Below are 56856 nucleotides of genomic sequence, written 5' to 3'. Positions count from 1 at the left end.
TGACATCCTTGATCCTCGCCGTCGACAATGACGCTGAAGGTGAACTGGCGGCGGCACGCGCGGCGTTGCGATATGCTCGGCCCGGTCTTGAGATAACGCGGATGGCGCCGCGCGGCGTCAAAGACTGGGCGGAGGTATTGGAGGCGTCTATGGGATCATTGCGATGAAGGAGGCCCGCAGGACGCCTATCCGCTCCATCGCCGTGGACCGCGACGTGCGGTTCCTGCTGCATTTCACCCAAGCTGCGAATCTCACTGGGATCGTGAAGCATGGCTTATGGCCGCGCCGCGATCTGGCAGCAGCCGATCATTTGGCATATGCCAGCGATTACGGCCGATTGGATGGAAACGAAGACGCCGTCTCTGTTTCGATTTCGCGTGTGAACGGGCCGATGTTCGCGGCAAAGCGACGCAAAAGTGGTCATGTCGACTGGATCGTGCTTGTCCTTTCCGCAACCATCTTGTGGACGCATGATTGCCGATTCTGCTGGCGCAACGCGGCAAGGAACGAGGTCAAGAACCATAGGGGCTATTGCGGAGGCCCGTGGGCATTTGCGCAGATGTTCGCTGGCGGCGAAGAGGAGAGGCGAGATCTCGCACCTCATTTTTCCACCGACCCTGAAGCCGAAGTGCAAGTCCTTCAGCCGATCGAAGCCGACCACATTCATGGTGCCATCGTCGGTCAACCGGGACTGGCGGAACCCGTGAGAGCTATTCGGAACGGGCTGTCCGGCCGACTGCGGCAGGTTGAATTTCAGGATTTCGGTCTGGTCTGAGGATAGAAGCGACTGCGGCGGTGGTCGATCGCATCCTCGCTACTGCTCCGATTCGAAGTTGCGGTTTTCGCGGCAATGCCAGAGGCGCAGCATGAAGATCGTTCCGGCCGCGATCTCGTAGCGCATCTCGTAATTGCCGACGATGATCCGGCGGATCTCGCGCGGTTCATAGGCTTCCAGCTTCTCGCCGATCCTTGGATAATCGAGCAGCCGATCCGGTGCGTGGGCGAGTTGCTGGACCACGCGCGCCGCCGCTTCGGGTGCGACAGGGCCCAGATGCTCGTGCAGACGCACAAGGTCCGACGACGCCTTGCTGGTCCACTGGATCTTCATTTGACCGGCGAGGGTAGCGGCTTGTCCGTCCCAAGGCTGTCGGCCCATGCCGTGATCGCCTGGTGGTCGATCACCCGTCCGGCATCGACATCCTCCAGGGCTTCGAGCGTCATCCGGTGACGCTCCTCCTCCTGATCGACCCAGGCGGCGAGCGCTTGCTTCACCACCCAGCCGCGCGAGCGTTCGAGTCGCGAGGCCATTGCTTCAACCTTTTCCGCGAGCCCCAGGGGGACATGCGCGGTCAATACCTTCGTCTCGGTCGCCATGTTTATCACCTGTTATCAGTCCGATTAAAATATAATCATACTGACGAGAAAACGCAAGTTGGGGAGCCGCGGAGTCGAGAACCGGGCAAAGGCGCTGGAGGCCGCGCTCCGCTATTTGCCGTCCTTCAAGGCGTCCTTGACCCGCTGCCGCATTTCCGCAGCCTCCGCCACGTCATGCGGCCTTAGATCGAAGCCGTCGGGCAATTGCTAGCCGCGGCGATATTCGCTGGCGCGCATCGAATGGGACGAGGACAGGTGCCGCTGCAGGTTGCGTACACAAAGCGCCGAAAGAGTGTCGGAGCCGCGCGTTCCGCGCTCGAACAGCCAGTCCAGGGCGGCTTGATCTGAAGGTCGCTCGGCTGTCTCAGGCCAGGGAGCATTCCGAGTGAAGGTCCTCGCCGACGACAGATCGGGCGATCGCCGCCAGATGGGGGTGATGGGTGAAGAACAGCACCTGCGTCGATCGCGCGAGTTCCGCCAGCACCCTGAAACCTGCCTCGGAACGCTCATCGTCGAAATTGACGAACAAGTCGTCCGCGAGGAAGGGCAGGCGAACACCGGCCGCGATGGATTGCTCGACAGCTGCGAGGCGAAGCGCGAGAAAGAGCTGGTCCGTGGTTCCCTCGCTCATCGCCCCGACGTCCACCACGGTCCTGCCGTCGTCGCGTAACCCCAGGAGCCGTGAATTGGGTCCGTCGCTGTCGATCCGCAGCGCCGCATATCGCCCGATCGTCAGCCGGCGGAAGATCTCGCTTGCGCGCAGAAGCATGGGATCCTGATGGCGCTCGCGATATTGTTCAATCGCCCAGCGTAGCGTGACGGCTTCGGCTCGCTTCAGGATAAAATCTTCGGCAAGAACAGCGAGCTCGGCCCGGGCCTGCTCGGCATCCGAGGCTGCGTCGGCGGACGAGCCGCTTTGCGCCTCCAGACCGGCAAAGACTCTCCTGGCATCGCCGTGGGCGCTTGCCGCAGTGGCAACCTCATCGTTGAGCTGGGTCAGTTGCCCCGAGAGCGACTGGATTCGGACGGCCAGACCGTCAGCATCGACGTCTTCCAGGGACCCGACAAGCTCATCCAGTCCCTTGCCGTCGCCCGCCGCGACGATCGCGGCTTCTGCTTCGCTGACCGCGTGGCGCAGGGCGCGCGCTGCCCGCGAACACTCGATGGCCGCACCCAGGCCCTGCAGGTCGGTAGCGCCCGTCTCCTCCAGAAGCGTGGTCAGCGACGCCCAGGCCGCAGCATGCCGTGCGTCTTCGGCCGCCATCTCGGCGCTTCGGCCGGCAATGCTTTCCTCGAGTGCCTCCAGGACGCTTGCGGTCGAGCGCGCCGCCGAGAGCCGGGCCCGCATCCCTTCGAGCAGCGTCACTCCGCCGCCCGAGGCGGCTATCCCCAGACTTGCGGTTAAGGCCGCGACGCTTTCGTCATGTTCATGCGCGTCCCTCGCTATGCCGTCGATGCGTGTCTGCAGGTCTCGCTGCGCGGCAATCGCGGCTCTGAGCTCGTCCAGGACATCGAGCGCTGCCGGAGCGCTGGCTATGTCGAGATCGATGTCCGCTTCGACCAGCAGCACGCGCCAGGCCTCCATCCGCGTTGTCATACTCTCATCGACGCGCTTGCGGCGGCGCTGCAGGCCTTCCGCATCTTGCCCGATTTGTGCGAGTGCGGCCTCGTCGAGTCTGTGCTGCTCGGCGGCCGCCTCGCCGGCTTGCCGAATCCGTGTGGCGAAGGCCAGCAGCGGTAGGAGGTCTTCTCCCTTGGGCACGGACTCGTCTGCGAGGGCGGCGACCAGGCCGGCCCGCAATTCATTGCGCCGCGCAACGATCGCGCTGGCATCGTCGTGGGCATCGATTGCCTCCCGATGTGCTGCCTCGGCCGTTTCCCGCTCGGACATCCAACCGAGGAACCGGTTGGGCTCCAACGCCGGATAGCCCGCCTCCGCCAACTTTCGTGCCCAGCCCGTCAGCACGCTTTCGCGACGATCGCTTGCCGCCTGCGCGCGCGTGTCCGCCTGGTCAGCGGCCAGAAGGAGCCTGGTCCGGCGTTGACCCATGACCGTCAGACGGCTCGACTCGTCGGCGGCGGCGTAGCGGGCATCTCCGCGTTCATCTGCTCGAGCGACTGCCGTCTCATAAGCATCGACAGCTTCATCAGGGGAGGGGAGGGCCATGCCTTGCCGCATGTGCGCGCGCAGCGGTCGCCAGAACGCGTCGCGCTCGCTTCGAACGGCGGTGATCTCCTCGTCAGCTACCGCAGCGCCCGACGAGAGCTGCTCCATTTCGAGGGAGAGCGCCTCGGCCTCTTCGCGGGCGCGCGAAGCGGCGTCTCTTGCCCGCTGCAGATCGGTCTCGGCTTCGGAAAGGACGGATCGCACGTCTTCGATTTCGTGCCGTGCCAGTCTGGGAAGCGCGGCCAGGGCCGATGCGTCCCCGCTCCAGGGCGCGAGCCGAGCGAGCGCCACGTCCAGGCTGGCCGCGGCCCGGTCGGCTTTGCGTTGCGCCAGTTCGCAGCGCGCGTCCGCATCGGCCCCGAGGGTCCTGGCAAGGTCGATCGCCGTTACGATCGCGGTCAGATTTCCTGTTTGGGGGCGATCCGCAATCTTCCTCTCGATCGCGACACGCCTTTCAGCCAGGTCCTGCTCACTCTCTTCGATCTGCCGGAGCGCGGCGAGATCCTCGGCATGGCCGAGCGCGATTTCGCGCAGTCTGGAACTTACGATCCGTGTGGGGGGATCGGAGGCGAGCGCGCCGGCTTCGGCGCGGAGCCGGGCGACAAGACCTCCCGATGCGGATCGCTCCTCGCTCAGACGCGCTAAGTCCTGTTGACCCTTTGTCACCGCGCCCGACGAAGCGATCAGCGCGTCGATTTCGGCGTCGTGGGCGAGGACCGACGGATCAGGAGAAAGCGCATCGATCTGTGCCCGGGCTTCGTTCACCAGATTCTGAGCGGCGGCCCTTGCACGCGAAGCGGCCTCCATCTCGGCCATTGCCGCTTCGGCGGCGTGTTCGCGCTGCGGCCCGATATCAATCGTATCCATGTGGGCGGCAAGCGCCGCGAGATGGTCGCTGCGAAGACGGACGGCAGGCGCAATCCGGCGGATGCGCTCGAGGCGGCTGACCTCGGCAAGCACTGCGTCGCGCCGCCGCTGAACCTCTTCGAGCATCTGCTGGGCGTCCGCGACCGCGCCTTTGGCATCGAGCCAAGCCTTCGGCTTGAGGGCCTGGTCTCGGACTGCCCGGGTCTGCGCTTCGAAATCGCGTTGGGCCTGCGTGAAGCTCCGCCTCGCCGCGGCGCGTTGTCCCCAGATCGCATCGGCTTCGCTCTCGAGGCGAGCCAATTCGTCCGCAACACCCGTGAGCCCGGAGCCTGCGGCAAAGAGGGCTCGGCCCAGGTCGTTGCGGGCCTCGACCATGGCCCGCCCGCCCGCTCGCAGGCCATCCTGGTCGAGGCTGAAGGAGAGTGCGAATGTCTCGCGCGTCTGCCCCCGCAGCATGGCGAGCAGCATAGCTTCGTCGAGGAGACGATCCTCGGCATCGATCAGTGTCCCGGCCGTCCCCTTCTTGCGGCGACAAGCGAAGCTGTGCCCCTCGTCCTCGAGCACGGCCCCCACGCGCAGCAGGGCGTAGTCGTAGACGAAGTTGTAGGGAGACCGTGCCGGGAAACCGAACAACAGATCGGAGACCGCCGCAAGCGAGGTGGACTTTCCCGCTTCGTTGGCGCCGTACACCACGTGAAGATCGGGGTCGCCCTGGCGAAAGGAAAGCTCGCAATCCTCGAAACGACCATAACGCTCGAGTGACAGGGTGGCGAACCGCATCGCTCAGTCCCCCTTCGTCAAACGCGAGCGGAGCGCCTGGGCGGCGGTTCCGATGACCGCGTCCCACTTGCCGTCGCCGGCATAGCGGCGAAGGTCCGCTTCATCGGCATCGGGGAGCAGGCTCTGCGCCGCGAGCAGGAAGGGCGAAAGGTCCGCGGCCAGCAGCTCGTGCAGTTGAGGATCGGTAGCGGCTCGGTCGATCAAGGCAGCGAGATCGTCGCCGACAATCACCTCACTGGCGGTGGCGGGCTTCGTCACGAGCAGCTTCACTTTCTCGATGAAGAGATTGGGCGAGATCGAAGCGGCCACGGCGCGCGCGACGTCGCGCAGGTCCGCGGCGCTGTCGATGAGCGCGCCGGCGCTGTCGGTCTCGCCCGTCAGCACAAGCCGTGTGACGAGGGGCAATCCATCGCCGCCGCGCTGCCACGCTTCAAGAAGCGCGGAGCGCATGCGTTCCGCAATGCTGTCGGCCGGCACGTCGCTACAGTCGACATCGACCGCGAGCCAGCGGATCACATCCAGATTCAATCGATCGATGGAGGAAACCTGACCATCCTCCACGGTGACGATCACCGCGCCCTTGGGGCCCGTCTCGCGGATCGTGCGGCCCTGGATGTTGCCCGGGAAGACGACATGGGGCGCCTCGCACACGATCTCGTGTTGATGGACATGGCCGAGCGCCCAGTAATCGTATTGCTTGGCCTTGAGATCATCCAGGCTGCAGGGAGCATAATCGGCGTGGCCCTTCCGGCCTGCCAGCGCGGTGTGCAGCATCCCGATATTGAAGTGATGCTCTGCAGCGGCGGGATAGGACGGAACGAGATTGTCGGTGACAGCCGGTGTCGAGAAGCTCTGTCCGTGGACAGCGACCTGAAGCTCGGCAAGCAGATGGGTTTCCGGCCGCCGCGCGCTGAACAGGCGGACATTGGGCGGCCAGGGAATGCTGCGGGTGATGACGGAGGCGGCATCATGGTTGCCGGCGAGAAGGAAGACCGGGATTTCGGCCCGATCCAGGCGGCCCATGGCGCGGGCGAAATAGAGGCCGGTGCTCATGTCCTTCCACTCACCGTCGAAGAGGTCGCCAGCGATCACGACGAAATCGACATCTTCGTCGATGGCGCGTTGTACCAGATTGTCGAAAGCCGCGCGGGTGGCTCCTCTTATGTCGTCCTCGGGCAGACCTTCATATCTCGACAGGCCATGGAGCGGGCTGTCGAGATGAATGTCGGCGGCATGCAGGAAACGAAAATCGCTCAAAACTCTTCCCCCCTCGAAAGCGGCGATATTCTCTGGGTCACCGCGATCCTCCGTTTGTGTAGTGCCCCATGGGAGAACACCCCCAACATGGCCGCAGAGCTATTGGCCATGCGTTCCGCACAGTCGCATGTATTGTAATCAGGGTTCCTCCGCCAGTTTCCCGACTCTTGCGAGGAAGAAACGCTCCCCCTCATAGCTCAAGTGATTTCATCTCGGCTGGCCGGTGCCTGTCGCCACCGACACTCCGGGATAATCCCAATTGCACGACGATGCGTGGATGGCGGATTCAGGAGATGTCATGACCCGCATCACGATTATCGATGGGCATCCCGACCCAAACGGGACCCGGTACGTTCATGCGCTTGCGGATGCCTATGCGGCGGGCGGCGAGGCGGCAGGCCATGAAGTGCGCCGGATCGAGATTGCAGAACTTGATTTCCCTATCTTGCGATCGGCCGGGGAGTGGCGGGACAATGCGCCCGCCGCCGCCATTCACAAGGCCCAGACAGACATTCGCTGGGCGAATCATGTGGTCATCCTTTACCCACTATGGCTCGGAGACGTTCCTGCCCTCCTCAAGGGTTTTCTCGAACAGGTCATGCGCCCCGGTTTTGCGATCGAGGAGGGTTCGGTCGGAGCGGCGGCCAAGCTTCTCACCGGTCGATCCGCGCGGATCATCGTGACGATGGGAATGCCCGCGCCCATCTATCGGCTCTTCTTCCGCGCCCATAGCCTCAAGAGCCTCGATCGCAACCTTCTGCGGTTCGTCGGAATTCACCCGGTGCGCTACTCGATTATCGGGAGCGTGGAAGGGCGCGCGTCGTCCGGGGAAAAATGGCTCCGAGCCGTCGCCCGGCTTGGGAACGCTGCTCGCTAGCATTGTCGGGTGAGCAGTGTGGTCAAGGCCTGGGTTCGCGTACCATCAGTACATCGGTATTCACCGCCGACAGCAACGCCTCGGCCTGACTGCCGATCGTCGCATGGGCAAAGCCGCTGCGGCCATGGGTGCCGAGGACCAGAAGGTGCGACTTCGTGCGTTCAAACTGGCGCATGATGACGCTGCCTGTCTCCCCTTCATCGACAATGGCTTCGATGCGGGAAGCCAATGACGCGAGTTCCTTCTGGGCAAGGAACGCCTCCATGCCCTCCTGGGCTTCGGTTCGCACATATTCCTTTACATCATCCGATTTCAGCCAGGCTTCGTACGGGACATGGAAGGCATGGACGACGGTGATGTCAGCTGCGGGAAAGAGCTGCGCGGCAGACAGAAGAGCCGCGCGTGAACAGTCTGAAAAATCGGTCGCGACGACGATCTGTTCATAAGGTCCCGTCGCGCGGCGCCGCACGACCAGAACCGGGGCTTGCGCATTGCGGACAATATGGTCGACAGCCGTGCCCAGCAGATAATCGCCGATGCTGTTGTAGCGCGCGACGCCGGTCACGATCAGATCGCTGCCGCGTTCCGCCGCTATTTGCGCCAGCATCTTGGGGGCAGACCCGGACCGCACGATCAGATTGGCGTCCTGCGCCGTGAGCGGCAATTCCGCACGCAGGCGCTCGACCGTCTCGGGCCCAGACGGTGCGCCTTGCCGCTCCAGGACGTGCGCTATCGTCAGTTTGCCGCCATGATCGCGTGCGATCTGCACTGCCCGGTCAAGCGGCCGATCACATCGTGCGGAGAAGTCGCTCGCCAACAACGTTTCGAAAGTCGCGGTCATGGTCTTTCCTTGAAGGCATATGAGAGATTGTGCGCGGACAGCTTTGGGTGAGACACCCGCCAATACCATAAGATAATCTACCTGCTCGGCGACAGTCTGCGCGATCAGGCACTGGGCCACAGCATTTTTCCCGCGTGACCACGCGCGGCCGCGCATCCGATCCAAAGGGAAGGGGGTGTGAAGGGCTGAGCTACCAGAAGGGTAGCCGCTCTGGAGACCCCTAAATGACCAACCTTTCTGATGCCGCGACGGCGGCTGAACGCCGCGCGACCACCCTCCTTGTCGAACGGCTCCGGTCCGTTGATCGCATTACCCGCGCGGATCTCAATGCCGCGATGGTCGCCGGATTTGGCGGCACCGATGCCGATGGCCTATGGACGCAGCGCGACAGTTTCGAGATTTTGGAGCATGCGCTCGCCCACCACCTCCAGTTCGGTCCCTATCCGCTGCGCTCACTCGCCGATGTCGGTGCGGCCTGCGACCTGCTCGACCGGCTGCCCACCCAGACGGTGCGCAGCGAGGAGCAGATCGAATGGCAGCAATTTTCGACACCCGTTGATCTCGCCGCGCTTGCTGTCGTCCTGGCGGCTATCGAGCCCGGAGATGTCATTCTGGAGCCGAGTGCCGGTAATGGACTTCTCATCGCCCATTGCCGGGATCATGCCGGTCTCCAGCTCAACGAATATGCCGCGCCGCGCCGCGCGCGCCTGAGACATGCCTTTCCCGATGCGGTGATCACCGGCCATGACGGGGCGACGATTAATTCCACGCTCGCAGACGCGCCGCGCCCCAGCATCGTCCTGATGAACCCGCCTTTCTCGCGCTCCGTGGGTCTCGGCGCCGACAGTCATGCCGCCGTCCGCCATCTCCAGGCGGCCCTGCGACGCTTGCAACCCGGTGGCAGGCTCGTTGCGGTCATGCCCGATTGGTTCGGCCCCAATGCACGCATGCGCGATCTTTTCGAGACAACGCTGCGTGATGTCAGCGTCCGGACGTCGGTCCGGCTCGAGAAATGCTATCTGAAGCACGGGACGTCAATCGCGGTCCGGCTCTTCGTCATCGACAAGGTCGGGGGCGGCGCCGTTCAGGCGACCATCCAGCGCGGATCGATCCGCGAATTGCTGGGAGCCCTGACCGTTCCCGAACGCAGCGCGATCACGACCGCGTTACCGCCGACGCCAAAGCGCTCCTCCAGCCTGTCCCTGTTCCGTGCGGTCAAGAGCACGCGGGCGGCGCCGAGGCCTTATCATGCGCCGGTTCGCAACAATATCCTGCCTGTCGGCTACACCGCGCTCGATGCGCCCGCGCCCTTGCTCGATCAGGTCGGCGTCTATCTGCCCTACAGGCCCAGTCGGATCGTGTTCGAAGCGGCCGGCGAGCATCCGACCGCGCTCGTGGAATCGGTGGCGATGGGATCGATCGCCGCGCCAATCCCCGACTATGTGCCTCACCTCCCGGAACGCACCGTTTCCGAGCGCCTGCTTTCCGCCTCGCAGCTCGAAACAGTTGTCTATGCGGGTCACGCCTGGTCCCAGTTTCTGCCCGGCCGGTTCACGCCGAGCAAGGAAGGTGTTGGTCTCGACGAAGCCGAAGGCGGCCGAGTCTATCGCAAGGGTTACTTCCTGGGAGACGGCACCGGTGCGGGAAAGGGGCGTCAGGTCGCGGCCTGCATTCTCGACAATTGGCTGCAGGGCCGGCGCCGCAACATCTGGGTCTCGAAGAACGAAACGCTGCTTGAGGATGCCCGGCGCGACTGGACCGCGCTCGGTGGCCTCGCGGCCGACATCCAGCCCCTTTCCAACTGGAAGATCGACCAGCCAATCGCGCTCGAGCAGGGCGTCCTGTTCGTCACCTATCCCACACTTCGCTCGGCGCGCGGCGATCACAGTCGCCTCAAGCAGATCATCGATTGGGCCGGCGACGATTTCGAAGGCGTTATCGGCTACGATGAAGCGCACGAGATGGGCGGCGTCGCGGGCGGCGAGGGGGCTCTCGGCCCGAAGGAGGGCTCGCAACAAGGCATTTGCGGGGTTCTCCTTCAGAACAACCTCCCCGGAGCCCGTGTGCTCTACGCTTCGGCGACCGGCGCATCGGACGTCAACAACCTGGCCTATGCTGTCAGGCTCGGCCTCTGGGGCCCGGAAACCGCCTTCACCAATCGCGAGCAGTTTATCACCGGTATTCGCAAGGGCGGGATCGCGGCGATGGAGCTCGTGGCGCGCGACCTCAAGGCGCTAGGTCTCTATACTGCCCGTGCGCTGAGCTTCGTGGGTGTCGAGTATGAGATCCTGCGGCACGAACTGACGCCCGACCAGATCGCCATCTATGACAGCTATGCCGATGCCTGGGCGATCATTCATCGCAATATGGAACGCGCCCTTGAGTTGACATCGGTGGTCGACGGGTTGGCGAATGCGACGCTCAACAGTGGGGCCAAGGCCTCGGCGCGCTCGCGCTTCGAGTCCACGAAACAGCGATTCTTCGGTCAGCTGCTCCTTTCGATGAAGCTCCCGACGGTTATCGCTGCCATTCGCGCGCATGTCTCCGATGGCCAGTCCGTGGTGCTCCAGCTGGTGACGACGGCGGAATCCATTCTCAACCGGCGCCTTGGCGATCTCAATCCCGAGGAGCGCGCGGATCTCGAAATCGATCTCTCGCCGCGAGAATATATCATCGACTATCTCGAGCGTGCGTTCCCGACGCGGCAGATGCAGATCTTCAAAGACGACACCGGCACGCCGCGGTCACTGCCGATGACCGACGAGCACGGCAACCCCGTCTACAATCCGGAGGCCGAAGCGGCGCGGGCCGAGCTGATCGAAAAGCTCTGCGCGATGCCTCCCATCATGTCGGCGCTTGATGCGCTGCTCGAACATTTCGGGCACGAGACCGTCGCCGAAGTCACGGGCCGTACCAAGCGCCTGATCACCGCGAGCGATGGCAGGCAGAAACTGGAGAGCCGGTCGGCGCGCACGAGCCAGGCGGAGGCTGCCGCATTCCAGGCGGGGCGCAAGCGGATACTCGTCTTCTCCGATGCCGGCGGCACGGGGCGCAGCTATCATGCCTCGCTCGACGCGGCGAACCAGGAGCAGCGCGTCCATCTTCTTCTGGAACCCGGCTGGCGCGCGGATCGTGCGATCCAGGGGCTAGGACGGACGCACCGCACACATCAGGCGGCGACGCCGCTGTTCCGGCCGGTGACGACCGACTGCAAGGGCGAGTTGCGCTTCACCAGCACGATCGCGCGCCGCCTCGACAGCTTGGGGGCGCTCACGCGCGGCCAGCGCCAGACCGGCGGACAAGGACTGTTCGACCCCGCCGACAATCTCGAGAGCGAATATGCCTGCGCTGCTCTCCTGAGCTGGTTCGACCTGTTGGCGGCAGGCAAGCTTGCCAGCACCAGCCTCGACGAATTCCAGCACCGCACCGGTCTCGAGCTGGTCGACAAGGATGGCGTTCTCAAGGATGAAATGCCGCCTATACAGCGATGGCTCAACCGCATCCTCGCGCTACCGATCGCACTCCAGAACAGCATCTTCGACGAGTTCCTCGCCCTGATCGAGACCCGCGTCTCGGCGGCGCGCGATGCCGGGCGCCTCGATGTCGGGGTCGAAACGATCCTCGTCGATCGGGCGACACTCATTGATGATATCATATTGCGCACCGATCCGCTCACCGGCGCGACGTCGCACCTCCTCACCATCGAAATCGCGCGCCGCCGCAATCCGGTCACACTGGAGCGCATCCTGCGGATCGCCGATGGCGATGCCAGTGCCCGCTTCATGATCAATCGGAAGTCCGGCAAGTCCGCGCTCCGGACCCGGGCGCGGGCCCTGATGGAGGAGAAGGAAGGCACGCCGATCCCGCGTGTCGAGATGATGCGGCCGACGCGCAACGAATATATGCGCGAAGACGATCTTTATGAATCGTCCTGGGAGGAAGTGACACGCGAGACGTTCAGCACAACCTGGGCAGGCGAGGTGGAAGCGGCCCGCCAAGCCGTGGACAGCGAGACGATCCGGCTGGCCACCGGCCTGCTTCTGCCCATCTGGTCGGCGCTGCCGAGCGACCATCTTGCAGTCAACCGCATCGTCGATGGGGAAGGACGATCATGGTTGGGCCGCCTCGTCTTCGACGATCATGTTCCCCCACTCTTCGCCAGGCTCGGCATCGACCGCGCTGAGGCCCTACCGGCGGACGCTGTGGTCAAGGCGGTGACGGCAGGGCGGAGCATCGATGTCTCGCAACCGTTCCCCCTCACGATCAAGCGTTCGCTCGTCAACGGCTCGCCTCGCATCGAACTGGTCGGCTGTCCGCATGATCGCCTGCCGTGGCTCAAGTCGATCGGCTGCTTTACCGAAGTAATACAATATCGGACCCGTGTGTTCGTGCCGGTGCCATCGGCCGAGACAGTTTTGTCGGGCCTCTTCGAAGAGCCAAGTTGATGGCTCTTCGACGGTCCGGCGGCACGGCCTGTCAGTCGATCAAAGTCTTTGAGTTCTTCGGGTTTGACAGTGAACAACATCCCTCCTTTCTGACTGTCGTGCAGAGAGTTGAAAAGTAGGTTCATGAATGAAACGACCGAAGGTCAGGCCCCGCCGGCGTGAAGGGGTTCGATGTCCATACAGTGCCGCGCGCCCCGTCCCATGTTGCGATCGCTCGGTGCGCTGAAAAAATGTGCGCGGTTCACTGTGGTTGCCCAAAAGTTGGTCGAACCGGGGACTCGATTCTGCGATGGAATCTCCATGAGCAACAAATTCCCATTCGGGCCTGACAGCCCGTTGTATGAAGCCATGAAGCTGCAGCGCGAGCAGTCGGACCTTATCAAGCGGGCGATGGGCCCGAACTTTGCCCTGCCGAGCGCGATCAAGCCGCTGCCGAGCGTCTTCACGGCGCTGGACGCAGTCGAGAAGTCCGGTATCCTCAAGACCGCGGCGATGCTGAAGGGTACGCGCGTTAGCGACACGATAGCGGCAGCCGAGGCGCTGCGCATGAGTCGCGTCCCCGTGCTGAAGGACTTCGCCTCCACGAGCTGGTTGTTGCAGATCCAGAGGACCGCCATGGGGATTAACCGTGATCCCACCGGCATTCTGGCGGCACAAAAGCTGCTGATTGGCTCGACGATCGCGGACATGGTGAAGCTTGGCAGCATGTTCGAGGCGAACAGGGCGATAATCGGAAAGCTGATGGCTGGCTCGCAGGTCGGCGATCAGATCAAGGCGCTGAGCGAGCGCATGGCGCCCAGCCTTGGCATCCTGAAGGTCGCGGCGGAGCGAGCGCGCACGATCGACATGATGACCTTGCGCGCCACGGCCGAGGCTGTGGCGACGAGCAGCGCGGTCGTCATGGCCGAGCAGGTGATCGAGGCCCACCGCCTGATCGAAGCGATCGGCCACGCTGAAGATCCGGCACAGAGTGTCGACCTGCTGGCGGCATTCATGCAGCTGATAGGCGTGATCTTCTCGACGTTCGGCGATAACACACTGAAGGAGCTCCGCAATGTCGGTGCGATCGCGCTCATCGGCTTCATCATGACCGTCTATGGCATCTACAAGGAGGTCGTCCCTGCAGACCTGACGCCAGCAGAGCAGAAGGTCCATGCCGAGATGAAAGTCCAAGTCGAGACCCTGCAGGAGAAGATCGACAAGATCATCGCCGCCAATCAGAAGGCAGACGAAGCCTATGTCGCGAACCTCCCCCGCGCAGAGCTGAAGCGTGACGCGCCGATCCGTCGCGAGCCGCAGGGCAAGGCGCAGATACTGATGCGCGGCGATGCCGGCACCTTGCTTGCCGTGAAGGATAGCCGCGGTAAGTGGCGGCTCGTGGTCTATCGCGATCCGCTCACCGACCAGCTCTCCGAAGGCTGGGTCTTCGCGCCGGCAGTCGAGCTGCTGAACATACCGGAACAGTAACCTTCAACGACTGAAGGGCCGCGCGCAGGCGCCGCCCGGCGCGCTCAGAAGGAGTCGATATTCTCGGCGATGATTAATCGGCATAAGCAAGGCTTATTACGCCGAGCTGCAACGGGCCAGCCAGAGCAACCGGATCGATGACCGGCTGGGTTGGTTCGCCGGTATCGTGCTGGAGGCGCATGGGCGAACGATCGAGAGTATCCGTTTCTTGATCGAGAAGACGTTGATCCGCATGACGGCCTAATGGCCGGACGGCTTCGCTGGGGGGCTGAGCGCGCGCGACTATCGGCACGATCCCGGATGCCGCTTCGGCGACCGCCACGCGCGATCTGGCAGGGCTGGTCGAACTGAGCGCATTAAAGCGGGTCGGCGAGCGGCGATTGCGCGTTATCATCTGGCGATCGTCACCAGCGCCCGCGAAGCTGTTGGATGGCACCTTAAGGTGCGCGTCGTGTGCTCAGAGGTCATTCAGTGTATTTATTGCGTTGCAGATGCCAGCGAGTCGGGGAAACTTCTCGGGACCGGAGAAGTTCATAGATCCGAGGCACAATTGAAACCTTAGGGGGTAATGTGCAACGCTTCATCCTGCACGAAAACTTGAAGAAATTCAGGGCCTGCCTGGGCGCAGACGTTGCCGACACCGAGCGCAGCTATCTGCTGCAGCAGATCCGTTCAATTCAACGCGAGCTTGCATTGCTCAACGCCGCCGCACTTGGCGTGCAGAGATATCCTATTGAATTTGGCGCGCTATCATCATGTGATCGGAGCCTTTTTCAACGCCTGACGGAGACCTCTACCCAGCCTACGATGATCATCGATCCGAGGGCTGGTATGCGAATCCTCGACGTCAACGATGCGCATACTGCCATCACCTATACCGAGCGCAGCAGAGTGGCCGGAGAAAGGCTCTTTGACGTCTTTCCGGATAATCCGGATCTTGAGGATGCAACCGGCGTCGCAGGCTTGTTTGATTCCATCCGCATCGCGGCACAGGGACGGCGCCAGCATGCCATGAAAGCACAGCGCTATGACCTGCGGGGTTCCGATGGCCGGTTTCTCGAGCGCTATTGGCAGACGGTGTCCGTTCCGATCCTGAATGACGAAGCGCAGCTGGTGTGCATTCTGCATCAAGCACGAGATGTCACCGAAACAGTCGGCACTGCGGGTTTCGTTGGTCATTGACACCCTCTAATGACGTCTCATCGGCGGTCAGCGCCGCTCTCACAGGAGAAGTCCGTCACATTCAGATTGTGAAGCATCGCGTAGCGGTGACGACGTTTACCTCGAGATCGGGGGGAGGGCGTGTCCAAAGCGGCGAGGATAGCTTCGCGAGTGGTGCGCCATTGGTATTCCGAAACTCGGGGCGGTTTCAGCCCACAGTGAGTTTCATGATTTCATGATGGGTAACTCGGCAAGGCTGTTTCTCAGGCGCAGCATGTCCCATGGCAGATGTTCGGCGATGGCAAGGCCAACCATATCCACTGCCGCGCCGATCTCTTTCAACAGGCGCACCACCTGGTCCAGCTGCATACGGCCTTGCTCTATTCCATCGAAGGCCCCCTCCGGCATGCCCGGCCTGTTGAACAGCAGCGGAGAAAAATGAGCCGGATCGAGGACATCGAGGTCGAAATGTACCGCAAGATGCGTGATTCCCTCGGTCTCGATCCAGTCGAGGATCGGCCGGCTGCTGTCAGCAAGGACGGCTGGCGGGATATGCCGGATGCCCAGTTCCTTCAGGATCAGGTCTTCATCCGCGTTCCATCCCTGCATGCCGGCGATCATCACACGCCGGGCGTCCAGCTTGCGGGGCACTTCTGCCGTGAAAGCCTCGTCGCCCCGGCCAAGCAGCAGGGCAAGCACATGGGCATGGGCGTGCGAAAACTCGGCAGCGCTCATCACGTCGGGATGGGCATCGAGCCAGAGAACGCCCAGCTTTTCACCATATCTGCGGCTTAGATACGCCATCGGCGCAAGATCGACCAGGCAGTCGCCGCCAAGCGTCACGATCCGATCGGGCGCATGCCGCTCGATGGCTTCGCGCGCCGCTCTTGCTTGAGACAAGAGGGCGGCGCACCACTTGATGCCACGGCTAACCGGCGGGGAGCTTCCGTCCGGTTCCGGAACCGCCACGGTTTCCTCGGGGCCGTCATGCGGCGGGGCAAGCCAGCGCAACAATTCGGAACCAAAGCTATAGGCGGGTTCATCGCCACCCTGCCATTGCGGCATGTTCAAACGGAGCGTCGTGGAGGTCACCGCAGATCATATTCTTTCGAGGCCGGAAGAGAAGACAATGTAGGTTGTCCGGCGGAAAAAAGCCACGCCCACGGGGCGCCCCGGGGTTCGAGAGGGAAGGGGGAGTGATGCTGGTGTCCGGGCTGATCCGGATGCCAGAAGGAGTTCCTCCGATGACCACGACCGTTAAGCTCTCGAAGCTTACGCTTTCTCCCATCAATGTCCGCAGGCGGCCCGACGACCTGCTGGAAATACCGCAGATGGCCGCCGATCTCGAAGCTCGCGGCGTACTCCAGAACCTGCTCGTCACGCCTGTGAAAAAGCCGCGCGGCACTTTCGAGGTCTTCGATGGCGGTCGCCGCCTGCGCGGTCTGCTCATGCTCGCCGAGCGCGGCACCATCGACCCTGAAACCTACGATGTTCCCGTCAAGGTTCTCGTCGGCGACGAGGCGACCCTGTCCGAGACCTCGACCGCGGCCAACTTCCATCAGCTCAAGATGACGCCTGCCGAGGAATGCCGCGCGTTCCAGTATTTCATCGGTCTCAATAATGATATCGACGGTGTCGCCAAGCGCTTCGGCCTCACCCGTCGGTTCGTCGAGGGCCGCCTGCGGCTCGCGACCCTGGCCGAGCCCATCTTCGAGGCGCTGAGCGAAGGCACCATCACGCTGGACGTCGCCAAGGCCTATGCCTCGACCGAAAACCAGGAGAAGCAGCTTCTCGTCTGGAACAGCTACGGCACCAGCTATGCCAATGCCGACACTATCCGCCGCGTCATCGCCAACGAAACGATGAAGTCGACCGATCCGGTCGCGATCCTGGTCGGCGAGGACCGCTATGCCGAGGCTGGCGGCAAGATCGACCGCGACCTTTTCAGCGACAGCGGCGACAAGTGGGTGAACCCCGAGATCGCGCAGCGGCTCGCCGCGGACATCATGGAAGCGGAAGCCAAGCGGATCGGCGAGGAACTCGGTCTCGCCTGGATCCGGCCGATTGCGTCGAACTACACGCATAGCGCGGCGACCGGCCTCTACCGGGTGATCCTGCCGCAGCCTGATTTCACCGAGGCGCAGCTGGCCCGCCTCGATGCGATTGCACAGCGGCAGGAAGCCATCGCCGAGGAGATGGATGACGAGACCATCGATGAGGATGCCTACAAGGCGCTCGACCAGGAATATGATGCCCTGTCCGAGGAAGAACACGCGCTCCACAACATCCCGCCGGTGCTGCCTGACGAGATCAAGCCGCTCGTCGGCGCGTTTCTCAAGCTGACGCCCAGAGGCGAGATGGTCCTCGACACCGAATATTATAGCGAGGAACCGGTCAGCATCGGCGGCGCTGATGAAAACGGCGAGGACGACCACGGCGATGGTGCCGGCGGTGGCGGTTCGACCGGCCCGGGCGGCAGCTACACGCCGCCTGCTCCGCCGCCCGAAGCGATCGCCCCGGGCGGCAAGCCGCTCAGCGCCCGGCTCTACGATGAGCTGGCGATGCAGCGGCGCGACGTGCTCGCAGCGACCCTGCTCAGCCATCCGGCCCTGGCGCTCGACTATGCGCTCTTCGTCATGATTGACGATCGCGCCAGCACGTTCAGCGCCTATGGCTCGACCATTCGCGCTCGCTCGCCGCAGGATCCGGTGAGTGGCGACCAGCCGACGACCCGCGCGCGGGGCTATCTCGCCGAAGCCCATGACGGGCTCGATGCGAGTTGGCTGGAGCACAAGTCCGAGGTCGACCGGTTCGAGGCGTTCCGGGCGCTCGACGACGACAGCAAGGCGGCCTGGCTCGCCTACATCGTGGCGATGTCGCTCGAAGCGAAGGCGAGCTACCGCGCCGAGCAGTGTCCGCTCCACAACCGGTTGGCGACGATCATGGATGTCGATGTCGCAAGCTGGTGGCGGCCGACATCCGAGAACTTCTTCGACCGCATCAGCAAGGGCTCGATCCTGACGCTGCTCGCCGATGTCGGCGGCGCGGCGCTGACCGCGCGCCACGCGACGATGAAGAAGTCGGAGATCTCGGAATCGTGCGCGAAGCTCTTCGCGGGCGAAGCGATCGTCGAGCCCGAGGTCCGGGACGCGGCGCTTGCCTGGGTGCCCGACGCCATGCGCTTCCTCGACAAGACCGAGGCGGACGATCTCGAACCCGCCGAAGGCGATCCTGAAGAGCAGGCGATCGTCGAGCCCGAGGATGCCGAAGAGGTTGGCGTGGCTGGCGTCGACGAGACAGTGTCCGGTGCCTGCGAAATCGAAGCGGAATCGCCCGATCAGGACGCTCTCGCGGCCTGACGCCGCTTTCTCCTGGATGCCTTGCCGCCGGCGCGTGGTCCCGTGCCGGCGGCCTTTTCCCCTTCCGCACGGAGAAGCGCCATGTCCCTTGCGAAACGCACGAGCCGCGATGTCGCCGCCGAAATCACCGACCTCATCATCCGCAAGCTCGAGGAGGGTGTTCCGCCCTGGTCGAGGCCCTGGCGGCTGAACGGGGCGGGCGGACGCCCGCTGCGTCATTGCGGCACGCCGTATCAGGGCATCAATACGCTTTATCTCTGGGCGCTCGGCGATGCCCAGGGTTATCGTTCGCGTTACTGGATGACCTGGCGCCAGGCGGAAACGCTAGGCGGGCACGTCCGCAAGGGTCAAACCGGCGCGCTTTCGGTTTATTATTCCTCGTTCAAGAAGCGTGAGGAGCACCCCGAAACCGGCAAGCAAGTGGAGCGGAGCATCCGGTTCCTGCGCCATTACATCGTGTTCAACGCCGATCAGATCGACGGTCTTCCAGCCTATTTCTACCCCTCTGACGAACCGGAGCAGCCTCTGATCCCGTCCGAGCGGCAGGCGGCGATCGACGCCTTCTTCACGGGAATCCCTGCCGACGTTCGCCATGGCGGAAACCAAGCCTACTTCACACCGACCTTCGATCATATCCAGCTGCCGAACCGAACGGCCTTCCGCAGCATGGATCACTATGCGTCCACGCGTTGCCACGAGACGGTTCACTGGTCGGGCCATTCCAGCCGACTCGCACGGACCTTCGGCAAGCGCTTCGGCGACAAGGCCTATGCGTTCGAAGAACTGGTCGCGGAGATCGGGGCGGGGCTCTGCTGTGCTGACCTTGGTCTGCCCAACGTCCTCCATGACAGTCATGCGAGCTATGTGGCGCATTGGCTCGGTATCCTCCGCGGCGACAAGACCGCGATCATCCACGCTGCCGCCAAGGCTGAACAGGCTTTCGCGTATCTCAAAAGCTTCGGCGCGGCGAGCAAGGCGCAGCCGGCAGCCGACCGGATGCACGTCCATCGGGGCCACCCCCACGCCGAGGTTCAGTATTTCAGGCCGGTATCACAAAGCACCGTTGCCACGACGGCATCAGCCGTCAACCGCCCCGATGCCAGCAGCTTTGCCGCGGCGCAGACGTTCGCAGCGGCAGAATAGCCGACGTACAGGCCCTCGCGATGGGCCAGAGTACGCCGCCACTCTTCAGCTTCATCATCGCTGATGCCGACACTCATATCCATCAGCGACGGATCCCAGTGCGGCGGAACCGTGCCATAACCGATGCCCTGGAGTTTATGCCGGGCGTCGAGCACCGGTTCTCCGGCCAGCGGCCGCGCGTTCAGCGGTTCGACAGCGGCGCAGACCGTACCGGGATTGGCGCGCTTCAACGCCTTTGCAACGCCCACGAAGGTGCAGCCCGTGCCGACCGCTGCAACCCATCCGTCGACCGGGCCACCGAACTGCGCCAGGATCTCCGGGCCTGTCGTGGTCTCGTGCGCTGCGATCCCCTCTGCAGCGTTGAACTGATCGACGTAGAAACCGTCACGCGCCCGGGCGATCGCGCAAGCCGCCTGTGCGGCAGCATTGACATCGGAACCCGTCACCTGGCCCGGGCTTCCATCCACCTGGGCGATGAGCACCACTTCGGCGCCGAGTCCTTCGAGCATCTTCGCTCGCGCCGGACTGTTGCCTGCCGACATCGTGACGACGAGGGGATGGCCGAGCGCGGCGCATGCCACCGCCAGTCCGGCGCCCATGTTTCCGCTCGTCATTTCCACGACCGGCATTCCCGGCTTCAGCCGGCCATCCTCTCTTGCGGCAAGCAGGATCGCCTTGGCGGCACGGTCCTTCACACTTCCCCCGGGCAGCAGGAACTCGGCCTTGGCGATGATGCGACCAGGACCCGTGTAGATGCGATCCAGTGCGATCAAAGGCGTGCCGCCGATTATCTCAATGGCCGACGCGGCGAGCATGACTTCTCCGACAATGACGGGTGCGGAAGGTCACATCCGCACGACATGAAAATACTGCGACTTTGATACGCGGGCGTTCGCCTGCTGACCAGCGCTCGCGGCCCGACGATCCTCAAACCGGAAACGGCCAGCGGCCGGTTTCCTTCCTCAAGAAAGGACTCATCATGGGATGGCTCTTCATGCCCTTTACGTCGATGGGCGGCCACAAGACCGCCAAATCCTATCTCGACGCGCAGCTTACCTACGAAAACACGCTCGAGGACGGCACGAAACGCGGCCTCAGGGTGCTCGCGTCCTCCTGTCCGGGAAATCGGACCTATTACGCCGCAGCCCAGGAAATCGTGGACGGCATTGCCGGCAACGTTTTCGCGGTAGTGTGCCTGGTGCGCTGGAATCCACGCTCGCGCGATGGCCACCAGTTCGGGTACAAGGATATGACCGAAAATATGGGGCCATGCGAGGCCGACTGCCCCGCGGCGATCCTCGATCTGCTGAGCCCGACCGAGCATGAATATGCGCTCGATTGGCGCGCACGTTGCCGGGCGAACCTTGCGCACCGCGCGCGCAAACTCGCGGACGGGGATCGCATCCGGCTTCCCGAGCCGGTGACCTTCACCGACGGTAATGTCGCGCAGGAGTTCGTCGTCTGCAAGCGCGGCCGGAGGCTCGTGCTTCGCGATCCGCAGAATGGCTGCTTCTACCGGATCAGTCGCCTCATGACGCGCGCCTGGGTGGTCGTACCGGTCACCAAGATCCACAAGACGCTGTTTGCATGAGCGTCAATCCTCGAGGAGAAAGGGATCAGGTCATGACGACGGCCATCGACAGGCGTTGTCTGTCTCCCAAACGCCAGTTGCTCTGCAGCCGCGAGAATGCCCTGCGCGTCGCCAGCCGGATTTTCGATCATTCGCAGGGTAAGGTAAGCATCCTGCGCACTACCGATCCGCTGCAGCCTTTCCGCATCTCTACCGACCCTGCGTCGTCGGGCCTGATCGTCCTCGAGATGGTCGCCTGAAGCCCTCTCCATTCATGTCTTCCGGAGCAAAGCCCATCCGCATGCTGACCGCCGCTGCAACGCAGCCAGGCCCATGATCCCGCCGCTCGCGACCCATGGCAAGAGGGAAGGGGGATGAATGACGGTGTTCTCCAAGCTGGAAGGATCCGCCATGGACACTAACTTTTACATTACCGCGCGGTCTTCGAAATTCCCCCTCGACTACGCACACAGCAGGGAGGACGCAGCCGCGCTGCTCGCGCGTCACCGCGATCGCCATCCCGACGCTGTTGTCGAGTCCACCAACGCCTATTTCGAACGCACGCGCGCCGAAACATTGGCGTCATTTCCTCTCAGCCGGATCACGCAGCGTTTCTACGACGCTATGCTGGGCGTTCTCCCGCCACAATATATCAAGGGCGTTGCGGGCTTCTTTCTCTCCGAAGCGGCGACCCAGAACATCCACGCCCAGTTCATCGTGCATGGCGGCTGCACCTACGGTGGTTACGCGGACCTGGCGCGCGAATCCCGCAAGATCTGGACCATTGCCGACGTCCTTGAACTCGAAAGCCGGGCCGGCGCGCGCACCTTGACGTTCGACTGGTTTCCTGGGGACTGAACTTCGTGTTCGACGCAATGGAAAAGATCAGCGCCCTTTGTCATAGACATCGAATGTATCGTTTTCTGTGTTTCCTATTCCTTGTCTCCGCATGCGACGTCCGGGGTGCTCCCGTCAATGAGCCGGGGTTTACCGCATCCGCTCGCGCGCTCGATGGCGACACGATTGCAGCCGATTTCCGTCTCCTTGGTGTCGATGCGTTCGAGCGCCGTCAGCTCTGTGAACGGGCGCGGTCGTGCTGGGAATGTGGCAAGGCGGCTCAGGATCATGCCGCGCGGATTCTGGGCGAAGCCGACGCCCAAATCCGGCTCACCAACCGCTCGAGCTATGGTCGGCCGGTGGCGACTGTGACCGTGAAAGGCCGCGATCTCGGAGAGACGCTGATCCGCGCGGGTCTCGCCATTCCCCAACCCCAATTCCTGAAAACCGATCCGGCGCGTGCGAAGCAATATACCGAAGCCTTTGCCGCCGCGCAGCGAAACAAGGCTGGCGCGTTCGCTGGCCAGTGGATCGAGCCGGCTCGGTGGCGGCGCGGCGACCGCCTCGCGTGTGAGCGGTGATCTCCAAGGCTGGAGCGGCGTACCGCGCGGTCCCGTCAGGCAGTGAGGCCGGGATCGGCCCACCAGGAACGGCCTTGCCTGAAGTTCTCGGTTGAGGCGACGACAGGGCCATCCGGTTCGTCAGCTACATAAGGCGAGACCAGCGGACGTGCCCTGATTTTCCGGCGGTGGATGCTGCCCGCGACGCGGCCGCGCGCTTCGAGCAGCTCTTCGAGCCACATCAGATCGTCGAGCATCTCGACGATGCCGCGGCCAGCGAGGCAGAAATAGATGCAGCGCTGGAAATCGTCGCCTGCCGGATTGCTCAGGATGGACGCGAGCTTGCGCTTGCCGCCCGTCTCACCCTCATGGACCCAGGACATCGCCTCGCGCAGTTCGCGCACCGAATAATAGGCATCCTCGACATGCATACCGATCGCCGCATTGGCCAGCATGCGGCGGGTGGGGCGGTTTTGATCGTCAAGCGCGGCATCGCGCAGCGTCACATCGAGATCGAACGGTTCAAAATAGCGGGCGGCCTGCTCGGTCATTAAAAATCTCCCTTGAATGGAACATAACATGAACAATTATCCGGTCAAGTCACGCTCGATCGCTGTCATGGTGGGACTGCCGCACCTTGCTGATGGGGTGCTCCTGCGGCGCGCCCGACAGCTTCAGCAGCCCGTCCTGATTTCCGCCAATGCCCTGTCGCGCTGGTCGACGAAGCGAGGTTGGCGCGAATGGGCCGGCTGGACGACGCGGCCACTCATGAATGCGCATGGTCTTCGCAGCCTCAGCCTCGACAGCGCGGGGTTCAGCGCAATGGTCACCTATGGGCGCTATCCCTGGACGGTCGATGATTATGTCGGCCTGGCCGCAGCCTATCCATTCCGCTGGTGGGCAAGCCTCGACTATTGCGTCGAGCAGGAAGTGGCCAGCGATCGCAACGAGGTGCTCGACCGCATGTCCCGTACCATCCGGGCCAACATCGAATGCCGGCTGCGCGCTGAAGATGCCGGGATCGATGCGACCTTCATGCCGGTCATTCAGGGACGTCATCCCGGTGATTATGAACGCTGTGCAGTGGCGCTCGCGCATATGATCGAGCGCGCCGGGCTTGTCGGTGTCGGCAGCATGTGCCGGCGCCCTGTCCATGGCGCGGATGGACTGATCGCCGTCGTTGATCGTCTCGACCAGGTGCTGCCAAGGCAGACCCGTCTGCATCTCTTCGGCGTCAAGGGCGCCGCCATCCCCTATCTCACCGCCTTCGCCCATCGTATCGCCTCGATCGACAGCCAGGCCTATGGGGTCAGCGCGCGCATCGCCGCGCGACGTTGTGGTCAAGCCAAGACCGACCGCTTGGTGGCGGACCATATGACGCAGTGGTTGCACAGACAGCATGCTCGCCTTGATCGGCCTTCGCGACAGTTGCCGGTGCAACCTGAGGTGCCGCCACCTCCCGAACCGGCAGACCCCTGGGAGCGGGTGATCGCACAGGCGCGCCGCGAGATACGCGATCTCATCGAAACCGGCGATCTCGACCATGACGAGATGACGGCCCTGTGGACCGAGCAATGGGCAGCGGACATCTACGGCGCAGCATCAGCGGACTGAAGGTGAGGAGAGGGGGAACGGAGGTGTGAGCGGCCGAACCGCTCGAGACCCGGAGACTCTCATGAATTATGATCTCGCCTTCCGCTACAGTCAGGCTCTCGATCCCAGCGCGCTGATCACGATCGGCACGGCGCTGCATGCGATCCACGCCGCCATCACCGATTGCCGCAACGCCGGCATCGATCTCGAACGTGATCCGGCGGTTATTCTGCTTGCGCGCCATCTGGGGACGGTGTGCGAAACGCGTGCACCGGACGCGGATCTGCGGCGCGACTGCATCGCGCGGATCGCCGAGCTGCGGAACCGGCCGGTTCTGAAGACGCTCGCCTATCGCGGCGTTGCCCATGACGAGCCCGCCAAGCGCCTGTTTCATTCGGAGGGGCGCGCCGCCATGCGCCGCCTGGCCGACGCCCTCGCGCTCGACGAGGGCAGTTTCGATATCCGGTCCAACAAGGGTGGTCCCGCCGTGTCAGGCGAAGTGACGCTGCACGGCGAGGATGTCTGGGTGCAACTCTCGCTCGGCCTCTCCGGTCCCGATCGGGAAGTGTGCTTTCGCAAGGTGCAGGGCCGCGACGATCATCTTGGAGACCGTAATTGTTGGGCGTCAATCCGCGAACTTGTCGACCCGGGCCGCTTCGCCGCACGAATCCGGCGGGAGCTTCGCTTGTCCACATCGCAGCCCGTTGTTCCCCGTCTCGTCGCCTGAACGAAGGCGATCATGCGCATTCTTTTCGTCCGCGTCAGGATCGGCGTCCAGGAGTCGGGCTATTCCTATCGCCTCTATATACCTTTCACGGAAAGTTCGTTCGAACGGCAAGCGTTGATCTCGGTGCATTCCGATTTCGGGCGCGGGCTTGCGCGCGCGTATGCCAGTTGTGGGTGTGATCGAGAAACTGTCGGAGCGGTACGCTGTCCCCTCCGACCATCGCCGCCACGTCTCCTGGGATTCGCATCGAAGGAGACCGATGATGTCAGAGCCGTTTGACCCCGCTGACACCGACGCATGGATTGCCCATGGTCGAAGCCCGGTACAAGCAGCGGCGCTCGCTGATGCCTGGCGCCGCTTCCCGGACCTTGCGAACGATTCCCCACTCGATCAGCGCATGGCACGTATGCGCGAGCGTGTCACGGCACTGCGGCCGGTGATGGAAGCGATGGCGCACATGGTCGAGGCGGAACGACAGGCCCGCAATTTCGCCTTCACCGCAAGACGAGTCGCCGAGGGACGGGGGGATGATCGCGATCGTGCCATTCTGCGCGCGCGCGATCTCCATGGCCATGACTGGGATCGATCGGTCCGCTATGCCGATGGCTGGTATGCCGCGCATGCGGGCTGGGATCCCGAATGCCGCAAGCCTGGCCCACTCGATGCGGGCGCCGAAGCCTATGATCACGGCTTTTGCGATGGTGGCGGCAACCGCGATGACCTCTTCGACACCGCGCGCCGCGCCTTGATGGTGGATCGCACACCAACGTCTTCGGCCATTTTGCCCGCGCGGCCTCGTCCCAGCGAATGGCTCAAGCCGACTGACGTGCCGCGGCCGGCACGCTGGCATCGTCGCCTCCTCCTGATCGGTGCGCCCGAAGCCGGACTGGTCGCCGCGCCGGCAAAAACGGCCCTGCTTCGTCCGGCTCTCGATTCCTGCTCGGGCTGCGGGGAGGCGACCATCGTCGTCATTTCCGGAGCCGGTTTTCACCCTCTCGATAGAGCCGATACGGCGCTGCCCCTCGGTGGTCCCGAAGCACTGGAGGTACTCGCGTCCGATCGCGCACTCCAGGCCTGCTTGCGGGCGCTGCTCGGTGATCGCGACTTTGATGACATCCTTGTCGCTGCCCAAGGGTATTATCTGGCTTTGCTCGATGCACATGCTGCAGCGCTTCCGCTTTGCCGGACAATGGAACGAACGCGGAACACCGCGCTCCAGCAACGGACGCACTTTCGTATCTGGCTCGACCGTGGGTTTCTCGCGGGCCAGACGGTCGGGGCAGGCCACATTCGTTGGGGCAAGGCCGTCAATGGCCTGACGGGCCGGCTCGGAGAATTTACGGCCCGTTATGCCGGCAAGCTTCCCCCGCGCGGCCACCGCATCGTCATCGAAACCGCCGACGGTAAGCCTGCCGCGGGCTTCGTCACGGCGCGAGGCGAGCCATTGGCATGGGAAACCGTCATCGCAAATCGCGCCCGTCTGCGCAGCACGATGGCAGCGCGCCTGCGGGCATTCGGCGGTGCAACGCGGCTGGCATGGCCAAGGCCAGCAAACACGTCAATCCAGGGAAGGAACGATGATGAAAATCCGAAAGGTGACTATTGGCGTCACGCTGTTGATGCATGACAGCGATGAGGATCGCCTCTCGACCATGAGCCTCGCCCGTATCGGCGAGGAAATGGACTTCGGTGACATGGTTGGCGCCTTCGCCATCACATCCGTCGACGATGTCCCACCCCATGCCCTGCAGGCTGAACTCACCGCGCTCGGCAACGACGGCACCTTCTTTGACGACAGGATGGAGCACGCAGATGACTGACGGATCGTCCATGACGAAAGCATGCACAGTCGCCGCAGTGCTGTGCGAGTTGCTCGAGACCCACATGCAGGCATGCGACGTGGGAGGGCGGCCGTCAGGGGATCACCACCATCATATCGTCTCGGCTGTGCATGGAACCCGTGCTGACGTGGAAATCCTCTCCAGCTGTGAAAATGAAGACGGTGTCGAGATCGGGTTGACGCTCAATGATGGCGCCACCTTCCGGATACAGGTTGAGAGCCTGTCCGCATCTCCTGGTCAGGAATAGCCCCATGACCGAGGACGAATTCGATCAACTCGTTGATGATGCGACGCATGCAGTCAACAATCTAATCCCGGATCTCTATCTCGACGGCATGGGCGACACTGCCCATAGCGGTGTGCTTTACGCGATCAATGATGCCCTCAGCACTATATTGCGGGACGTCATCGAACCCCGCTGATGACTTCGGCCTCGATCGGGGCTGACGATGTCGGCCGTGCGCCAAGGCATCTGGGCCTGTCACCCGCGATCATTCCAATGCCTCAAAGGGAGATCAGCATGTCTGCGCCAACCCATTTCGTTCACGTCTATGCCACCGTGCGCGTCAAACTGGGCGTGACCGCACATGACCAGTTTGCAGCAATGAAGGAGGCAGATCGCCTTCTCTTTGCCAACGGTTTCGGTGTTCGTCTGATTCCGAGTGCTACAGGAGTGCTTGAAGCGGACTACGCCGAAGAAGTGTCCGGCTATCTTGTCGACGAAGCGGGCGACCACGAATACGACCGGAGCCGGACCTATGCTGCCGATGGTGCACCCATTTCGTGAAATATGTCACGCTGCGAGGCCTGACACTATCGAATTTGGGTAATGCTCGTCAGGCTTTCGTCAGACTTGTCGGCGATGTTCGCATGCGCCGAGCAAGGGGTTCTGCCTTCTTGTCCGAAATCAATCCCACAGCTGGGCCGATCGCTACAGGGCGAAGGGAACAATTGACGCAAGGGCCGGACAAGGATCGAAATGCGCAACCTGCGACTGACATTCTGGGGCCTGGCCGCCTTGGTCACCATGTTGTGGCTTCTTGCGGACCTGTCCATATTCCGGTCGTCCGGCTTTTTCGCGATCCGCAGCGCGGCGGTGCAGTATAGCGGCGCGCTGGCGATCGCCTGCATGAGCGTCGCGATGATGCTCGCCATCCGCCCCCGCTGGCCCGAACATGGGCTGGGCGGACTGGACAAGATGTATCGTCTCCACAAATGGCTCGGCATCGCGGCACTGGTCACGGCCATCGCGCACTGGCTGTGGGCGAAGGGTCCGAAATGGGCCGTGGGGTGGGGCTGGCTCGAACGACCGTCGCGTGGCCCGCAACCGCCCGCAAGCAATCCTGTCGAGGCCCTGTTCGCCAGTCTCCGCCACACGGCGGAGGGTCTGGGCGAGTGGGCCTTTTATGCCGTGGTTGCGCTGATCGCCGTCGCGCTCATCCAGCGCATTCCCTACCGCTTCTTCTATCGAACGCATCGGCTTCTGGCGCTGGCCTATCTCGTGCTGGTCTTTCATGCCGTGATCCTGACGACGTTCAGCTACTGGCTGTCTCCGTACGGCCTCACGCTGGCGGCGCTGCTTGCTTGCGGCACCGGGGCGGCGATCCTCATTCTGTCGCGCCGCGCAGGCCGGGACCGGCAGGTGCCGGGCAGGATTGCCGCCATCCACCATTATCCGGGCGTGCGGGCGCTCGAGACCATCGTCGACATGGGGGAGGGGTGGCCCGGCCACCGACCCGGCCAGTTCGCCTTTGCCGTGTCGGACCCGGCCGAAGGGCCGCATCCCTATACCATCGCGTCCGCCTGGCGCGAGGATGAGCGGCGGATCACCTTCATCACCAAGGGACTGGGGGATCATACGCGGCGCCTGCCCGAAAAACTCCATGTCGGCCAGGAGATCAGGATCGAGGGGCCTTATGGATGCTTCACATTCGACGATGATAGCGCCCGTCAGATCTGGATCGGTGGCGGGATCGGTATCACGCCGTTCATCGCCCGCATGAAGTATCTGGCCCAGAGTCCCGAAGGCGCGCGCGCGGAGATTGATCTCTTCCACTGCACGGCCGAAGTCGACGAGGAGGCTCTGGGCAAGCTGCAAGCGGATGCGGCGGCTGCCCATATTCGCCTGCATGTTCTGGTCGATGCACGCGATGGCCGCCTCGATGGCGAGCGAATACGCGCCGCCGTGCCGGAATGGCGGGAGGCGAGCCTCTGGTTTTGCGGCCCCCTTGGATTTGGTGAAACGCTGCGCCGGGACTTTGCCGCGCTGGGCTTTCCGGTAGCGAAACGTTTCCATCAGGAGCTGTTCGCGATGCGCTAAGTCAAGGCGATGTATGCGAAAAAATCCGACTTGTCACCTCGACATCAGCAGGACCGATTTCTAAAGACCGCTCCCGTGACCATGATCCGCTCCTTCCTTGCCCGGCATCGCTGGCTGGCCATCTGGCTGGCCGGGGCCGCGCTCATGCTGAAGGTGCTGGTGCCGGCCGGGTTCATGCCGACCGTCTCTTCGGGTACGATATTGGTCCAGCTCTGCTCGGGCCAGGGTCCGCAAACGGTCATGATGGAGCTTCCGGGCAGGTCCGGCGATCATGATCCCGCGGATCACAAGCAGGCCGACATGCCTTGCGCTTTCTCGGGTCTGTCGTCGCCGGCGCTCGCCGCCGCCGACCCGATCCTGCTGGCGCTCGCCATTGCCTTCATCCTGGCGATGGGCTTTCTTGGCCTATCTTTCGCCCTGCCCGGTGCCTCGCCATTTCTGCGGCCTCCGCCAATAGGACCGCCAACAGCCGCCTGATCCCTTTCGCCGTTCGTTTTCAACGGCGCGCGGACCGCCGCGCGCCCGGATCAGGATCCATCCATGTCTGTCATTTCCAAAGCCGCGAGCGCGGCTGCAATATTCTATGGCCTGTCGGCCGCGAGTGCCTTTGCGCAGGATACACAGGTTCTTCCGTCCATCGGGATCGATTCCGAGGATCGCCCTGCCGGTCCCGTGTCGTCCGAGATCCTTTTGCGTGACAAGGTCGCACCCCTGCAATCGGGAACAAGCGATACGGCGGCGCTGATCGGCCGCCTGCCGGGGGGCAGCAGCTTCGGCGCCGGTGGCTTTTCCAGCCTGCCGGTGATCCGGGGCCTCGAAAGCCAGCGGCTGACCATATTGGTCGACGGCGTGCCGATCGACATCGCCTGCACGAATGCGATGAACCCGCCTTTGTCCTACACCGATCCGCAGACGATCGACGCGATCAGCGTCATCACGGGCGTGACGCCGGTCAGCATGGGCGGTGACAGCATCGGCGGCGCGATTTCGGTGGAAACCCTGACACCGCGCTTCGCCAAGGCGGGCAAACGATTGCTGACGGGCGAACTGTCCACCTTCTACCGCAGTAACGGCGACGGCTTCGGCGGCGCACTTTCGATCACGGCGGCAAGCGACCGGCTCAGCCTCAGCTATGCCGGTTCCTTCACCCAGTCCGACAATTACAAGGGCGGCGGCCGTGACGGCACCGTCCGTTCGACTGAATACAAGAAGACGGACCATGCGCTGAGCCTGGCCGCGCAGACCGATATCGGGCTGTTCGAACTGAAGGGCGGCTACCATTTCTCGCCGTACGAGGGCTTTCCCAACCAGTATATGGACATGACATCCAACAAGAGTTGGTATCTGAACGGTCACTGGAAGGGCGCCTTCGACTGGGGCGATCTGGACCTGCGCGCCTTCTATCGCGACACCGATCATCGGATGAACTTCCTGGCGGACAAGGGCGGCACCGCGACCGGCGGCATGCCCATGAACACCGAGGTTCATAGCGCCGGCTATACGCTCAAGGGCGACATTATGCTGTCCAATCGCGACACGCTGCGTCTCGGGAGCGAATTCCACCACCAATGGCTCAATGATTACTGGCCGGCGGTCGCGGGCCACATGATGATGGGGCCCAACACCTATATCAATGTGAACGGCGCGAAGCGCGACCGGCTTGGCACCTTTGCCGAATGGGAGGCGAAGTGGACGCCGCAGCTCACCACGCTGGTCGGCGTGCGCAACGATCAGGTCTGGATGAACACCGGCGAGGTCCAGCCCTATTCCACCTCGATGATGAATATGGCCGACGCGATGGCGGCCACCGCGTTCAACGCCGCGGATCGCAAACGGCATGACAGCAACTGGAGCGCCACGGCCCTTGTCCGCTATGCGCCGAGCGATCAGGCGACGCTCGAATTGGGCTATGCGCGCAAGAGCCGTTCACCGGGCGTCTATGAGCGCTACAGCTGGGGACGCGGTTCGATGTCGAGCCGGATGATCGGCTGGTTCGGTGATGGCAACGGCTATGTCGGCGATCCCACCCTGAAGCCCGAAAGGGCTGATACGATAAGTGCCGCGGTCAGTCTGAAAGGCGCCGGCGCCAATGGCTGGACGCTCAGGATCGCACCCTATTACACGCGCGTCCATGATTATATCGATGTCGTGAAGCTGGCCGATTTCACCAATATGATGGGCACGCCGACGGGGTTCGTGCAGCTTCGGTTCGCCAACCGCGAAGCCGAGCTATATGGCGTCGATGTCTCGGGTTCGCTTGCGCTGTGGCAGTCGTCATCGGCCGGCACGGCGAAACTGACCGCAACGGCAAGCTGGTTGCGCGGGCGCAATCTGGACGACGGCGGGTCGCTCTACCATCAGATGCCGTTCAACGCGACGTTTGCGCTGGAGCATCGGCTCGGGGGCTGGGAGAGCGCGGTCGAACTGACGGTCGTGGCGGACAAGAACCGGGTCGACGCCACGCGCAACGAACCCCGAACGGACGACTATGCGCTCGTCAATCTTCGGACCGGCTATGCCTGGGGCAATTACCGGCTGGGCCTGGATGTCCAGAACCTGTTCGACAAGGGCTATGATCTGCCGCTGGGCGGCATGTCGCTCGGCGATTACAAGGCGACCGGCGACTTGCGGCCGGTGCCTGGTCGTGGCCGCTCCTTCAACATCGGCCTGACTGCGAAATTCTGAGGCATGGCCGCCAGTCCAGCATACCGGCTGGCCCAGGCGAGCGATACGAGGGCTTTCGGGTTCCTCGTGTCGCTTGCCCTGCATGCGGGTGTTCTTGCGGCCTATGGCCTGTGGAGCCACAGTCCGCGTCTAATCCCCGAAAGGCGGGAGGAACCCCGCACGGTCACGATCATGACGCTGCCTTCGCTCGAAACCGAACAGCCGTCTGCCCGCCGGCCGAAAGCTGCCCCCAGACCGGCAAATCAGCTGACGCCCCCCAGTACAACGCCAGCGACACGCGCGCGGCAAGGGCCGCAGGCGTCGCCCGACCGGCCTGCCTCCGATCAGGCTGCCTTGACGCTACCTGTCGCACCGTCGCCCTTGCCTGCCCGCATGAACGTCGACATGCCGCATCCCCAACCTGCTTCGCCGCAGGCTGCGTCATCAACGCTCAGCACTGCGCGTGCGGCCTATCTTCGGCGGTTGTGGGAATGGATTGCCGCCAGACGCCCGGCGGGCCTTCATCTTGAGGGTGAGGCGCTGATTAATTTTTCCATCGGTGCTGACGGCGCCTTGCGCGAGATCTCGCTCGCGCAATCCAGCGGCAATGCGCAGCTTGACCGGCTCGCCCTTCGCACGGTTCGCCTGGCGGCGCCCTTTCCGCGCCCGCCTGAAAGTCTCGGCGTGGGAACGCTCGATTGCGTCCTGCCTTTCCATTTCAATTAGCGCCGGAAATCACATTGCGTCAGGAGCTGGTCAGCAAATGCGGTCATGGTCTTGTGCCGACCCTTGGCTGGAGGACCCATGACCCGCTTGCACGCTCACCCCGAACGACATGCGGTATCACGTATCGGCTGGCTCCGCGCGGCGGTCCTTGGCGCCAATGACGGTATCGTTTCCACAGGAAGCCTCATTGTCGGCGTCGCCGCTTCGGGAACGGACCGATCAGGCATCCTCGTTGCCGGCATCGCGGCGCTTGTCGCCGGCGCCATGTCGATGGCCGCCGGCGAATATGTCTCGGTCAGCTCGCAGGCCGATACCGAGAAGGCGGACCTCGCCCGCGAAACGGCGGAACTGACAACGCAGCCCGGGCTCGAGCGGCAGGAACTGGCGGACATCTATATGGCGCGCGGCCTGGACCCCGATCTTGCGCTCAAGGTTGCCGACCAGCTCATGGCGGACGATGCGCTTGGGGCGCATGCCCGCGATGAGCTGGGAATTTCCGACATATCCACGGCGCGGCCGTTGCAGGCGGCATTCACATCCGCCGCGACGTTCAGCGCCGGGGCGATCATGCCGCTGGCGGTGGTTGCCGCCGCGCCGGGACAGCAATTGATACCGCTCGTCGTCGCCGTTTCGCTTCTGTGCCTCGTGCTGCTCGGGGCGCTTGGCGCGAAGGCGGGCGGGGCCCCTGTCATGCGGTCGATCGTCCGCGTCACGTTCTGGGGCGCCCTGGCGATGGCGTTGACGGCAGGCGTGGGCAGCCTGTTCGGAGCGGCTGTCTGACGTGATCGCTGCCCCGCGTTCGTCAGCGCGCCGTCAGCAATCTCTCTTATGGCCAAAGGCCAAGGAGACAAATGATGCTCATGGCAAAAACGAGCTACAGTGATAGTTTCAGGGTTTGGGATGCCCCGCTCAGGCTTTTCCACTGGCTGCTGGTCGCGGCGATCACGATTGCCTTTTTGTCCTCGGAAGGAGACAGCGGAATCGCGGACTGGCACATGGCGGCAGGCTGGACCGCCGCTGTCCTGCTTGTCTTTCGTCTTGTCTGGGGGTTTATCGGCGGCGAGCATGCGCGTTTTGCCAATTTCGTGCGACCGTCACGCCTTCTGTCCCACGTCCGGGAACTTGTGACGGGTCATCCACAACGCACGATCGGGCACAATCCGCTGGGGGCGCTCGCTGTTCTGGCCATGCTCATTGCAACCGGCGCGGTGCTGTGGACCGGCATCCAGGTCGACGCGGGGCAGGCCGACGAGGATCTTCATGAGGCGATTGCCTATGGCCTGCTGGCGCTCATCGGCGTTCATGTCGCAGCGGTGGTCCTGATGTCCGTCTTCACCCGCGAAAATCTCGCGCGCGCCATGGTTACTGGCCGCAAGAGCGTCGCTCTGCACCCTGGCGCCCACGATGCCCGTCGGCCGGCCGTCGTCGCGGTGCTGCTGGCCGTCCTGGTGATCGGGATGACGGTGTTTGGCATCCTGCGCTACGATTCCGCGGCGTTCAGTGCGCAGTCGCACGGCGAGGCAAAGCAAGGGCATGAAATCGAAGGTGGAACAGCCGTTCAAGGCGAGGATAATGACCGGGATTGAGACGGCCTCTTTCGATCCCCGCGCGGGACTGGTCAGATTGCAGGGCGGGAATTGAGGCGGGATCGTGCTAGGAAAGCCGGCATAGATGCGCGTTCTTGTCATAGAGGATAATGACCGGCTGGCGAAGCTGGTTGCGGACGGCCTTCAGCGCCGGGGCTTTTCGTGCGACATCGCCACGACCCTGTCCGATGCGGACAGCGCACTGGGTGGCGCGGTCTATGACGCGATCATACTCGATCTCGGCCTGCCGGACGGCGATGGCGTCGCCTGGCTGGCGAACCGTCGCCAGTATCGGCAAATGCCGCCCGCGATCATCCAGACCGCGCGCGGCGCGCTGGAGGACCGGGTCACGGGGCTTGACGCCGGCGCCGACGATTATGTCGTCAAGCCTGTCGAGATCGATGAACTGGCCGCGCGCATTCGCGCGTTGCTCCGCCGCCCCGGCCCGCGCGCGCAACCTGTGCTGGAAGCGGGCTGCCTGCGGTTCGACACGGCGGCGCGCACGGCGCACTGCGGGGACTACGCCATCGATCTGTCCCGCAGGGAGGCCGACCTCCTGGAATTGCTGCTACGGCGGGCGGGAACCGTCGTCCGCCGCGAGACGATCGAGGATGCGCTCTACAATTTCAACGAGCCGGTGACGCCCAATGCCGTGGAAGCGGCGGTCTCCCGCTTGCGCCGGAAGCTGGACGAGGCTGGTGCCACTGGCGCGCTCCACACCATCCGCGGCGTCGGCTATATGCTGAAGGATGTCGCGGCGTGACCTATCGGCGCTCCGTGTCGCGCAAACTTGCGCGAGGGCTTGCTCTCGTCGGCCTTGTCGGCACCATCTTGTTGCTTGCAGCGGTCGTCTTTTTCTACAGCCTGACATTCGACGATCTGACGGCGCAGGACGCGCTGATCAAGGCCGTGCGCGAGATGCTGGAGCATGTCGCGCTTCCACTGGTCGTGCTGATGGTGCCCGTCGCCTTCGTCGTGCGGCGCGTGATCCGACAGGCTTTTGGCTCCCTTGAGGAAGCCGCAACCGCGATCGAGGCCGCGCGTGGGCACGAACGCGGCTTTCGCATAGACACGTCCCATCTGCCGGCCGAAGCCCTGCCGTTCACGGATGCCGTCAATGATCTGCTCGGCCGGCTTGACGACGCCGCCATGCGCCAGGAAGCCTTTGCCGCCGATGTCGCGCATGAACTGCGCACGCCGCTCGCGGTGCTGTCGCTCGAATTCGACCGGCTCGATCATGACGACGCCGCGCGCCTCAAGAACGATGTCGCCGGGATGCGCCGCCTGGTCGACCAGCTCATGCTGCTAGCCCAGGTTGATGCCACAGCTGCCGCACAATTCCCGCTGGAATCCGTGTCCCTTGTCGAGATTGCGCGCGATGTCGTCAGCCTTCTTGCCCCGGCCATCATCGCGGAAGGGAAAGCCATCACGCTCGATGTGGGCAGCGGGATCCCAATGGCGCGGGGCCGGCGTGAAGCAATCGCGGCCGCCTTGCGGAACCTTATCGAGAATGCTGTCCGGGTGACGCCGTTGGGAGGCACGGTGAATATACGGGTTGGCCCGGATCCGGTGATTGCGGTGGGCGATGGCGGAGAGGGCCTTTCACCCGAACGCCTTCGCGAACTTGTGCGGCGGCACAGCCGGGCGGACCATGCCAGCACCAACGGCGCCGGGCTTGGCCTGGCGATCGTCGACCGGATCATGGCGGCGCACGGCGGACGGCTGACCACCGATCCCGCCGTGCGGGAATTGTCCCTGCATTTCCCCAGCGCCTGAAGCGCCGAGCATTGCGACCCGTCAGGGTCTCGTCAGTTTCGCGCACTAGGCGAAGCCCATGTCGAAGCGGAATTATATCCTTGCCGGCTTTGCCGTCATCGCGCTGGCGCTTGGGATCTGGTGGCTTGCCGGGTCCGGCACGGCGCCTGAACCAGCCCCTTCATCCCCCGAAGCCGGGAAAGCGGCGCCGGGCGTTCTGCCCGTTGACCGCAGGCAGGCCGCGCAGCTTGGTATCCGCCTGGCGCCCGCCCTCACCGCGAGCGAAGCCCCCATCGCCGTCATTCCGGCGGTGATCCAGCCGCCCGCCAATGCGCGCGTGGCCGTGGCCGCGACCTTTCCCGGCGTGGTCATGCGGACGCTGGTGGTTGAAGGCGATACCGTCCGGCAGGGCCAGCCGCTCGCGGTTATTTCCAGCCGCGACGTGCTGACGATGGGGGCCGACCTGACGCGCGCCAATGCGCGGGCAGGGGTCGCGCGGTCGAACGCGGCCCGGCTCTCGCAGCTTGCCCGCGAAGGCATCATCGCCGGCGCGCGCGCTGATGAAGCCCATGCACTGGCGGCCGAAGCAGGCGCCGATGTCGCCGAAAAGGCGCGCATCCTCAAAATGGTCAATGGCGAGGGGAGGGGCGGCACCTATACGCTGACCGCGCCGATCGCCGGGCGCGTCACGACCGCCAACATCCAGACGGGCAATCCCGTGGACGGAACCACCGCGCCTTATGTGATCGACGCCGCCAACCGCTATGAGGTTGTCGGCCAGTTGCCCGAGCGGCTCGTCGGCGCGGTCCGGCCCGGCATGACCGTAGTGATCGAACCCGACATCGCCGGGCGCGTCACCGCCGTTGGCTCGACGATAGACCCCGCCACCCGTTCCGCCATGCTCAAGGCCGAGATTCCCGCCGGGCCGGGCATCGTCGCGGGGCGCACGACCAGCATGTCGCTGTCCGGCCCGGCGCCGGCCGGCGCCGTCAGCGTGCCTTCCGGCGCGACCGCCATGATCGGGGACAAGACTATCGTCTTCGTCGCCACCGGCGGCGGATATGCGATCCGCGACGTGAAGATAGGCGGTTCCGTTGGGGGACAGACCGTGCTGCTGTCCGGCGTCAGGCCGGGCGAGCAGGTGGTCGTTTCCGGCACGAGCGCGCTCAAGGCGCTCGCTTTGTCGCGATAGGTCCGGGCCATGTTGCGTTCGCTGGTCGCCGCCTCGCTCTCCTGGCGCCTGCTCGTCATCGCGCTGGCGCTGGCCGTTGCCGGGCTGGGCACCTGGGCCTTCATGACGCTTCCCGTCGATGCCTATCCGAACATCGCCCAGACGCAGGTGAAGATCATCCTCAAGGCGCCGGGCATGACGCCCGAGGAGGTGGAAAGCCGCGTCATCACACCGATCGAGATGGAAATGCTCGGCATTCCCGATCAGGCGATCCTGCGCTCCACCGCCAAATACGCCATCGCCGACATCACCATCGATTTTGTCGACGGCACCGACATCTATTGGGCGCGCCAGCAGGTGGCGGAGCGACTGTCGAATGTGATGCGCGATCTGCCCGCGTCGGTCAGCGGCGGCCTTGCGCCGATCTCTACGCCGCTTTCGGACATCTACATGTTCACGATCGAGGGGCCGCTCTCGCTACAGGAGAAGCGCGAACTGCTCGACTGGACCATCCGTCCGGCGCTGCGCACCGTTCCCGGCGTCGCTGACGTGAACGCGCTGGGCGGCTATGTGCGGACCTTCGAGGTCAGGCCCGATCCTGTTGCGCTTGCGGCGGCAGGCCTCTCCATCGCGGACATCGAGACGGCGATCGAAAGCGGCAACCGCAACGATGGCGCGGGACGCCTGAAAAGCGGCGAGGAATCTCTGATCGTGCGCGCGGTCGGCGCAATCCGGTCGGTCGAGGATCTCCAGCAACTCGTTGTCGTCAGCCGGAACGACCGCATCGTTCGGCTGGGCGATGTCGCGACGGTCGGCACCGGCAGTCTGACGCGCTATGGCGCGGTGAGCAAGAATGGGCGGGCCGAAGCCGTGCAGGGGCTGGTGATCGCACTGCGCGGGGCCGATGCGCGGCAGGTGGTCGATGGTGTCCGCGCCCGCCTCGCGGAAATCGAAAGCACATTGCCCGCCGGCACCCATGTCGATGTCTTTTACGATCGGTCCGACCTGATCGCGCGCGCCGTCGGCACGGTCGAGAAAGCCCTGCTCGAAGCGGCCGTCCTTGTCGTCGTGCTGCTCATTCTGTTCCTGGGCGACTGGCGCGCGGCGGCGATTGTCGCCGTCACCCTGCCGCTGGCGGCGCTCATCACCTTTCTGTTCATGCAGGGCATGGGCCTGTCCGCCAATCTCATGAGCCTTGGGGGCCTGGCTATCGCCATCGGCCTGCTGGTCGACGGGTCGATCGTGGTGGTGGAAAATATCGTCGAACGGCTCGGCCGGGCGCATGAGGAGGGAACCCCGCGCCTTAACCTCGTCTATCAGGCGGCAAGCGAAGTCATCGTGCCGGTCTCGGCCGGGATCGCCATCATTGCGCTGGTCTTCCTGCCGCTGCTGTCATTGCAGGGCCTCGAAGGCAAATTGTTCGCGCCGGTTGCGCTCACCATCGTCTTCGCGCTCGCCGGTTCGCTGCTGCTCGCGCTCACCCTGGTCCCCGTGCTTGCATCCTTTGGCCTTAAAAGCGGCCATCATGGCGAGCCGTGGCTGATGCGCCAGCTCGGCCCTCGCTACCGGGGGCTTCTCGACGGCGCCTTCGCGCGCAAGCGGCTGGTCTACGGGCTGTCGGCGGCGGGGCTCGTCCTCGCCGGCATCGCCTATGGCGCGGTCGGCAAGACCTTCATGCCGACGATGGATGAAGGGTCGATCATCGTCCAGCTCACCAAGCTGCCCTCCATCGATCTCGACCAGTCGGTCCAGGGCGACATGGCCGCGCAGCGCGCGCTGATGCGCGTGCCGGAAGTGCAGGACGTGATTGCGCGCGTCGGATCGGACGAAATCGGCCTCGATCCGATGAGCCCCAATGAAACCGACAACTTCGTCCGCCTGAAGCCGCGCTCCGAATGGCGCGGCGACAAGGATCTCATCGTCGAGGACATGCGCAAGGCGATGGCGGACCTGCCCGGCATCGAGCCGAGCTTCACCCAGCCGATCGAGATGCGCGTTTCCGAAATGCTGACCGGCGCGCGCGGCGATCTTGCCGTCAAGATCTTCGGGCCGGATCTGGCGACGCTGGGCGAACTTGCAGATCAGGTGCAGCAGATATTGTCGAACGTCGATGGCGCCTCCGAAGTGCTGACCGTCGCCAATGACCGCGTTGATTATCTCCAGCTCGACATCGACCGCGCCGCCGCCGGGCGCTTCGGGATGCCGGTCGACCGCATACAGGATGCGCTGCGCGCGCAGGTCGAAGGCGCCCATGTCGGTATCGTCGCCGATGGCCAGAAGCGCGTGCCGATCGTCATTCGCGGCGACGAGGCGCTGCGCGCCGATCCCGCCCGTTTTGCCGATCTGCAATTGCATACGCCGACCGGCATAGTCGCCCGGGTCAGCGACATGGCGCGGATCGAGCGGACCGAGGGGCCGGTCAAGCTCGACCATGAGAACGGGTCGCGCTTTGCGCTGGTGCAGGCGTTCGTCTCGGGGCGCGACCTGGTCGGCTATGTCGATGAAGCGAGAGGCGAGGTCGGCGCGAAGGTCAAACTGCCCGCCGGCTACAGCATCGTCTGGGGCGGGCAGTTCGAAAACCAGCAGCGCGCCTCGGCCCGGCTGGCGGTCGTGATCCCGATCGCGCTGCTCCTGATCTTCTTCGTTCTGCTGGCGACGCTGCGCTCGATGCGCGCCTCGGTGCTCATCCTTGTCAACATCCCCTTCGCCATGGTCGGCGGGATCGTCTCGCTCTGGGCTTCGGGAGAATATCTGTCGGTTCCCGCCTCGGTGGGCTTTATCGCCCTGCTCGGCATCGCGGTGCTCAACGGACTGGTCATGGTCACCTATTTCCGCCAGCTCCGCGCCGATGGGCGGAGCATGACCGAGACGGTGCGCCTCGGCGCCGAACGGCGCCTGCGTCCCGTCCTGATGACCGCCAGCATCACGGCCTTCGGCCTTGTGCCGCTGCTGTTCGCGACCGGCCCGGGATCGGAGATCCAGCGCCCCCTCGCCATCGTCGTGATCGGCGGCCTCATCACCTCCACCCTGCTGACGCTCATTCTGCTGCCGATCCTGTTCGAGCGTTTCGGCGAAAGCGCGGGAGAAACCGACAATGGCTGACATCCTGCTGACCTTCCATTGCGCCTCGCATGACGCCGATAGCGTGACTGACGCACTCCGCGCCGCCTGCGACGCGCCGATCCATATCGCCGAGCAGGCGGTGCGCGGCTGGGACTTCGGCGACGCCAGCACGGCGGAACGGGTGTCGGGCCTTCTGCGCCGCAACGCGCTGGAACTGATTGTCGATGAGGACGCTCTGGGGACACTGGTTGACGCGGTCACCCAATCGAAGCGGTCGCTGCCAGTGCGCTGGCACGTAGTCCCGGTGTCAGCCCGGGGGAGGATCGCATGAGATCGCCGATCATCCTCGGGGCGCTTGTCGCATTGCTCACACCCGCTGGGGCGCTTGCCCAGCGCGCCGATTTGCCGCCGAGCGAAAAGGTTGCCGAAGCGCTGGACAATCATCCGGCCGTGGCGGCCGCGCGGGCACGGGTGGACGCCGCCCGTGCCGACCGCGACATGCTGGCGAAGGGGACCCATGAGATTGCCGTTACCGGCAGCTATGTTCGCCGCAGCGTGGACAGGGAAGGCGGCTATGACGAGTTCGACGCCACGATCGCCCGACCGTTCCGCCTGCCGGGCAAGGCGGCGCTCGATCGCGAGGCGGGCGCCCTGGGCATAGAGGTCGCGGAAAACCGGATGGAGGATGCCCGGCATCAGACGGCTTTGCTGCTCTCCGGCTATTGGAACGACTGGCTGGTCGCCGGCGCGCTGTATCGCAACGACCTCGATACGGTGCGCTGGCTGGAAAAGGAGCTGTCCGCGCTGCGCCGGCGCGTGGCGCTGCGCGATGCGGCGGCGCTCGATGTTGATCAGGCCATGGCGGCAATGGCTCAGGCCCAGGCCCAGGCCGCGAACTCGCTCGCGGCGCGCGAACAGGCGCGTGTGGCGCTTGCCGCGAATTTTCCAGAAATACCGCTGCCCATCGAGCCGCCGGAAACGTCCGTCGCGATGGTTCCGGCCCAGAGACTTGCGGCGATGCGGGATCTGGTGATCGAACGCAGCCATGAAATCCGCGCCGCCGAGCGCGAGGCGCAGCGGCTGGCGGTCGTTGCGCAGCGTGTTCGCGCGGACCGGATTGCCGATCCGTCCTTCGGCGTCCGGCTGTTCAGTGAGCGGAGCGGCATGGAGCAGGGCGCGGGGGTGGTCATGTCGATGCCGCTGGGCGGCGGTCACAGACGCGCGGCGGCGGACCGGGCTTCCGCGGAAGGCAATGCCGCGCAGCTTGAGCATATGTCCGTCCAGCGGACCGTGAGGGCCATCGCGGATGCCGATCTGTCCAGCGCCACATTGCGGCTGGAGGCGTGGAAAAACACGGATCTGTCAGCGCAAAGCGCCGCTAGTGCGCTGGCCCGAACCGAACGTGGCTACCAGCTCGGCCAGATCGACCTTGCCGACCTGCTCTATGCCCGCCGTCAGGCGGGTGAAGCGCGCCGGTCCGAGATCATGGCGCGATCGGAAGCGGCCCGCGCCCTGCTCAAGCTGGAAATCGATTCGCATAGCCTGTGGGTGGTTCACGATGAGGATGGCGGTTGACGCCAGGTCACGCGCGGGCGCTCACCAGCCAGGCTTTCGCGCCCATGCGAACACCTTCATTATCGCAATTGCGCTCGAACAGTTCGACCAGGCTGCGGTGAACGGCTGCGCGTGTGTCGTCCCCGCTCGCCCGGACGAGATCGCCGACCTGCATGCCGTCGAGCACGAAGCGGGTGGCGCTCTCGGGATCGCTGCCGGGTCCGCCGACGCGCTGCTCGCCCGTCCAGGCGTCGAACGATATGTCACAGAAGCCGGCGCTTTGCAGAAGATCGGTGACATAATCCTGCTCGCCCAGCGCGAAGGGGCCGGGCTCGCGCGGCTGCGGCGTGGGCAGGTCGATATGCCGGCGGATCGCGGCCATGACATTGCGCTGCCACGGATTGTCGGCGATCGGCGCCCACACCGCGATGTCGAGCCGTCCACCGGCACGCAGCATCCGGCGCAGATTGGCGAATGCGGCATAGGGTTCGGGAAAGAGCATCGTGCCGAAGCGGGAATGCAGCCGGTCGAAGGGGGCTTCTTCGGGCATGGCCGTCGCGGCGTCGCCTTGTTCGAAGCGGATGTTGGCAAGACCGGCGCGCTGCGCCCGATCCGTTGCCGCCGCCACCAGTTCGGGCGATATGTCGAGGCCGAGCGCCAATCCCGTGTTGCCCGTCCTTTCGGCGATCCGCCTCGTCGTCCAGCCGCCGCCGCAGCCGATATCGACCACCTTCTCCCCGGCAACATAGGCTGCTCGCGCGAGCAGCGCTGCGCCGATCGGTTCGATCATGCTCTCGAAACGGTCGAGCTGGGCGAGCCAGCGTGTGCCCGCTTCCCCCGCCCAGTCGTGCGCGGCCGGTTCCTTGCTGTTCCCGTCAGCGTCATTCATTGCCCTTCTCCCACTGTGGCACCAATTGAAACGTGTTTGGAAGTCGGCGCATCGGGCAAGTCCCAGCCCCCACCGATCGCCTTGTACAACGCCACCAGTTGCACCGCCGTTGTGGCATGCGCGCGGGCACAGGCGGTTTCAGCTTCGTGCAGGAGGCGCTCGGCCGCAAGCAGTTCAATCCCCGCGATATCGCCGGCGGCAAAACGGGCCTCGGCGTGGCCGACACTTCGACGCGCAGCGTCCAGCGCCGTTTGACGCCGCGCGAGCGCATCGCGTCCGGCGTCATAGTCGCTCAAGGCGCGCTCCGCGTCGCCCAATGCGGCCAGGACGGCCTGTTCATAGCCCAGCGCGGCCTGCCGCTGAACGGCCTCCCGCGCGCGTATCTCCGCGCGCACGCGGCCGCCGTCGAACAAGCGCCAGGAAATGAGCGGCAGGATGGAGTAGCGGGTGCTGGAGGTGTCGAACCAGTCGCCCGTGCTAAGCGCCTGAAATCCGCCGCCCGCTGCGATAGAGAGCTTGGGAAACAGTTCGGTGGTCGCCACGCCGATATCGGCGGTGCTGGCGGCGAGGCGCCGTTCGGCAGCCAGAACATCGGGGCGACGCCGCAATATATCGGCCCGTTCCCCCACGGGCAGCGCCGGCAGTATGAGAGACGATGCAGTTGCATCGAGCAGCTTGAGTTCACGTTCCGGCGGTGAGCCGAGCAGGACACCAAGGCCGAGCACTGCCGCACGCTGCCGCGCCTCTATGCCCGGCAGCAGGGCGTTGGCGGCGGCCCAGCGTTCATGGGTTGCGTCCACGTCGGCACCGGCAACATCGCCGAGCGCCGCGCGACCGCGCATGAGTTCCAGCGTCTGGTGCAGCGTCGCCACCGTCGCCCGCTGCGCGCGTAATTCTTCTCTGGCGCCGGTCGCCTCGAACCATGCGCGTGCGACTTCGGCCGCGATCCGCATACGCACGCCCTGCGCCTCCGCTTCACTTGCCTGCAAGCGGGCGTTCGCGCCTTCCAGCGCCCGCCGGTTCGCGCCGAACAGGTCGAGTTCCCAGGCCGCGTCGAAGCCGGCATCGTAGATCGTCTGAGACGCATCGAGGCCGGGAATGGACCCAACGGGCAGCGGGCCGTTCTCGCTTTGCCGACGCTGGTTCACACTGGCGCCAGCAGAAACCGTGGGCAGTTGCCGGCCAGCGGCGCGGTCTCGCAGCGCGCGCGCCTCGTCGATCCGTGCGGTGGCTTGACGGATATCGAGATTTTGCGCCAGTGCGGTATCGACCAGCCTCTCCAGTTCGGGATCGCCCAGGGCCCTCCACCAGCGGTCCAGGTCCGTTGGCGCCGACGCTTCCCCAACCGGCCGGCTCCAGCCACTACCCGTGTCAACGGCAGGTGGCGCCCGGTAGTTGGGGCCGACCATACAGGCCGTCAACGAACTGCAGCCAGCTATCAATATTGCGTAGCGCGACCATCGCGGGGAACGTCCGCCCGTATCAGACAATGACGGCGCATGACTGTGGCGGGGCGATCTCATTGCAGGCGTCCTCGAACGAAGATGGTGGCCATGGTGAGCGACACCAGGGCGATCATCGCCAATGGCCAGAGGCTGGCAAATATGTCGCCCGGCGCCATGGCTTTGAGAAAGCTGCCCTCGACGATGACCAGGAAATGGGTGAGTGGAATCGCCTGCGCCAGCCATTGCAGCAGCATGGGCATGTTCTCGACCGGCGTGGCAAATCCCGACATCAGGACGGATGGCACGCCGATGGCGAAGGCGCCCAGGATGGCCTGTTGCTGGGTCGCGCTGATCGCCGAAATCATCAGACCGATGCCCACCACCGACAGGATGAACAGGACCAGGCTGACAAACAGCAGCGCGAACGACCCGTTGAACGGAATCCGGAACGGTCCCGCGGCCGCGGCCATCATCAGAAGTCCGAGCATGGTGCCGATGACCAGCGCCGGCAAGGATTTGGACAGGATGATTTCCGGCGTGGAGGTTGGTGAGACCAGCAACTGGTCGAAGGTTCCCAGTTCGCGTTCACGGGCGATCGACAGCGAGGTTATGAGCAGTGCGCTGAAGAACGCCAGGATGCCGGAGAGGCCCGGGACGATGAACCAGCGATACGTCAGATTGGGATTGAACCAGTTGCGTACCGCCACTGGCGTCGCAGGACCTGTGCCGGGGTTGGCCTCCGCGCCGACTTCGGCGGCGATGGCGGAGAGATAACTGGCGGTGATCTGTCCCGAATTGCTGCGCCGGCCGTCGATCAACAGCTGGATACGGCCGCTGTCTCCGGCAGCGATTGCGCGCGAAAAGTCCGGCTGGATGTCGAGCGCCGCGATCACCTTGCCCTGGTCGATCAGGCGTCCCAGTTCCTGACCGTCGGTCACGCGATAGACCTGGGTAATGAAGTCGGCCCGATCGAGCCGCGCGATCAGTTCATGCGACCAGCGGCCCGCATCCTGATTATGCACGGCAATATCGACGTTGCGCACTTCGAGCGTCGCGGCGAAGGCGAACACCAGCAGTTGCAGCAGCGGCGGCATGAACACCACCATGCGGCTGCGCGGATCGCGCAGGATGCTCAGCACTTCCTTGACGAACTGGGCTCGCAGCCGGGTGAAAGAGAGATAGCCATTGTGCCGCGTCATGGCTCGTCACTCCAGATTCTTGCGCGTGGCGCGCTTGGCCAGGAGGAAAAACAGGACGCCGATGGCGCCCATCGCCAGCAGGTTCGGCACGAAGACGGCCCAGATGTCGCCGGCCAGAAAGACGGTTTTTAGCGAAGAGACGAAATAGCGCGCCGGTATCGCCCAGGTGATGGCCCGGATCGGCGCGGGCATCGCGTCGATCTCATAGAGAAAGCCCGACAGCATGAAGGCCGGCAGAAAACCGGAGAACAAGGCGATCTGCGCGGCCAGGAACTGGTTGCGGGTGACAGACGAAATCAGCAGCCCTTGGCCCAGCGCCGGCACCATGAAGGTGGCCGAAAGCAGCAGGAGCGCCGCCAGCGATCCGCGCAGCGGCACGCCGAACACGAAGACCGCCAGCGCGGTCGCACCGAGCGTGGCCAGCATGCCGAGCGCAAAATAGGGCAGGAGCTTGCCGATCAGGATCTCCGCGACCGATGCGGGCGTGGAGAGCACCGCTTCCATCGTGCCGCGCTCCCATTCGCGCGCCACCACCAGCGCGGTCAGCATGGTGCCGATGATGGTCATGACGATGGCGATCGCGCCGGGCACCAGCGCGCGGCGGCTTTCCAGTTCGGCGTTGAACCAGTAGCGCGGCTCCATCGTGACGGCTGCGCGTGGCGTCTCGCCATCAAGCCCGCCCCGCCAGGTCTGCACCACGCCCTGCGCATAGTTGGTGACATAGTTGGCGGTATTGGGCTGCGAACCGTCGGCGATGATCTGCACCAGAGGCCGCGTGCCGCGATCGGCCAGGCGCTGCTCGAAATCCTGCGGGATCACCACAAATCCGCGCAAATCGCCCGAGACGACCTGGTCGGCGACTTCGCGCCGGTCATGGGCGAAGGTGACGTCCAGATAACGGGTGCCGGCGAAGGCGGCGGCCAGCGATTGCGCCGAAGCAGATTCGGATTCCTGCACGACGCCGATGCGCACCGCGCGCACATCGAGTGATACCGCATAGGAAAACAGCAGCAGCAGCACGACCGGAAGGGCGAAGGCGATCAGCAGCGTGGACGGGTCGCGCATCGCCTGCAGGCTTTCCTTGAACACCAGCGCCCAAAGGCGCTTCGGATCGAAGCGGCGCATGGCTTGAAGGTCCGTTCGCGATCCGCCCGCGCCGTTCATGCGGCAACTCCGCTGCGGGCTTCGTCAGCGCGGTCCTCGGCTTCGACCAGATGAATGAAGGCGTCTTCCATGGTCGGGTCCGGACGGAGATCGCTTACCGCGCTGCGTTTGAGGGCGTCCGGCGTGTCGAGCGCGATCAGCCGGGCGCGATAGAGCATCGCCACCCGGTCGCAATATTCCGCCTCGTCCATGAAATGGGTGGTGACCATCACCGTCACCCCCTTGCGGGCAAGGCCGTTGATATGGGTCCAGAATTCGCGGCGCGTGATGGGATCGACGCCCGAAGTCGGTTCATCCAGGAACAGCACGGGCGGGCGGTGCATCACCGCGCAGGCCAGCGCCAGACGTTGCCTGACCCCGAGCGGCAGGGACTCCGGCGCCGCCGACAGCCAGGGTTGCAGCCCGAAGATGTCGATCATCTCGTCGATCCGCGCCTGCCGCGCGGCGCCTTTCAGGCCATAGACGCCCGCGGAGAACTCCAGGTTCTGCCGCACGGACAGCAAACCATAGAGCGAGAATTTCTGCGCCATATAGCCAAGCTGGCCTTTGGCAGCACCGGTCGCCCGGCGCAGGTCCAGCCCCACCACCTGCGCTTCGCCGCTGGTGGGTTTGAGCAGGCCGCACAGCATCTTGAAGGTGGTCGATTTGCCGGCGCCGTTCGGCCCGAGCAGACCGAATATCTCGCCCTTGCGGACCTCGAAGCTCACCATGTCGGTGGCGGTGAAATCGCCGAAACGCTTGGTCAGATCGCGGCAGGAGACGGCAACGTCTGAAGCCAGTTCGACCGGCGGCATCCCTTCGGCAAGCGCCGATGTGCCGCCCGGACCGCCGCCCAGAAGATCAATGAAAGCATCCTCGAAGCGGGCAGGCACCGCTTTCAGTTGTGCGCCGACCCGATCGGCGAGCGCGCTAATTTGCTCGGTTCCCGCATCGGCGCGCAGCACCACGCGGACGCCGGCGCCCTGGATCACCCCGTCGCCGACACTGTCCAGGCTGAGCACTTCGGCTAGCACGGCCCGCCGCCGCTCGCCGACCTGTTCCAGCCGAAAGCTCCGGCTTGTAAGGCGCGCGGTCAGCTCTCCGGGCGGTCCGTCATAGGCGAGCCGCCCTTCGTTGAGCAGCAGCACGCTGTCGCAGCGTTCGGCTTCGTCGAGATAGGCGGTCGACCAGACTACGGCCATCCCTTCGTCGGTCAGCGCCTGCACCATGCGCCACAGATCCTGACGGCTGACCGGATCGACACCGACACCCGGTTCATCGAGCAGCAGGACAGCAGGCCGGGCCATCAATGCGCAGGCGAGACCCAGCTTCTGCTTCATGCCGCCGGAGAGCTTGCCCGCCAGGCGTCCGGTAAAGGGGGCAAGACGTGTGAAGTCGAGCAGTTGGGCGAACAGGTCGGCGTGTCCATCGGCGGCCATACCGCGCAACTGCGCATAGAGCCGCATATTCTCCATGACCGACAGGTCTTCGTAGAGGCCAAAGCGTTGCGGCATGTAGCCGGTCGCGACATGGATGGCGTCATTGTCGTCCACCACATCGAAGCCCGCTACCCTGGCGTGGCCGCTGTTCGGCACCAGCAGTCCTGTCAGGATACGCATCAAGGTGGTCTTGCCCGCGCCGTCCGGCCCGACCAGCCCGGTCAGTCGGCCATAGCTTATCTGCGCGCTGAGATCCTGTAACGCAGGCGCACTGCCGAAATGCTTGCTCAACCTGTCGATGACGACCGCGACATCGCCATTTTGCTCCTGTGGCGCGGTGGCGGGCGGCACGTCAGCGGCCTTTGGCGCGCGCGCCGGAGGTTTGTCCGACTACGACCTCGATCGTTACCGGCATGCCCTGACGCAGCGCGGCATCGGCATTGGTGACCACGATCCGCAGACGATAGACCAGATCCGTGCGCAGATCGGTCGTTTCTACCGTTTTGGGCGTGAACTCGGCGCGAGGCGAAATGAACCCGATCTGGCCTTGATAGAGTTTGTCGGAGGAATCGCTGCGAACGCGCACCCGCATTCCGGGCGCGATACGCCCCAGATCCGGTTCGCCGACATAAGCCCGCACATAAACCGGAGCATCAAGGCTGAGGCTATAGACCGGGCTTTGGCTGACAGCCATGCTGCCGGGTTCGCGCACCCGTGCGATGATCGTGCCGGTGCCGGGTGCAAGCAGAACCGTGTCGGCGAGCGCGGTGGCGGCTTGAGCCCGTGCTGCCTGTGCGGCGGCGAGGCGCGCTTGCCCCGCCGCGATGTCTTCCTTGCGGAAGCCTTCGGCGGCTTGCGAATGCGCGGCCCGGGCCGCCTTGACACTGGCGGCGGCCTGATCGCGCGCAGTGCGCGCGGCATCGACCGTCTTTTGACTGGCGGCTCCCGACGCGAGCAACTGGCTCTGCCGATCAAAATTACGCTCCGTGTCCCTGGCGACGGCCAGGGCCTGATTGAGGGCCTCCTGCGCCTGCGCAATCTCCTGCGGCCGCAGCCCGCGGCGCAGTTTGTCGAGGTCTGCCTGTGCGGCCGCTACGGCGGCGTCGGCGGCCGCGAGCGCTTCCTCGAACGGCTGCGCGTCGAGAGTCGCCATATGTGCGCCCGGCTCGACATGATCGCCTTCATCGAACAGCATCTGCGCGACGCGGCCGGACTGGCGGAAGGCCAATTGCACCTCCCGGATGTCGACATTGCCGTACAGATTGAGGGCGTCGCCGTCGCGGCTGCCCCGCTGCATCCACAGCCATCCAGCACCGATGATCACGATGACGGCCGCAATGATCAGGATCCGCTTTGTCGTGCCGGACAGGCGGATGTTCTTCATGATGATGCTCCGACGCCGCGCAGATAGATGGCGAACACGCCGGGCGCATCGCTGCGGATGCGGGTCACATCGTCCGCCAGCATGGATTGCATGACCAGGCCCTGGACCGTGCCGATGAACAGGGTGGCCGCGGCTTCCGGATCGAGGTCCGCATGCAGTTCGCCCCGTGCCTTTCCGGCGTCGAGCAGGGTATGCAGCCGTTCGCCATAATGGCGGATCAGGGTCTGGGCCATGCGCTTGGGAAGCGTCTCGCCCGGTCGCTGCAACTCCCCGAACAGCATTCGCGGTACACCCGGGTGATCAGACACGAAATCGATATGCGTCATGAAAACCGCTTCAAGCGCGGCAGCCGGAGAGGCGGCTTCCTCGACCGCCTTGTCCACGCGGCCGAGCAAGCGCTCGGTCACCCAGGACATGACCGCCTGCAGGATGGCGTCCTTGGTCGGGAAGTGGCGGAAGAGCGCGCCCTGGGTCAGACCCATCCGCTGGGCGATGGCCGTCGTGGTGATGTCGCTCGGGTTCTGTTCCGCGGCCAGGCCGACCACCGCCTCCACGGTCGCCGCCCGTCGCTCGTCAGCGGGAAGATGTCTGGACCGCCCGTTCATAGCTTGCGCCTTCAAAAGATAGTAATCTATTACTATCTATCTGTCATGAGCGTCTGGCGCAAGATGGTTCCGCCTGGATCGAGGCTGTCGGCCCATCCGCATGAGTGCATCATGGTCACTCAGACCATCGGCCATCTCCATAGTGGTATATGATTCTATACTTCTCGAAATGTAGATTGACCGCGCAGGCGCCTACTATTATTCGATGAGTTTGGAAGGATGGAATCGACCATGAAGGAGTTCAATCCGCAGGACTCGGCCGTCGAGGCGCTTGGCGCGCTGGCGCATGACACGCGCCTGTCTGTCTTTCGTATGTTGGTGAAGGCAGGGCCCGATGGACTGATCGCCGGCGCCATCGCGCAGGCCGCCAATGTGCCTCCGTCCACCATGTCGCATCATCTGGGTATTCTTGAACGGGCGGGACTCGTGGAGTCCGAGCGGGAAAGCCGGCTCATCCACTATCGCGCCGATTATGAGGGGATGCGCCGGCTGCTGGCCTTCCTGATGGAGGACTGCTGCCAGGGCGTCCCTGAAATGTGCGCCGATCTGTTCGGCGAGCTCGACTGCAAGGCCTGAGGTTACTCCCATGTCCGACACGATCGGCCCCGGCAAGACCTACAACGTGCTCTTCCTGTGCACCGGTAACAGCGCCCGCTCGATCTTGGGCGAAGCCATCATGAACAAGCTGGGGGAAGGGCGTTTCCGCGCCTGGAGCGCCGGCAGCCAGCCCAGGGGCGAAGTCCATCCGATGGCGCTCTCGGTTTTGAACGGGCTTGGGTTCGACACAGCGGGCATGCGTTCGAAAAGCTGGGACGAGTTCGCCGTGCCGGACGCGCCGCAATTCGATTTCATCTTCACCGTCTGCGATAACGCCGCAGGCGAAACATGTCCCGTGTGGATCGGCCATCCGATGACGGCGCACTGGGGCATCGAGGATCCGGCCGCCGTCGAAGGCGATGATCAGCGCGAGGCCTTCATGCAGGCCCTGCGCTACTTGCAGAACCGTATTTCGCTGTTCCTCGCGCTCCCGCTCGCCAGCCTCGACGAGATGGCGATGCGGCGCAAACTCAGGGAAATCGGCCAGAGCGAGGGCGCCAGCGTCAGGGCAGGAGCATGCGAATGACCCACCCGGAGACGCCTGTCGACATCGTCATCTACCACAATCCTGAATGCGGAACCTCGCGCAATGCGCTGGCCATGATCCGCAATGCCAGCATCGAACCGCATGTCATCGAGTACCTCAAGACTCCGCCTTCGCGTGCCTTGCTGGCAAGCCTCATCGTCCGCGCCAGCGTCACCCCGCGCGCCCTGCTGCGCGAGAAGGGCACGCCCTTTGCCGAACTGGGACTCGACAATCCGGATCTCACTGATGCGCAGTTGATCGATGCGATGATGGAACATCCGATCCTCATCAATCGGCCGCTGGTCGTCTCGCCGCTGGGCGTGAAGCTTTGCCGTCCGTCCGAGGAGGTCCTCGACCTCCTACCGGCTGACCAGCGCAGCGCCTTCGCCAAGGAAGACGGCGAACAGGTGATCGATGCCGCCGGCAGGCGTGTCACCGGTTGAACGAGGGATCAAGATGACCGCACAGCCCAGGCGTGAACGCCTGTCGTTTCTCGATCGGTATCTCACCTTGTGGATTTTCCTCGCCATGGCGCTCGGCGTGGGTCTGGGATCGACCTTCGAAGGATTGCCAAGGGCGATCGACAGCCTGTCCTGGGGGACCACCAACCTGCCCATCGCCATCGGCCTGATCCTGATGATGTATCCGCCGCTCGCGCGGGTGCGCTATGAGGAACTGCCGCGCGTGTTCGAAGACAAGCGGGTGCTGGCGATCTCGTTGATCCAGAACTGGATCATCGGCCCGGTGCTGATGTTTGCGCTCGCCGTCATCTTCCTCAGCGACAAGCCGGAATATATGACAGGCCTGATCCTTATCGGCCTCGCCCGTTGCATTGCCATGGTCATCGTCTGGAACCATCTCGCCAAGGGCGACAACCAGTATGTGGCTGCGCTGGTCGCGTTCAATTCAATCTTCCAGATCCTGTTCTTCAGCGTTTACGCCTGGTTCTTCCTCGCCTTTTTGCCGCCGCTGCTCGGGCTGGAGGGCAGCGTTATCAATGTCAGCTTCTGGACCATCGCCGAGGCGGTGCTGATCTATCTCGGCATTCCCTTTCTGGCTGGATTTCTCTCCCGCAAATGGCTGGTCAAGGCTAGGGGGAATGAATGGTATGAAACCTGCTTTCTGCCCAGGATCGGCCCGATCACGCTCGTCGCGCTGCTGTTCACCATCGTCGCCATGTTCAGCCTCAAGGGCAATGAGATCGTGACACTGCCGGGTGACATACTGCGGATCGCCATCCCGCTCACCATCTACTTCGTGGTTCAATTCAGCATCAGCTTCTTCATGGGCAAGCTGATCGAGAGCGACTATCCGCGCACGACGGCGGTGGCGTTCACGGCCGCGGGCAACAATTTCGAACTGGCGATTGCGGTCGCCATCGCCGCCTTTGGACTGGCTTCCCCGGTCGCCTTCGCTGCGGTGATCGGGCCGCTGGTCGAGGTTCCGGTGCTGATCCTGCTGGTCAACGCCGCCTTCTGGTTCGGGCGGCGCTGGTTCCCCGACAGCGTGCCGGCGGAGGTCCGGGCATGAACGAGACGAACCACAGCCGATTGCGGACGCTTGCCGATCCCGACCGTCTTCCAGCGCTCAAGCCTGACTATGTTCATCGGCGTCCAGCCCTGGGCCTGGGGGATCTCAATCCGCCGCCGCGCATCCTGCTGCTCTACGGATCCTTGCGCGAACGGTCCTATTCGCGGCTTGTGGTGGAAGAGGCGGCGCGTCTGCTCCAGTTCTTCGGCTGCGAAACGCGGATTTTCGATCCCTCCGATTTGCCGATGCCCGATCAGGTCCAGGATGACGATCATCCGGCGGTTCACGAACTGCGGGCGCATGCGCTCTGGTCCGAGGGCCAGGTCTGGTGCAGCCCGGAACGGCACGGCCAGATCACCGGGATCATGAAATCGCAGATCGATCACCTGCCGCTGGCTTTGAAGGGCATGCGCCCGACGCAGGGTCGCGCCCTTGCCGTCATGCAGGTCTCCGCAGGTTCACAATCGTTCAACAGCGTGAACAGCTTGCGCGTCCTCGGCCGCTGGATGCGGATGTTCACCATCCCCAACCAGTCGAGCGTCGCCAAAGCCTTCACCGAGTTCGACGAGGCCGGGCGGATGAAGCCGTCGAGCTATTACGACCGGATCGTCGACGTGATGGAGGAACTGGTGCGTTTCACTGTCCTGCTCCGCCCGCATGTCGATCAACTGGTCGATCGCTATTCGGAGCGGGTCGAAACGGATCGACCGGTCATTGCTCCGGCGGAAATCCTCGCCTCGATCGATGGGACTCTGGTTCCGCCACGACAGAAGGCATGATGCCCAATGGCCCCGCGCGTCTCGGTATCCAGAACGAACTGGCAGACATTTATGGCCGTTTGAGTGCCTTCGACTGACCGGGTCTGGACGAGGGCGTGACGGCTTGCTGCTATGCCGAGTCCGAAAGGAGCTGGATCGCCGGTGCCCAGGATGGGGCGTGGGCGGCTTTCTACATCAGCGGCGATGCGACGGATTATGGGAATGGTTCGAGGCTGAGCGCACTTTTCCGCAAAACGCCGCCGATGACGCCTGTTGTGCGCCGGCGGTGCCAATAGCGAAATCAGGCTGCCGCGGCCAACGGCGCGCAACAATATCTCATGGACGTGGATCGATGCCGGAGCCGTCCAGATGAGAGGGGAGTGGGAAGGAGTGATCGAGCCAAAGCTCTGCTCAAGCCCATTTGGATATCCCCATGTGCGATCTCACCTCAATCCCGGCCGAGGCCGGCTCCGCTCCCGCGCGCCTGCTCGATTATATTCGCGTCGATGCGCCGCAGCCCGTCGTCCTGGCCTATGGCATCGGTGTCGACAGCACCGCGCTTCTTCTCGAACTTGAAAGCCGGGGCACGCCGCCTGACCTCGTGATCACCGGGGATCCTGGCGTCGAGAAGCCGGAAACTTATGCCTATCAGAAGATGATCGCCGCCTGGATGGCGGCGCGAGGAATTCCCTATGTGACGGTGCGCTACACACCGCGCCGTTTCAAGCATTGGCCGCCCTATTTCGATCTGCTGTCCAACGTTCTGACGAACGCCACCTTGCCGAGCATTTCGCTGGGGCGCCATTCGTGCTCGCTCAAATGGAAGGTCGCCCCGCAGGACGCCTTTCTCAAGCAGTGGGAACCGGCCAAGGACGCCTGGGCGCGCGGCCAGAAGGTCGTTCGCCTTATCGGCTACGACGCATCGCCGGCTGACACGCGGCGCTATACCCATGCCTCGACCATCACGAGCGATCTTTTCGAATGCCGCTACCCACTGCGCGAATGGGGCTGGGATCGCGCGGCCTGCATCGCCCGGATCGAAGCCGCTCAGCTTCCCGTCCCGCCAAAATCGAGCTGCTTCATCTGCGGGGCGATGAAGCCGGACGAAGTTCGCGCCCTTCCGTCCTGGTGTCTGCGCCTCATCGTGCTGGTCGAGGCGAGAGCGGCCCCGCGTCTCAGGACCGTCGAAGGCCTGTGGCGCCGCTCGACGCGCACGCGGCCCGGGCGCATGACCGATTTCATCCGCGCCGAAGAGTTGCTGCCGGCCGCCGACATCGACGCGATCATCCACGACGCGCCTGCCGACCTCATCCGGTTCCAGGATGTGGCGGCCCATGTCCCGCTCCCCGACCGTCCGGCCATGGCGGAGTGGCTCGAGCAGTTCAACGCCGGCCTGAAGGAGGCAGCATGACCATCTCCGTTACAGAACAGATCGCCCGTTTGAACGACCGTTGCCGCCAGGGTTTCGATCCGACCGCTCGCCTTGTCGTGACCCGCGCCTGCCTCGCTCGTCTCGCAGGCGAAGAAGACGCGGTTCGTGAAATCATTGCCCAGGCTGAACTCCTCGCCGCCGTCCGCCGGTATGACTTTGGCCCCGGCGACGGCCCGGAACGAGACTTCGGCGCCTTTGATCTTCGGGGCGAACGCATCTTCTTCAAGATCGACTATTATGATCCCGCCCTCGAATTCGGATCGGAAGATCCAGCGGACGCATCGCTCACGCGGCGCGTGCTCACGATCATGCTCGCCGAGGATTATTGAGGGCTTCGATCGCGCCCTTCGGCGGTCCGGGAAAAGGGGAGGGGGACTGCAGGTGGAGAATTTCCACTTGTCGAGGAGCCCCAGATGTCCCTTCCCGCCACGATCAACAGCCAGGTCGATCCTGCCGCCGTCACCAGAGTCACCCGCCTCTTCAATAACACGCTTGGCGATATTCTCTCCGAGCTTATCCAAAACGCACGCCGGGCGGGTGCGAGCGCGGTCGACCTCAAGGTCATCGACGCCGATGGGACTGCGTTTCTCGCCATTGCCGACGATGGCGCCGGGATCGAGGATCCATCGGTCATTCTCGCCCTCGGTCGGTCGGGTTGGGGTGACGAGATCGCGCGGCGGGAGGATCCTGCCGGCATGGGCGTGTTCAGCCTTGCCGGTCGCGATGTCGAGATTCGCTCCTGCCCGCGCTCGACTGGCGAGGGCTGGTCGATCCGCATCGCTTCAGGCGATTGGGAGTCCGGCGCGCCCATCGCCGTTGCGCCCTGCACCCACCCGTTCGGAACCGAGATCCGGGTGCCGATTGACGCGCAATGGCTCAAGTCACTCGAGACTATTGCACAAAGCGCCGCGCGTTATTGCCCGCTTCCGGTTCGGCTCGACGGCCAGGATCTACTCCGCGAGGACTGGCTGAAGGGCGCAGAGACGATCATCGAGCAGGACGGCGTCCGCATCGGCATCTATCGCAACTATCTTCACCGGCATTTCAGCCCGAGCATCAACTTCCATGGCGTGACTGTCGCGTCGCTCCTTCCAACGGTCGCGGAAAAGGATCGCCACTGGGCGGCCAAGATCGACATCGTCGATGCTCCGGAATTGCAGCTCGTACTCCCAGCCCGCAAGGAGATGGTCGAGAATGGCGCGCTGCAGAGCCTGCGCGCGGCGATCCGCCTCGCCATCTACCGGCATATCCAGGCGCTCGGCAGTCATCGTCTGGCCTTCGCGGACTGGCGAGAGGCGGCCGATCTCGATGTTCAGCTTCCCGAGGCACGGGGTGAGCTTTTCTCATGGACGCCGGCGGTCGCCGACTACAACAGCGGGTCCGGGCACCAGCACCTGACCTCGACGGACGATCTCGTCCTGATCGATGATTTCGGGCCGCCGCTCGAGCAGTGCGCTGCATTCGCGCTCTCGAAGGACGGCCGCTATGAGGGACGGCTCGCCGAATCCGACGAGGCGATGGTGGGCTATGGCTGGTATGACCGGCTTCCCCGGATCACTGATCTCCGCTTCGAGATCGACAAGGGGGGCGAGACGCTTGTGCTCGGTGGGTCGGACCTTCCCGGTATCGACAGCGGCACGGTCGAGCGACTGGATCTCGTGCTGACGATTTCTGGCCCCGCCCCTGAAACGCTTCATATACCGGCGCCTGTCGCCATCGAATATGACGATGGCCTCTTCTGGAGCTTTGAGGAGGCTAATATTCTCCTGGCGGCACCCACGGCCGTCACGCCTGCCGAACTGGTCGATCTGCTCGACGGCGCCTGCTTTTGCGCCAGCGACGATCGCGAGGCTGATAGCTGGGATACGCAGCACGATCGTTTCCTGCTCGATGCGCAGGAAATGGCGACCCGTCTCCTTCTGGGCGATGAAGCGGCCCTGCTCGAGCGCCTGCGCGCCGTCCTCGCCTACCGGACCCAATGGTTCGTTCCGGAAGGCTCCCGGTTCGTCGCCGTTATCGGACGCGAGGCCATGGATCTACGGATTGAGCGGGTTTCGGCGAGCAGCTGATCTGCTGCCCGACGATTGGCGTCGGGGGTGGGGTTGATCAGGCCGGGACCAGGCGGGGGCTGTTCGGATCGATCCATGGATCGACCGGATCGTCCCGAGGCCGCGGACGCGGGCCTCGGCTATGGCGCTTGCGCG

Annotated in this window: 55 protein-coding genes (1 of these 55 only partly in view); 39 read left to right on the top strand and 16 right to left on the bottom strand. The window is 64.2% G+C overall.

The genetic code is table 11. From position 1 onward, the window contains the following. The coding region annotated (locus CHB74_RS16365; RefSeq protein ID WP_245842976.1) for a toprim domain-containing protein crosses the window boundary (this coding region is incomplete at its 5' end): on the top strand, positions 1-167 show 167 of its 393 nt. 226 nt of the annotated region lie to the left of the window's left edge. Further along, on the top strand, positions 164-775 hold the full coding sequence (locus CHB74_RS16360; protein WP_089220676.1) for a DarT ssDNA thymidine ADP-ribosyltransferase family protein: 612 nt from the start codon (positions 164-166) through the stop codon (positions 773-775). The genes CHB74_RS16365 and CHB74_RS16360, both read left to right, overlap by 4 nt. A gap of 39 nt (positions 776-814) precedes the next feature. On the opposite strand, the gene CHB74_RS16355 is transcribed toward CHB74_RS16360, so the two are convergent. The 4 genes from CHB74_RS16355 to CHB74_RS16340 all read right to left on the bottom strand — a co-directional run bounded on the left by CHB74_RS16355 (position 815) and on the right by CHB74_RS16340 (position 6445). Next, a complete protein-coding gene (locus tag CHB74_RS16355; protein WP_089220675.1) occupies positions 815-1108 on the bottom strand; it encodes a type II toxin-antitoxin system RelE/ParE family toxin in 294 nt (97 codons plus the stop codon). After that, entirely contained in the window at positions 1105-1374 is a 270-nt protein-coding gene (locus CHB74_RS16350) for a CopG family ribbon-helix-helix protein (protein ID WP_020819389.1), read from the bottom strand. The genes CHB74_RS16355 and CHB74_RS16350 overlap by 4 nt, the downstream gene beginning before the upstream one ends. 364 nt (positions 1375-1738) lie before the next feature. Continuing rightward, entirely contained in the window at positions 1739-5188 is a 3450-nt protein-coding gene (locus CHB74_RS16345) for an ATP-binding protein (RefSeq protein WP_089220674.1), read from the bottom strand. A 3-nt stretch (positions 5189-5191) separates the two neighbouring features. Then, positions 5192-6445, bottom strand: a complete 1254-nt coding sequence (locus CHB74_RS16340; protein WP_179220879.1) for a metallophosphoesterase family protein — start codon at positions 6443-6445, stop codon at positions 5192-5194. A 298-nt stretch (positions 6446-6743) separates the two neighbouring features. Here CHB74_RS16340 and CHB74_RS16335 point away from each other — a divergent pair, with 298 nt between their 5' ends. Beyond that, positions 6744-7322 (top strand): NAD(P)H-dependent oxidoreductase, encoded by a 579-nt coding sequence (locus CHB74_RS16335; RefSeq protein WP_089220679.1) that lies wholly within the window; start codon positions 6744-6746, stop codon positions 7320-7322. 22 nt (positions 7323-7344) lie between these two features. Here the strand turns inward: CHB74_RS16335 and CHB74_RS16330 are convergent, their stop codons facing one another. Next, entirely contained in the window at positions 7345-8163 is an 819-nt protein-coding gene (locus CHB74_RS16330; protein ID WP_179220878.1) for a universal stress protein, read from the bottom strand. 224 nt (positions 8164-8387) lie between these two features. On the opposite strand from CHB74_RS16330, the gene CHB74_RS16325 reads away from it, so the two are divergent. Together CHB74_RS16325 and CHB74_RS16320 are read left to right on the top strand one after the other, a co-directional pair. Beyond that, positions 8388-12608 carry a strawberry notch family protein gene (locus CHB74_RS16325; RefSeq protein ID WP_089220672.1) on the top strand — a complete coding sequence of 1407 codons (4221 nt, stop codon included), beginning with the start codon at positions 8388-8390 and terminating at the stop codon, positions 12606-12608. A 300-nt stretch (positions 12609-12908) separates the two neighbouring features. After that, positions 12909-14075, top strand: a complete 1167-nt coding sequence (locus CHB74_RS16320; RefSeq protein ID WP_179220877.1) for an SH3 domain-containing protein — start codon at positions 12909-12911, stop codon at positions 14073-14075. 73 nt (positions 14076-14148) lie between these two features. Here the strand turns inward: CHB74_RS16320 and CHB74_RS22065 are convergent, their stop codons facing one another. After that, positions 14149-14397 (bottom strand): hypothetical protein, encoded by a 249-nt coding sequence (locus CHB74_RS22065; RefSeq protein ID WP_218821450.1) that lies wholly within the window; start codon positions 14395-14397, stop codon positions 14149-14151. Between the two features lie 248 nt (positions 14398-14645). Between CHB74_RS22065 and CHB74_RS16310 the strand changes: the two genes are divergently transcribed. Next, positions 14646-15257: a PAS domain-containing protein gene (locus CHB74_RS16310; protein ID WP_020819394.1), complete on the top strand. Its 612-nt coding sequence runs from the start codon at positions 14646-14648 to the stop codon at positions 15255-15257. Between the two features lie 204 nt (positions 15258-15461). On the opposite strand, the gene CHB74_RS16305 is transcribed toward CHB74_RS16310, so the two are convergent. Continuing rightward, positions 15462-16328 (bottom strand): arginase family protein, encoded by an 867-nt coding sequence (locus tag CHB74_RS16305; RefSeq protein ID WP_021222983.1) that lies wholly within the window; start codon positions 16326-16328, stop codon positions 15462-15464. A gap of 152 nt (positions 16329-16480) precedes the next feature. Here CHB74_RS16305 and CHB74_RS16300 point away from each other — a divergent pair, with 152 nt between their 5' ends. Together CHB74_RS16300 and CHB74_RS16295 are read left to right on the top strand one after the other, a co-directional pair. Further along, on the top strand, positions 16481-18595 hold the full coding sequence (locus CHB74_RS16300; RefSeq protein ID WP_020819396.1) for a ParB/RepB/Spo0J family partition protein: 2115 nt from the start codon (positions 16481-16483) through the stop codon (positions 18593-18595). An 81-nt stretch (positions 18596-18676) separates the two neighbouring features. Further along, a complete protein-coding gene (locus CHB74_RS16295; RefSeq protein ID WP_081796477.1) occupies positions 18677-19738 on the top strand; it encodes an ArdC family protein in 1062 nt (353 codons plus the stop codon). Here CHB74_RS16295 and CHB74_RS16290 read toward each other — a convergent pair. After that, positions 19627-20553 carry a PLP-dependent cysteine synthase family protein gene (locus tag CHB74_RS16290; RefSeq protein ID WP_020819407.1) on the bottom strand — a complete coding sequence of 309 codons (927 nt, stop codon included), beginning with the start codon at positions 20551-20553 and terminating at the stop codon, positions 19627-19629. The two genes, CHB74_RS16295 and CHB74_RS16290, sit on opposite strands and share 112 nt — an antisense overlap. A 164-nt stretch (positions 20554-20717) precedes the next feature. On the opposite strand from CHB74_RS16290, the gene CHB74_RS16285 reads away from it, so the two are divergent. The 4 genes from CHB74_RS16285 to CHB74_RS16270 all read left to right on the top strand — a co-directional run bounded on the left by CHB74_RS16285 (position 20718) and on the right by CHB74_RS16270 (position 22726). Further along, entirely contained in the window at positions 20718-21329 is a 612-nt protein-coding gene (locus CHB74_RS16285) for a DUF6927 domain-containing protein (protein ID WP_067738952.1), read from the top strand. 32 nt (positions 21330-21361) lie between these two features. Next, positions 21362-21568, top strand: a complete 207-nt coding sequence (locus CHB74_RS16280) for a hypothetical protein (protein WP_020819411.1) — start codon at positions 21362-21364, stop codon at positions 21566-21568. A gap of 118 nt (positions 21569-21686) precedes the next feature. Beyond that, positions 21687-22166, top strand: coding sequence for a hypothetical protein (locus tag CHB74_RS16275; protein ID WP_020819412.1), 480 nt, complete (start codon positions 21687-21689; stop codon positions 22164-22166). Positions 22167-22219: 53 nt separating this feature from the next. After that, positions 22220-22726: a thermonuclease family protein gene (locus tag CHB74_RS16270; RefSeq protein ID WP_020819413.1), complete on the top strand. Its 507-nt coding sequence runs from the start codon at positions 22220-22222 to the stop codon at positions 22724-22726. 35 nt (positions 22727-22761) lie between these two features. On the opposite strand, the gene CHB74_RS16265 is transcribed toward CHB74_RS16270, so the two are convergent. Continuing rightward, positions 22762-23256: a hypothetical protein gene (locus CHB74_RS16265; protein WP_020819414.1), complete on the bottom strand. Its 495-nt coding sequence runs from the start codon at positions 23254-23256 to the stop codon at positions 22762-22764. A gap of 28 nt (positions 23257-23284) precedes the next feature. On the opposite strand from CHB74_RS16265, the gene CHB74_RS16260 reads away from it, so the two are divergent. From CHB74_RS16260 to CHB74_RS16175, 19 genes are all read left to right on the top strand, one after another. Then, positions 23285-24319: a deazapurine DNA modification protein DpdA family protein gene (locus tag CHB74_RS16260; RefSeq protein ID WP_089220678.1), complete on the top strand. Its 1035-nt coding sequence runs from the start codon at positions 23285-23287 to the stop codon at positions 24317-24319. 61 nt (positions 24320-24380) lie between these two features. Then, positions 24381-25025 (top strand): hypothetical protein, encoded by a 645-nt coding sequence (locus CHB74_RS16255; protein WP_020819416.1) that lies wholly within the window; start codon positions 24381-24383, stop codon positions 25023-25025. Positions 25026-25287: 262 nt separating this feature from the next. Beyond that, on the top strand, positions 25288-26652 hold the full coding sequence (locus tag CHB74_RS16250) for a hypothetical protein (protein ID WP_342746610.1): 1365 nt from the start codon (positions 25288-25290) through the stop codon (positions 26650-26652). Further along, positions 26606-26845 carry a hypothetical protein gene (locus tag CHB74_RS16245; RefSeq protein WP_179220875.1) on the top strand — a complete coding sequence of 80 codons (240 nt, stop codon included), beginning with the start codon at positions 26606-26608 and terminating at the stop codon, positions 26843-26845. Before CHB74_RS16250 ends, CHB74_RS16245 begins: the two co-directional genes overlap by 47 nt. Next, on the top strand, positions 26838-27113 hold the full coding sequence (locus CHB74_RS21695; RefSeq protein WP_025160948.1) for a hypothetical protein: 276 nt from the start codon (positions 26838-26840) through the stop codon (positions 27111-27113). Before CHB74_RS16245 ends, CHB74_RS21695 begins: the two co-directional genes overlap by 8 nt. Positions 27114-27117: 4 nt before the next feature. Next, positions 27118-27288 (top strand): hypothetical protein, encoded by a 171-nt coding sequence (locus CHB74_RS22060; protein ID WP_020819421.1) that lies wholly within the window; start codon positions 27118-27120, stop codon positions 27286-27288. Between the two features lie 98 nt (positions 27289-27386). Then, the gene (locus tag CHB74_RS16235) at positions 27387-27653 is read left to right on the top strand and encodes a hypothetical protein (protein WP_025160949.1); all 267 of its coding nucleotides are present in this window, start codon (positions 27387-27389) and stop codon (positions 27651-27653) included. Between the two features lie 192 nt (positions 27654-27845). Next, the gene (locus CHB74_RS16230) at positions 27846-29186 is read left to right on the top strand and encodes a ferredoxin reductase family protein (RefSeq protein WP_020819423.1); all 1341 of its coding nucleotides are present in this window, start codon (positions 27846-27848) and stop codon (positions 29184-29186) included. A 9-nt stretch (positions 29187-29195) separates the two neighbouring features. Next, complete coding sequence (locus tag CHB74_RS22510) at positions 29196-29663, top strand: hypothetical protein (RefSeq protein ID WP_021224254.1); 468 nt, start codon at positions 29196-29198, stop codon at positions 29661-29663. A gap of 63 nt (positions 29664-29726) precedes the next feature. Continuing rightward, complete coding sequence (locus CHB74_RS16220) at positions 29727-31871, top strand: TonB-dependent receptor (RefSeq protein ID WP_020819425.1); 2145 nt, start codon at positions 29727-29729, stop codon at positions 31869-31871. A 372-nt stretch (positions 31872-32243) separates the two neighbouring features. Beyond that, positions 32244-32576, top strand: coding sequence for an energy transducer TonB family protein (locus CHB74_RS16215; protein WP_021223103.1), 333 nt, complete (start codon positions 32244-32246; stop codon positions 32574-32576). A gap of 78 nt (positions 32577-32654) precedes the next feature. Beyond that, a complete protein-coding gene (locus CHB74_RS16210) occupies positions 32655-33356 on the top strand; it encodes a VIT1/CCC1 transporter family protein (protein WP_020819427.1) in 702 nt (233 codons plus the stop codon). A gap of 71 nt (positions 33357-33427) precedes the next feature. Further along, positions 33428-34162 (top strand): cytochrome b/b6 domain-containing protein, encoded by a 735-nt coding sequence (locus CHB74_RS16205; protein WP_020819428.1) that lies wholly within the window; start codon positions 33428-33430, stop codon positions 34160-34162. Between the two features lie 85 nt (positions 34163-34247). Then, positions 34248-34925 carry a winged helix-turn-helix domain-containing protein gene (locus CHB74_RS16200; protein ID WP_020819429.1) on the top strand — a complete coding sequence of 226 codons (678 nt, stop codon included), beginning with the start codon at positions 34248-34250 and terminating at the stop codon, positions 34923-34925. Further along, a complete protein-coding gene (locus tag CHB74_RS16195) occupies positions 34922-35938 on the top strand; it encodes a sensor histidine kinase (RefSeq protein ID WP_037485648.1) in 1017 nt (338 codons plus the stop codon). Before CHB74_RS16200 ends, CHB74_RS16195 begins: the two co-directional genes overlap by 4 nt. Before the next feature lie 58 nt (positions 35939-35996). Continuing rightward, complete coding sequence (locus CHB74_RS16190; protein ID WP_037485649.1) at positions 35997-37109, top strand: efflux RND transporter periplasmic adaptor subunit; 1113 nt, start codon at positions 35997-35999, stop codon at positions 37107-37109. 9 nt (positions 37110-37118) lie between these two features. Then, on the top strand, positions 37119-40190 hold the full coding sequence (locus CHB74_RS16185) for an efflux RND transporter permease subunit (protein WP_037485651.1): 3072 nt from the start codon (positions 37119-37121) through the stop codon (positions 40188-40190). After that, positions 40183-40482, top strand: coding sequence for a DUF3240 family protein (locus tag CHB74_RS16180; protein WP_020819433.1), 300 nt, complete (start codon positions 40183-40185; stop codon positions 40480-40482). The genes CHB74_RS16185 and CHB74_RS16180 overlap by 8 nt, the downstream gene beginning before the upstream one ends. Continuing rightward, positions 40479-41726, top strand: coding sequence for a TolC family protein (locus CHB74_RS16175; protein WP_020819434.1), 1248 nt, complete (start codon positions 40479-40481; stop codon positions 41724-41726). Before CHB74_RS16180 ends, CHB74_RS16175 begins: the two co-directional genes overlap by 4 nt. Before the next feature lie 7 nt (positions 41727-41733). On the opposite strand, the gene CHB74_RS16170 is transcribed toward CHB74_RS16175, so the two are convergent. From CHB74_RS16170 to CHB74_RS16140, 7 genes are all read right to left on the bottom strand, one after another. Beyond that, positions 41734-42594 (bottom strand): class I SAM-dependent methyltransferase, encoded by an 861-nt coding sequence (locus CHB74_RS16170; protein ID WP_089220668.1) that lies wholly within the window; start codon positions 42592-42594, stop codon positions 41734-41736. Next, positions 42591-44015, bottom strand: a complete 1425-nt coding sequence (locus tag CHB74_RS16165) for an efflux transporter outer membrane subunit (RefSeq protein WP_237229880.1) — start codon at positions 44013-44015, stop codon at positions 42591-42593. Before CHB74_RS16165 ends, CHB74_RS16170 begins: the two co-directional genes overlap by 4 nt. Positions 44016-44113: 98 nt before the next feature. Beyond that, a complete protein-coding gene (locus CHB74_RS16160; protein ID WP_020819437.1) occupies positions 44114-45238 on the bottom strand; it encodes an ABC transporter permease in 1125 nt (374 codons plus the stop codon). Between the two features lie 6 nt (positions 45239-45244). Beyond that, positions 45245-46402, bottom strand: coding sequence for an ABC transporter permease (locus CHB74_RS16155; RefSeq protein ID WP_021223102.1), 1158 nt, complete (start codon positions 46400-46402; stop codon positions 45245-45247). Beyond that, positions 46399-48171 (bottom strand): ATP-binding cassette domain-containing protein, encoded by a 1773-nt coding sequence (locus CHB74_RS16150; protein WP_020819439.1) that lies wholly within the window; start codon positions 48169-48171, stop codon positions 46399-46401. Before CHB74_RS16150 ends, CHB74_RS16155 begins: the two co-directional genes overlap by 4 nt. A gap of 1 nt (position 48172) precedes the next feature. Continuing rightward, entirely contained in the window at positions 48173-49204 is a 1032-nt protein-coding gene (gene hlyD / locus CHB74_RS16145) for a secretion protein HlyD (RefSeq protein ID WP_020819440.1), read from the bottom strand. After that, a complete protein-coding gene (locus tag CHB74_RS16140; protein WP_020819441.1) occupies positions 49201-49809 on the bottom strand; it encodes a TetR/AcrR family transcriptional regulator in 609 nt (202 codons plus the stop codon). Before CHB74_RS16140 ends, hlyD begins: the two co-directional genes overlap by 4 nt. Positions 49810-50040: 231 nt before the next feature. On the opposite strand from CHB74_RS16140, the gene CHB74_RS16135 reads away from it, so the two are divergent. The 8 genes from CHB74_RS16135 (at position 50041) to CHB74_RS16100 (ending at position 56721) form a co-directional block, all read left to right on the top strand. Beyond that, positions 50041-50385: an ArsR/SmtB family transcription factor gene (locus CHB74_RS16135; RefSeq protein WP_025160953.1), complete on the top strand. Its 345-nt coding sequence runs from the start codon at positions 50041-50043 to the stop codon at positions 50383-50385. Between the two features lie 10 nt (positions 50386-50395). After that, positions 50396-50932 carry an arsenate reductase ArsC gene (locus CHB74_RS16130; RefSeq protein WP_020819443.1) on the top strand — a complete coding sequence of 179 codons (537 nt, stop codon included), beginning with the start codon at positions 50396-50398 and terminating at the stop codon, positions 50930-50932. Continuing rightward, positions 50929-51375: an arsenate reductase (glutaredoxin) gene (gene arsC / locus CHB74_RS16125; protein WP_089220667.1), complete on the top strand. Its 447-nt coding sequence runs from the start codon at positions 50929-50931 to the stop codon at positions 51373-51375. The genes CHB74_RS16130 and arsC overlap by 4 nt, the downstream gene beginning before the upstream one ends. A 13-nt stretch (positions 51376-51388) precedes the next feature. Continuing rightward, entirely contained in the window at positions 51389-52462 is a 1074-nt protein-coding gene (gene arsB, locus CHB74_RS16120) for an ACR3 family arsenite efflux transporter (RefSeq protein ID WP_025160954.1), read from the top strand. Beyond that, a complete protein-coding gene (arsH, locus tag CHB74_RS16115; RefSeq protein ID WP_021223100.1) occupies positions 52459-53241 on the top strand; it encodes an arsenical resistance protein ArsH in 783 nt (260 codons plus the stop codon). Before arsB ends, arsH begins: the two co-directional genes overlap by 4 nt. A 412-nt stretch (positions 53242-53653) precedes the next feature. Next, entirely contained in the window at positions 53654-54631 is a 978-nt protein-coding gene (locus CHB74_RS16110) for a hypothetical protein (RefSeq protein WP_037485697.1), read from the top strand. Further along, positions 54628-54981, top strand: coding sequence for a DUF3768 domain-containing protein (locus CHB74_RS16105; RefSeq protein ID WP_020818778.1), 354 nt, complete (start codon positions 54628-54630; stop codon positions 54979-54981). Before CHB74_RS16110 ends, CHB74_RS16105 begins: the two co-directional genes overlap by 4 nt. 84 nt (positions 54982-55065) lie before the next feature. Then, entirely contained in the window at positions 55066-56721 is a 1656-nt protein-coding gene (locus tag CHB74_RS16100; protein WP_089220666.1) for an ATP-binding protein, read from the top strand. The last annotated feature ends 135 nt before the right edge of the window (positions 56722-56856 follow it).

It is taken from the genome of Edaphosphingomonas laterariae (assembly GCF_900188165.1).
Lineage (GTDB): Bacteria > Pseudomonadota > Alphaproteobacteria > Sphingomonadales > Sphingomonadaceae > Sphingomonas_E > Sphingomonas_E laterariae.
The sequence above is the reverse complement of the archived record's forward strand: the minus strand, read 5'-3'. Positions and strand labels throughout refer to the sequence as shown.

Excerpts from the sequence above, each read along its gene's own strand:
- CHB74_RS16345 (WP_089220674.1), bottom strand. The coding sequence starts at position 5,188 with ATGCGGTTCGCCACCCTGTCACTCGAGCGTTATGGTCGTTTCGAGGAT.
- CHB74_RS16255 (WP_020819416.1), top strand. The coding sequence starts at position 24,381 with ATGAATTATGATCTCGCCTTCCGCTACAGTCAGGCTCTCGATCCCAGC.
- CHB74_RS16330 (WP_179220878.1), bottom strand. The coding sequence starts at position 8,163 with ATGACCGCGACTTTCGAAACGTTGTTGGCGAGCGACTTCTCCGCACGA.
- CHB74_RS16210 (WP_020819427.1), top strand. The coding sequence starts at position 32,655 with ATGACCCGCTTGCACGCTCACCCCGAACGACATGCGGTATCACGTATC.
- CHB74_RS16360 (WP_089220676.1), top strand. The coding sequence starts at position 164 with ATGAAGGAGGCCCGCAGGACGCCTATCCGCTCCATCGCCGTGGACCGC.
- CHB74_RS22510 (WP_021224254.1), top strand. The coding sequence starts at position 29,196 with ATGTATGCGAAAAAATCCGACTTGTCACCTCGACATCAGCAGGACCGA.
- CHB74_RS16140 (WP_020819441.1), bottom strand. The coding sequence starts at position 49,809 with ATGAACGGGCGGTCCAGACATCTTCCCGCTGACGAGCGACGGGCGGCG.
- CHB74_RS16235 (WP_025160949.1), top strand. The coding sequence starts at position 27,387 with ATGTCTGCGCCAACCCATTTCGTTCACGTCTATGCCACCGTGCGCGTC.
- CHB74_RS16180 (WP_020819433.1), top strand. The coding sequence starts at position 40,183 with ATGGCTGACATCCTGCTGACCTTCCATTGCGCCTCGCATGACGCCGAT.
- CHB74_RS22060 (WP_020819421.1), top strand. The coding sequence starts at position 27,118 with ATGACCGAGGACGAATTCGATCAACTCGTTGATGATGCGACGCATGCA.
- CHB74_RS16250 (WP_342746610.1), top strand. The coding sequence starts at position 25,288 with ATGTCAGAGCCGTTTGACCCCGCTGACACCGACGCATGGATTGCCCAT.
- CHB74_RS16175 (WP_020819434.1), top strand. The coding sequence starts at position 40,479 with ATGAGATCGCCGATCATCCTCGGGGCGCTTGTCGCATTGCTCACACCC.
- CHB74_RS21695 (WP_025160948.1), top strand. The coding sequence starts at position 26,838 with ATGACTGACGGATCGTCCATGACGAAAGCATGCACAGTCGCCGCAGTG.
- CHB74_RS16110 (WP_037485697.1), top strand. The coding sequence starts at position 53,654 with ATGTGCGATCTCACCTCAATCCCGGCCGAGGCCGGCTCCGCTCCCGCG.
- CHB74_RS16320 (WP_179220877.1), top strand. The coding sequence starts at position 12,909 with ATGAGCAACAAATTCCCATTCGGGCCTGACAGCCCGTTGTATGAAGCC.
- CHB74_RS16285 (WP_067738952.1), top strand. The coding sequence starts at position 20,718 with ATGGGATGGCTCTTCATGCCCTTTACGTCGATGGGCGGCCACAAGACC.
- CHB74_RS16335 (WP_089220679.1), top strand. The coding sequence starts at position 6,744 with ATGACCCGCATCACGATTATCGATGGGCATCCCGACCCAAACGGGACC.
- CHB74_RS16185 (WP_037485651.1), top strand. The coding sequence starts at position 37,119 with ATGTTGCGTTCGCTGGTCGCCGCCTCGCTCTCCTGGCGCCTGCTCGTC.
- CHB74_RS16265 (WP_020819414.1), bottom strand. The coding sequence starts at position 23,256 with ATGACCGAGCAGGCCGCCCGCTATTTTGAACCGTTCGATCTCGATGTG.
- CHB74_RS16215 (WP_021223103.1), top strand. The coding sequence starts at position 32,244 with ATGAACGTCGACATGCCGCATCCCCAACCTGCTTCGCCGCAGGCTGCG.
- arsH (WP_021223100.1), top strand. The coding sequence starts at position 52,459 with ATGAACGAGACGAACCACAGCCGATTGCGGACGCTTGCCGATCCCGAC.
- CHB74_RS16325 (WP_089220672.1), top strand. The coding sequence starts at position 8,388 with ATGACCAACCTTTCTGATGCCGCGACGGCGGCTGAACGCCGCGCGACC.
- CHB74_RS16170 (WP_089220668.1), bottom strand. The coding sequence starts at position 42,594 with ATGAATGACGCTGACGGGAACAGCAAGGAACCGGCCGCGCACGACTGG.
- CHB74_RS16200 (WP_020819429.1), top strand. The coding sequence starts at position 34,248 with ATGCGCGTTCTTGTCATAGAGGATAATGACCGGCTGGCGAAGCTGGTT.
- CHB74_RS16205 (WP_020819428.1), top strand. The coding sequence starts at position 33,428 with ATGATGCTCATGGCAAAAACGAGCTACAGTGATAGTTTCAGGGTTTGG.
- hlyD (WP_020819440.1), bottom strand. The coding sequence starts at position 49,204 with ATGAAGAACATCCGCCTGTCCGGCACGACAAAGCGGATCCTGATCATT.
- CHB74_RS16245 (WP_179220875.1), top strand. The coding sequence starts at position 26,606 with ATGAAAATCCGAAAGGTGACTATTGGCGTCACGCTGTTGATGCATGAC.
- CHB74_RS16100 (WP_089220666.1), top strand. The coding sequence starts at position 55,066 with ATGTCCCTTCCCGCCACGATCAACAGCCAGGTCGATCCTGCCGCCGTC.
- CHB74_RS16270 (WP_020819413.1), top strand. The coding sequence starts at position 22,220 with ATGTATCGTTTTCTGTGTTTCCTATTCCTTGTCTCCGCATGCGACGTC.
- CHB74_RS16135 (WP_025160953.1), top strand. The coding sequence starts at position 50,041 with ATGAAGGAGTTCAATCCGCAGGACTCGGCCGTCGAGGCGCTTGGCGCG.
- CHB74_RS16355 (WP_089220675.1), bottom strand. The coding sequence starts at position 1,108 with ATGAAGATCCAGTGGACCAGCAAGGCGTCGTCGGACCTTGTGCGTCTG.
- CHB74_RS16260 (WP_089220678.1), top strand. The coding sequence starts at position 23,285 with ATGAACAATTATCCGGTCAAGTCACGCTCGATCGCTGTCATGGTGGGA.
- CHB74_RS16300 (WP_020819396.1), top strand. The coding sequence starts at position 16,481 with ATGACCACGACCGTTAAGCTCTCGAAGCTTACGCTTTCTCCCATCAAT.
- CHB74_RS16190 (WP_037485649.1), top strand. The coding sequence starts at position 35,997 with ATGTCGAAGCGGAATTATATCCTTGCCGGCTTTGCCGTCATCGCGCTG.
- CHB74_RS16280 (WP_020819411.1), top strand. The coding sequence starts at position 21,362 with ATGACGACGGCCATCGACAGGCGTTGTCTGTCTCCCAAACGCCAGTTG.
- CHB74_RS16160 (WP_020819437.1), bottom strand. The coding sequence starts at position 45,238 with ATGACGCGGCACAATGGCTATCTCTCTTTCACCCGGCTGCGAGCCCAG.
- CHB74_RS16275 (WP_020819412.1), top strand. The coding sequence starts at position 21,687 with ATGACGGTGTTCTCCAAGCTGGAAGGATCCGCCATGGACACTAACTTT.
- arsC (WP_089220667.1), top strand. The coding sequence starts at position 50,929 with ATGACCCACCCGGAGACGCCTGTCGACATCGTCATCTACCACAATCCT.
- CHB74_RS16220 (WP_020819425.1), top strand. The coding sequence starts at position 29,727 with ATGTCTGTCATTTCCAAAGCCGCGAGCGCGGCTGCAATATTCTATGGC.
- CHB74_RS16350 (WP_020819389.1), bottom strand. The coding sequence starts at position 1,374 with ATGGCGACCGAGACGAAGGTATTGACCGCGCATGTCCCCCTGGGGCTC.
- CHB74_RS16130 (WP_020819443.1), top strand. The coding sequence starts at position 50,396 with ATGTCCGACACGATCGGCCCCGGCAAGACCTACAACGTGCTCTTCCTG.
- CHB74_RS16105 (WP_020818778.1), top strand. The coding sequence starts at position 54,628 with ATGACCATCTCCGTTACAGAACAGATCGCCCGTTTGAACGACCGTTGC.
- CHB74_RS16230 (WP_020819423.1), top strand. The coding sequence starts at position 27,846 with ATGCGCAACCTGCGACTGACATTCTGGGGCCTGGCCGCCTTGGTCACC.
- CHB74_RS16155 (WP_021223102.1), bottom strand. The coding sequence starts at position 46,402 with ATGAACGGCGCGGGCGGATCGCGAACGGACCTTCAAGCCATGCGCCGC.
- CHB74_RS16290 (WP_020819407.1), bottom strand. The coding sequence starts at position 20,553 with ATGCTCGCCGCGTCGGCCATTGAGATAATCGGCGGCACGCCTTTGATC.
- CHB74_RS16295 (WP_081796477.1), top strand. The coding sequence starts at position 18,677 with ATGTCCCTTGCGAAACGCACGAGCCGCGATGTCGCCGCCGAAATCACC.
- arsB (WP_025160954.1), top strand. The coding sequence starts at position 51,389 with ATGACCGCACAGCCCAGGCGTGAACGCCTGTCGTTTCTCGATCGGTAT.